Origin of the sequence: Actinomadura sp. WAC 06369 (assembly GCF_003947565.1) — a bacterium.
GTDB classification, from domain to species: domain Bacteria; phylum Actinomycetota; class Actinomycetes; order Streptosporangiales; family Streptosporangiaceae; genus Spirillospora; species Spirillospora rifamycini.
The window spans coordinates 1-50,120 of sequence record NZ_QHJN01000046.1 but is presented as its reverse complement, the minus strand read 5'-3'; the positions used below and the strand labels follow the sequence as shown (position 1 = coordinate 50,120).

The following is a 50,120-nucleotide window of genomic DNA, read 5'->3' as shown; positions in this document are numbered from 1 at the left end:
ACCATAAAGTTAGGCAAGCCTAATAGTCATGGCCGAAATCGGCACGTCCGGGGGCGAACCACCCGCCGACCGGGTGCACGCGGCGGGGGAACGATCATGGGGGATGCGGGCGGACGGCGACCGGCCGCTACCGCCTGGAGGGCCCATCGGCCGGGGCGACGTGAACAAGATGCGCCGCGCAACAAGCCTCACGCGCACAGAGGCCCGAACCAGCCGAGCGCACGATCAACGAATACCGAACGCACGGTTGCGACCGCCGAACCGGCCGAGTGCACGGTTGCGACCGCCGAACCCCCGAATGCCGGGGGCGTGGGGGCGGAGCCCCCACATCGGGGGTCTAGGGGTCGTCCCCCAGATGACACCTCGGGCCGTGGCGCGGATGCCTGCATCAAGCAGGCCGCACCGCCTCGAAGTGGGCGATACTGGGATTGAACCAGTGACCTCTACCGTGTCAAGGTAGCGCTCTCCCACTGAGCTAATCGCCCTTGCGCAAACGCGTCGCGAGGTGGAGACGGGATTTGAACCCGTGTACACGGCTTTGCAGGCCGTTGCCTCGCCTCTCGGCCACTCCACCAGAGCGAGGCCGCCTGGACCTCATTCAGAGCGGACGACGGGATTCGAACCCGCGACCCTCACCTTGGCAAGGTGATGCTCTACCAACTGAGCCACGTCCGCCTGTCTGCCTGGGGTTTGCCCCCTGGCGACATGGACAACTCTAGCGGAACTTCAGACCGGTTGCGTACTCGTCGGCGGACGAGTCGGTGGTCTCGGCGTGCAGGGAGTTCCAGAACGCGAGCTCGCTGTCCTCCTCGAGGTGGGCGATGCGGCCCCAGAACTCCCGGTCCTCGGCCTCGTGCGCCGCGGCCAGCGACAGCGCGGGCATGACCGTGGTGCCGGCCTCGGCGGCGTCCAGGTCGGCCGGGGTGACGTCGGCGGGCAGGGCGGCGGGGACGGCCGGGCGGTGGTGCTTGCCGCGCTTGCGGACGCGGATGGGCGGGGCGGCCGGGGTGCGGGCGGCGGCCGCGCGGCCGATGGCCAGGGCGGCGGTCCCGCACAGGACGAGGGCGAGGACGCCGCCGAGCGCGACCTCCTGGACGGGGAGCTGCTGCTCGGCGGGCGCGCCCCGGTCCTGCTCGTGGGAGCCGGTGGCGGCGCGCGGGTTCGCGAGCTGGTCGATCTTGGGGGCGGGCGCGGCGTGCTTGGGGGTGTACTTCTGCGCGACCTGCACCTTGCCGGGGTAGCCGAACCCGACGACCTGGTCCATGTCGCGGGTCTTGCGCATCAGCTTGTACCCGTCGGCGTTGCCCTCGATGGTGTGGAGGGTCTTGCCGTCGACCTTCTCGACGATGCCGACGTGGTCGATCTGGTCGAGGTCCTTCGAGCCGCTCCAGTCGTAGAAGACGATCGCGCCGGGCTCCGGCTCGTCGCCCCACGCGTCGTGCTCCTCGAACCACTTGGCGTGGTCGGGGGTGGCGGCGAACTGCCCGGCCTGCTCGGTGACGCCCGCCTTGTCGGCGGCCCAGGCGAGGAACATGTCGCACCATGGGGCCGTCGTGAAGTACGCGTCGTGGTCGTCGTCGACGTTCTCGGTCCACCAGTCGCCGAACTTGGTGTAGCCGTCGTCCTTCTCGGTGTAGCCCAGTTCCTTCCGGGCCACTTCGAGCAGCTTCTCGCCGATGGGGTCCAATCCGCGCTCCCCCCGATCAAGGTCACGTTCTGATCTCGACGGAATGTAGCGGAGGTAAAGAGCGGGCGGCAAGCCGATCCGGGGAAGCCGTCATTTCCGACTACTCAGAAGTAGCCCCTCGGGAGGACGGTCACCGGGCAGGGCGCCGCACGCAGGACCTTCAGCGCCACCTCGCCCAGGAAGACGCGGTGGGCGGCGGCGTCCTCGCTGGACGCGCAGACGAGGAGCTCGCCGTCGGCCCAGGCGACGTCGTCCATCGCGGCGGCGACGTCGGCGCCCTCGGCGAGCTCGGCGGTGACGTCCTCGGACGGGAGGTCCGCCGACTCGAGCGCGAGCCTGATCGCCAGCGCCTGGTCGTCGCGGAGCCGTTCGGGGTCCTCGCCGAGGCAGAGCGTGACGAGGCGGAGCGGGACGCCGAGCCGCTCGGCGGCGACGGCCGCGCGCACCACCGCCTCGTCGCACTGCGGGCGGCGCACGTACATGACGGTGATCCGGTCGAGGCCGTCCCGCGCGCCGTACCCGGACGGGGCGAGCATCACGGCCTCCGTCGCCGAGTGCAGCAGGTGGTCGGCGGCGGCGCCGACGCCGATGCGCCCGTGTGCGCCGCCCTCGGGGGAGCCCACGACGATGACGTCCGCGCCGATCCGCCCGGCGAGCGCGGTCAGCCCCCGCCCCACGCTGCGCCCCTCCTGGGCGTGCAGCTCCGCGGGTTCCTCCTCCAGGAGCGCGGCCGCCTGCTCCAGGACGGTCTGCGCCTCGCTCGCCGCGCCCGGCCGGTCGGGCGCGTGGACGTGGGCGACGCTCAGCCGGCCGCCGGTCACCGCGACGATCGCCTGCGCGAGGTCGATCGCCTCCCGGCCGCCGGCGTCATGGACGTATCCGGCGAGGACGTGGTCTCCGATCACATGCGGAGCATTCCCCTCGAACGGCAGGTCAGACCCCTCCGTGTTAGGCGATCTTGTGGTGTTGTGAGGTAGTTTTTCGGGGTTGTCACTATTTGGGGGGAATCCATGGGGGCCGAGGTGTCCGACCTCGAAGCCGGGCGCTGGACCGTCGACCCGGTGCATTCGGAGATCACGTTCACGGTGCGGCACCTGATGACGACGGTGCGCGGTTCGTTCACCGACTTCGGCGGGGAGGTGGAGATCGGCGAGGACCCGCTCGACTCCCGGGCGCACGCCGAGATCCGGATGGACTCGCTCGACACCCGCAGCGCGGAGCGGGACGCGCACGTCCGCTCGGCCGACTTCCTCGACGTGGACAACCACCCGGTCATGACCTTCACGGGCCACGGCGTCGAGCGGGCCGCGATCGGCCGCCGCGCCCGCAACCCGCGCTACCACGTCGACGGCGAGCTGACGATCAAGGACGTCACCCGCCCGGTCCGGCTGCTGACCGAGTTCCACGGCATCAGCCCCGACCCGTGGGGCGGCACCCGCGCGGGCTTCACCGCGACGACGTCCATCAGCCGCAGCGACTTCGGCATCGAGTTCAACGTGCCGCTGCAGGGCGACAAGGTCATGCTCGGCGACACCATCGCCATCGCCCTGGAGATCCAGGCCGTCCTCGCCACCGCCGACTCCCGCGCCTGAGCCGGCGGAACCGCCGGGGGCGGTGATCCGTCCGATCCGGTGATGATCGAGGAGCGACTGGCCCGCACCGCGGCGAAGCTGGCCGCGCTGCGCGGGCGGCTCGCACCGTTCGGCCCTCCCCTCGCCGAGGAGCGCGTGGCGGCCTTCGAGGAGCGCAACGCCGTCCGCCTCCCGGACGCCTACCGGCGGTTCGTCACCACGGTCGGCAACGGCGGTCCCGGCCCCTACCGGGGCCTCCTCGCCCTCGACCCCGACCTGTACGACCCCGGCTACGCCGGCACGTTCCCCTGCGGACCGGACGACCTGCCGGAAACGTGGCCGCGGGAGACGCCCGAATGGGCGTACCGGCACCCGTACCGGGGCACCCTCCGGCTCGCGCGCCAGCACGACATCGAATGGGAGTACCACGACACGGCCGAGCCGGAGTCGCGGCTCGTCCTCTCCGGCCCGGGCCGGGGCCGCGTCGTCATGGTGGACGCGGACGGCGACCGGTTCCCGCCGATCCACCACCCGGCCCCCGACTTCCTCGCCTGGTACGACGAGTGGCTGGACGACCCGTTCTCCCGGGTCCACCGGTACGGTTCGGACTTCGACCGCCGCGGCGTCCGGCTCGACGACCTCCGCGACGCCGACCCGGACGAGGCCGTCCGGACCGTGCACGTCGTGGCCGCCCGCATGGGCAACCGGCGGACCGAGCAGGCGCCGCCGCACGTCTGCGAGGCCTTGGCGGACGCCGCCCTGCACGCGCCGTCCGCGCGCGTCCGGGCGGCGTCCGCCTGGGCGCTGCGCCGGGCGCGGTGGGACGTCGGCCGCCACGCGCTGCCGCTGCTGCGCGGCGGCGACCCACGCGTCCGCCGCATCGCGGTCGGCCACGTCGCCGCCTCGCGCGAACTGGACCGCGCGGCCGCCGGGACGGCGATCCGCGGACTGCTCGCCGACCCCGACCCGGGCGTCCGGGCCGCGGCGGCGACGGCCGCGGGCGACGGCGCCGTCCTGCGCGCCCTGCTGGTCGACCCCGCCCCCCGCGCCCGCCTGGCGGCCCTGGAGCAGGTCCCCGCGCTCGTCCGCAGGGCGCCGGACGGACGGGACGCGCTCGTGCGGGCCGCCCGGCCGCTGCTGCGCGACCCCGATCCGGACGTGCGGGCCGCGGCCGTCGCGGCGCTCGGCGCCGTCCGCGCCGCCGTGCCGTGGGCCGGGCCCATGCTGCACGCCGCCCTGACCGACCCCGCCGCCGCCGTGCGCCGCGCCGCCGCGCACCGCCTGCTGCACTCCGCGGAGCGGGGCGCGGGCCCGCAGGCCGCGTCCGTCCTGCTCGCCGACCCGGACCCCGTCATTCGGCACGAAACGCTCGTCCGCCTCGCCCCGCGCGTGCACGTCCGCCACTGGGGCGCCGAGGCGCGGGCCCTGCTCGCCGACCCGGACCCGCAGGTGCGCGCCGCGGCGCTGGACGCGCTCCTGGAGGCGGGGACGCCGCCGCCCGACGACGCGTGGGCGCCGCTGCTCGCCGTCCCGTGCGGCCCCGTCCGGCACCGGGTCCTGCGGTCGACGGTGCGGCGCGGCGGGCCGCGCCCCGGCGGCGCGGTGCACGAGGAGCTGCACCGGATCCTGACCGCCCCCGACCGCGGCCTCCGCTCCACGCTGAGCTTCGCCCTGGAGCGGACGTGCACCGCCGAATGCCGTCCGGTGATCGCCGCGGCCCTGGCCGCCGAGGACGACCGCGTGATCCGCTACACCCTCGGGGCGTTCCTCGAGACGGTCAGCCCCGGCGGTACGCCCGCAGATCCTTGATCAGGAGATGCGCGTCGGACAGGCGCTCCGCGTCCTTCAGGGAGCGGTAGATGCCCCATTTGGGGGCGATGTCGCCCTTGTTGTTCCACAGGTCGAGGCCGCCCCGGGCGACGTCCGCCGCGACGCCGTCCGCGGACGACACCCGCCACCGGACGGCCCCGGCCTCGGCGAACCGGGCCTCCAGCTCGACGTCGATCCACCGGCTCCGCAGCGGCCGCAGGTCGGCCTCCCCGGCCACGACGCCCGCGTGGATCGCGTTCAGTTCCAGGAGGGCGCGGCCGCCGCGCCGGCGCAGCGACGTCACCAGCACCGGCGAGCCGCCCTTCCCGCCCGCGAAGAACTGGTGCACGTGCGTGAAGCTCGTCGTGGCCCGCAGCGCGCCCGTCAAATACCACGACCAGGTGAACCGCCACGTCTCGCCCCGGCCCGCGACCAGCGTCCGGCCGCCCGCCCGCATGCCCTTGACCTCCTGGCGCTGCCGGTCGGGGGAGCGGTCGACGTCGCCCGGGTAATGGATGTCGAACCGGTACATCGTCCCGAGCGCCCTGATGTGCCGGACGCCCGGGTGCGAGCCCGCCCGGTCGTCCTCGACGCTCGCGAACGCGTCGAGCCCGTCCCGCCCCGGCACCGCGTCCCACACCGGCCGCCACCCGTCCGCCATCGCCCCATTGTGGCGGACGGACGACCCGAGGCGCGCGCCTCCGCACGCCCCGGCCCGACCGCGCAGCGGGAAGTGCCCCCGACACCCTCGGCAGGGGGCGACCGTCCGACTGACGGGCTTCGCAAGGGCTGGGCTGCGCAGCGGTGGAGGCCGCCGGTCAAACGTGTCGCTGTGGTGGCGTCCCCCAGAGCTCCCCGCCCGGGGCGGCCGTTTGACCATCGGCCTCCACTCGGTTGGGCTGCCCCTGCCTGGGGGCCGCCGGTCAAACGTGTCGCTGTGGGAGCGCCCCCCAGAGCTCCCCGGCTGGGGCGGCCGTTTGACCATCAGCCTCCATTCGGTTGTGCTGCCCCTGCCTGGGGGCCGCCGGTCGGACGTGTCGCTGTGGGGGCGACCCCCGGCACCCCCGCAGGGGGCGGCCGTCTGACCGTCGGCCTCGACTGCGCTCCGTTCCGGTCGGCGGTCAGACGGCGGTGTGCTCCAGCCAGTGGTCGAGCAGCGCGCGGTCGCCGGTGATCTTCACTGCGGCATCGTCGGGGGAGAGGCGGCGCGCGAACACCAGCATCAGGTCGCGGACGGGGCCCGCGATGGTCATGTCGGCGTCGCGGGTCTCGTACTCGACGACGGCGGCGTCCGGGGTCCGGGTGATCAGCCAGCCGGGGACGGACGGCTCGTCCGCGCGCAGGCACAGCGTCTCGCCCGAGCCGCGCAGTTCGCCGAGCTCCGGCTTGAGGCGCGCGGCGGCGGGGGCGGTGAGCAGGCCGAAGGTCTCGGTCAGCTCGTCGGCCGCCAGGTCGGGCGCGATCGTGAACGGCGTGCCGGCGGTGATCGTCGCGTCGGCGTGGTGGACGGACGTGTCGTGCAGCATCCGGCGCAGCCACATCGCCGACGGGGCGTCGCCCATCACCGGGTGCGCGACGGCGCCCGGGTGCTCGGCCTGCGCGGCGATCGCCTCGGCGGCGCCCTCGCGCAGCCACGCGCCCCAGTCGGCCTGGTCGGCGGGCGTGTCGCGGGGCAGCTCGTCCGTCACGCGGGTGCCGCCGCGCCGGAACATGGCCGCGGCCCAGCGGTGCGCCTGGCCGACGTGCCCGACGAGGTCGCGCAGCGTCCACTCCGGGCAGGTCGGGACGACCGTGTCGGGGGCCCGGCGGGAGGCGGCGTCGGCGAGCCCGGCGGTGTGCTCCCGCAGCCCTTCGGCGATGCGCGTGATGTCCAGGACGTCCATGTCCTGCTCCTCTCTTCCGGTGAGTGCACGCGTACCGTAGGAACTCCAGCCCGGTGGAGGTTCAAGTAGTTGTGACGGACGGCACATCGCTCGCGATCGGCGACCTGTCGGCGCTCACCGGGGTGCCGGTGCGCACGATCCGGTTCTACTGCGACGAGGGCATCCTGGAGCCGGTCCGCAGCGCGGGCGGGCACCGGCGGTTCGACGCGGCCGCGGCCGACCGGCTGCGGCTCGTCCGGCGGCTGCGCGGGCTCGGGCTCGGGCTGCCCTCGATCACGGACGTGCTGGCCGGCGCGCGGTCGCTGGACGAGGCGGTCGCCGCGGAGCGGGCCGCGCTGGACGCGGAGCTGTCGGCGCTCGCGTGGCGGCGGGCGTCGCTGCGGGCGGTCGAGGACGCGGACCCCGCCGAGCGCGCGGCGCGCCTCGACCTGCTGGCGGCCGTGCAGGACGGGCCCCGGGCGCACGAGGCGCTCATGGACTTCTGGCGCCGCCGGATCGTGGTGTCGGTGCCGGAGGACGTGGTGCGGGTGCACCTGGAGATGACGGTGCCCGCGCCGCCGGCCGACCCCACGCCGGAGCAGGTCGTCGCGTACGCGGGGATGGTCGCGCTGACGGGGGACCGTGCCCTGTTCCGGCGGCTGCGCGAGCGGAGCCGCCGCAACGCTGAGGCGGTCGCGGACGAGCCGACGCTGCTGTACGGGATGCGCGAGGCCGTCGAGCTGGCGATGCCGCTCGTGCGCGCGGGCCGGGAACCGGAGGACGGGCCCGCCCTGGAGCGGTTCGTGGAGGCGCACGCGCTGGGCCGGCGCGAGCGCGACTCGGTGGAGTTCCGCCGTTCCCTCCTGCCGGCCGTCGAGCCGGAGCGGGACCCGCGGATGCGCCGGTACTGGGCGCTGAACGGCGAGGTGATCGGGGACGCGGCCGCGCCGGGCGCGGTCGTCCTGTGGCTGATCGACGCCCTTCGGCGCAGCGCGGACACGGCCTGACCGGCGGCGCGGAATAGGCCCCCGCCGGACCGGGTTAGGATGGTTGAACGTTCTACTATTTGGGAGGCCGGCATGCAGTTCGGGATCTTCTCGGTCGGCGACGTCACCACGGATCCGACCAACGGCCGCACGCCCACCGAGGCCGAGCGCATCAAGGCCATGGTCGCGATCGCGCTGAAGGCCGAGGAGGTCGGGCTGGACGTCTTCGCGAGCGGCGAGCACCACAACCCGCCGTTCGTCCCGTCCTCGCCGACGACGATGCTCGGCTACATCGCGGCCCGCACCGAGCGGCTCGTGCTGTCCACCGCGACCACGCTGATCACCACCAACGACCCGGTGAAGATCGCCGAGGACTTCGCGATGCTCCAGCACCTCGCGGACGGCCGCGTCGACCTGATGATGGGGCGCGGCAACACCGGCCCGGTCTACCCGTGGTTCGGCCAGGACATCCGCAACGGCATCCCGCTCGCGATCGAGAACTACCACCTCCTGCACCGGCTCTGGCGCGAGGACGTCGTCGACTGGGAGGGCAAGTTCCGCACCCCGCTGCAGTCGTTCACCTCCACGCCCCGCCCGCTGGACGGCGTCCCGCCGTTCGTCTGGCACGGCTCGATCCGCAGCCCCGAGATCGCCGAGCAGGCCGCCTACTACGGCGACGGGTTCTTCGCGAACCACATCTTCTGGCCCACGACGCACTTCCAGCGGCTCATCGGCCTGTACCGGCGGCGCTTCGAGCACTACGGGCACGGCTCCGCCGACCAGGCCATCGTCGGGCTCGGCGGCCAAGTGTTCATGCGCAAGAACTCCCAGGACGCCGTCCGCGAGTTCCGCCCCTACTTCGACAACGCCCCCGTGTACGGGCACGGCCCGTCGCTGGAGGAGTTCACCGCCGAGACGCCGCTCACCGTCGGCAGCCCGCAGCAGGTCATCGACCGGACGCTGACGTTCCGCGACCACTTCGGCGACTACCAGCGCCAGCTGTTCCTCATGGACCACGCGGGCCTGCCGCTGAAGACCGTCCTGGAGCAGCTCGACATCCTCGGCGAGGAGGTCGTCCCCGTGCTGCGCAAGGAGTTCGAGTCGCTGCGCCCCGCGCACGTCCCGGCCACCGCCCCGACGCACGCCGAGCGCGCGGCGAAGACCCGGGAGGAGGCCCGATGAGCGGCCCCCGCACCCTCGCCGTCGTGTCGGCCGGCCTCGGCCGCCCGTCCTCCACCCGGCTGCTGGCCGACCGGCTCGCCGGCGCCGCCGCGGACGCCCTGCGCGCCGAGCACGGCGCCGACGTCGTCATCGAGCCGGTCGAGCTGCGCGACCACGCCCACGCGATGGTCGACGCGGCCCTCACCGGCTTCCCGTCCGGCGACTTCCGCGCCGCCGTCGAGACCGTGACCGGCGCGGACGGCCTCGTCGCCGTCACCCCGGTGTTCAACGCGTCCTACGGCGGCCTGTTCAAGACGTTCTTCGACGTCCTCGACCGCGACGCCCTGGACGGGACGCCCGCGCTGATCGGCGCGACCGGCGGCACCGAGCGGCACTCGCTCGCCCTCGACTTCGCCGTCCGCCCGCTGCTGGCGTACCTGCGGGCGAACGTCGTCCCGACGGCCGTGTACGCGGCGTCCGCGGACTGGGGGAGCGGCGACGGGCGCCTCGGCGACCGCGTCCGCCGCGCGGGCGCGGAACTCGCCGCCCTCGTCGCCGGCCGCCCGGCCCCCGCCGCCGAGGACCCGTACGACAACCCCGTCCCCTTCGAAACTCTCCTCGGCTCGCCCGACCGCGCCGGGTAGCGCCGGGCTCCTCGGGGGTCAGCCGTCCTCCAGGTCGCCCTCGACTTCCAGGTAGAGGCGCTTCAGCGCGTCGAGGGTGCCTTGCTCCGGGTGCTCCCACATGCCCCGGTCGGCGGCCTCCAGGAGGCGTTCGGCGATGCCGTGCAGGGCCCACGGGTTCGACCGCTCGAAGAACGCGCGGTTCTCCTCGTCCAGCGCGTACGTCCGCGCGAGCTTCTCGTACATCCAGTCGGCGACGACGCCCGCCGTGGCGTCGTACCCGAACAGGTAGTCGACGGTCGCGGCCAGTTCGAACGCGCCCTTGTACCCGTGCCGGCGCATCGCCGCCAGCCACCGCGGGTTCACCACCCGCGCGCGGAACACGCGGGACGTCTCCTCGTCGAGCGTCCGCGTCCGGACGGCGTCCGGGCGGGTGCTGTCGCCGATGTACGCCTTCGGTGCCCGGCCGGTCAGCGCCCGCACCGTCGCGATCATCCCGCCGTGGTACTGGAAGTAGTCGTCGGAGTCGGCGATGTCGTGCTCGCGCGTGTCGGTGTTCTTCGCGGCGACGCTGATCCGCCGGTACGCGCTCTCCATGTCGCCGCGCGCCGGGACGCCGTCCAGACCGCGCCCGTACGCGTAGCCGCCCCACACCGCGTACACCTCGGCGAGGTCGGAGTCGTCGCGCCAGTTCCGGCTGTCGATCAGCGGCAGGATGCCCGCGCCGTAGGCGCCCGGCCGCGAGCCGAACACCCGCATCGTCGCGCGCCGCTCGTCGCCGTGCGCCGCCGTGTCCGCCCGGACGTGCGCGCGCACGAAGTTGTCGTCGTCGCGTTCGTCCAGCCCGGCGACCAGCAGGACCGCGTCGTCCAGCATCGCGACCGCGTGCGGGAACGCGTCGCGGAAGAAGCCGCTGATCCGGACGGTCACGTCGACGCGCGGGCGGCCCAGTTCGTCCAGCGGCACGGCCTCCAGCCCGGTGACCCGCCGCGACGCCTCGTCCCACACCGGGCGGACGCCGAGCAGCGCGAGCACCTCCGCGATGTCGTCGCCCGACGTCCGCATCGCGCTGGTGCCCCACACCGACAGCCCGACCGAGCGCGGCCACCCGCCCGTCTCGTCCCGGTACCGCGCGAGCAGGGAGTCCGCCATCGCGCGGCCCGTCTCGTACGCCAGCCGGGACGGGACGGCCTTCGGGTCGACCGAGTAGAAGTTGCGGCCCGTCGGCAGGACGTTGACCAGGCCCCGCAGCGGCGAACCGCTCGGCCCCGCCGGGACGTAGCCGCCCTCCAGCGCGTGCAGCACCATGCCGATCTCGTCGGACGTCCGCGCCAGCCGGGGCACGATCTCGGCGGCCGCGAACCGCAGGATCTCCGCGGCCTTCCCCTCGGCGACCTCCCCGGCCGCCGCCGGGTCCCAGCCGCGTTCGTCCATGGCCTCGACGAGCGCGCGCGCCCGCGCCTCGAACGCGTCGACCCGCGCGCGCTCCGAGGAGCTCTCGTCGAGCCCCAGCGCCTCGCGCAGCCCCGGCAGCGCCTGCGTCCCGCCCCACAGCTGCCGGGCCCGCAGCATCGCCAGCACCAGGTCGACCCGGGCGCCCCCTTCCGGGGCGACGCCGAGCACGTGCAGCCCGTCCCGGATCTGCACGTCCTTGACCTCGCACAGCCACCCGTCCACGTGGAGCAGGAAGTCGTCGAACTCCGCGTCGTGCGGGCGGTCGTCCAGCCCGAGGTCGTGGTCGAGCCGGGCCGCCCGGATCAGCGTCCAGATCTGCGCCCGGATCGCCGGCAGCTTCGCCGGGTCCATCGCGGCGACGTTCGCGTGCTCGTCGAGGAGCTGCTCCAGCCGCGCGATGTCGCCGTAGCTCTCCGCCCGCGCCATCGGCGGGATCAGATGGTCGACGAGCGTCGCGTGCGCCCGCCGCTTCGCCTGCGTCCCCTCGCCGGGATCGTTCACCAGGAACGGGTAGATCAGCGGCAGATCGCCCAGCGCCGCGTCCGGCCCGCACTCCGCGGACATCCCCGCCGCCTTGCCCGGCAGCCACTCCAGGTTGCCGTGCTTGCCGACGTGCACCACCGCGTGCGCGCCGAACACGTCCTCCAGCCACCGGTACGCGGCGAGGTAGTGGTGGCTCGGCGGCAGGTCGGGGTCGTGGTAGATCGCGACCGGGTTCTCCCCGAACCCGCGCGGCGGCTGCACCATCACCACCGTGTTCCCCGACCGCAGCGCCGCGAGGACGATGTCGTCGCCGTCCACGAACAGCTCGCCCGGCGGCGGCCCCCAGTGCCGCTCGATGCCCTCGCGCAGCCCGGCGGGCAGCGTCCGGTACCAGGACTCGTACTCCGCCCGCGGGACCCGCACCGGGTTCCGCCCGAGCTGCTCCTCGGTCAGCCAGCCGGCGTCCTGCCCGCCGGCCTCGATCAGCGCGTGCATCAGCGCGTCGCCCTCGTCCGGCAGCGCGTCCCCGACGTCGTACCCCCGCTCGCGCAGCGCCGCGAGCAGCCGCACCGTGCTCGCCGGCGTGTCCAGCCCGACGGCGTTGCCGATCCGCGCGTGCTTCGTCGGGTACGCCGACAGCATCAGCGCGACCCGCTTCTCCGCGGCGGGCACGTGCCGCAGCGCCGCGTGCCGCACCGCGATCCCCGCGACCCGCGCGGCCCGCTCCTCGTCGGCCGCGTAGACGCTGAGCCCGTCCTCGTCCGTCTCCTTGAACGAGAACGGCACCGTGATCAGCCGCCCGTCGAACTCCGGCACCGCCACCTGCGTCGCGGTGTCCAGCGGCGACAGCCCGTCGTCGTTCCGCTCCCACGCGGCCCGCTCGCTCGTCAGGCACAGCCCCTGCAGGACCGGGACGTCCAGGTCCGCCAGCGCGCCGACGTCCCACGCCTCGTCGTCCCCGCCGGCCCCGGCGAGCGCCGGCTTCGTCCCGCCCGCCGCCAGGACCGTCACGACCAGCGCGTCCGCCCGTCCGAGCGTCTCCAGCAGGCCGTCCTCGGCCGTCCGCAGCGAGGCGCAGAACACCGGCAGCGCCCGGCCGCCCTTCGCCTCGATCGCCCGGCACAGCACGTCCACGAACGCGGTGTTGCCTGCCAGGTGGTGCGCCCGGTAGTACAGCACCCCCACGACGGGCCCCTCGCCGTCCGCCGCGTCCCGCTCCAGGACGCCCCACGTCGGCGTCTCCGCGGGCGGCGCGAACCCGAACCCGGTCAGCAGCACGGTGTCCGACAGGAACCGGAACAGCTCGCCCAGGTTCCCGGGACCCCCGTGCGCGAGGTACGCGTGCGCCTCCGCCGCGACCCCCGCCGGAACCGTCGACAGCCCCATCAGCTCGGCGTCCGGAACCTGCTCCCCGCTGATCACCACCACCGGCCGGGGGCCCGCCAGCAGGGCGTCCAGGCCCTCCTCCCAGGCCCGGCGCCCGCCGAGCAGCCGCACCACCACGAGGTCGGCGCCCTCGACGAGCGCGGGAAGGTCCTCGACCCCGACCCGGGCCGGGTTCGCCAGACGGAAATCGGCGCCACTGGCGCGCGCGCTGAGCAGGTCAGTGTCGGAAGTCGACAGCAGAAGGATCACGCGGATCGCGTCCTCACCCGGGGTCCTCGCCCCGAATCGCAGGGAAACGGCGGCGACACGGAGTCTCCTGGCTCCCGGATCGGCGCTCGCCCCGGCCTTCCCGCTCGCGCAGTGGCCTTGGGTGGGGTCCGCTCCCCGGTGACAGTTGCGGGACAGCGCCGGATTCGCACCGGCTTCCTCCGCTTGTCGCCGCCCACACCCTAACGCGCCCCGCCCCCCGCACGGCAGCACGCCTCCGAGCGATCTCCACCGCGGTGCCCGCGCGGGCCTCACCAGTCGCGGACGGCCTCCACGCCCGACGCGAGGCTCGCGAACACCCACCGCGGTTCGATGCCGAACGCGGCCGCCGCGTCCCGCGCGATGCGGTCCAGGGCGTCGAACAGCTCCTCGCGTTCGACGGTCTCGATGAAGCCCGTGCGCCGGTCGAGGCCGTTGAACGCCTCGCCGAACCCGCGCCCGACCCCGGTCAGCCGCGCCGGACGATCGTCCGCCGGACCCTCGGCGAGCACGGCCATGACCGCACGCCGCGTCGCCTTGTACTGCGCGACCGACTTGGTGAAAGTCGTCTTGCCGATGGTGCCGCGGCCGTCCCAGTCGCGCAGCGGGTTGTCCCGGTTCTCGGCGACCCACTCCGGTCTGCGGGCGCCGCGGATCTCGACGCGCGTCCCGTTGGGGATCTCCGGCCGCCACGTCGAGCGCATCGCGTTCGCGTACTCGGCCGGGACGCTGTACAGGTGGAGCGACTCCAACTCGGGCGTGCACCGCGGCTTGAGGCGATCCTCCTTCGTCATCCCGAACAGGTCGAAGACGGCGAGTTCCTTCAGCGACGCCAGCTCGTTCAACCGTCCCGCCGCCGCGAGCAGCCCCAGGTCGCCGCGCAGACCGAGCTCCGTCAGGTTCGGGAACAGCCGGACGATCCGCCCGCAGTCGAGCGTCCCGATCTCCCGGACGTCCAGGCGGGTGACGTCCGGACGGGCCTCGGCCGTCCCGTCGACCTCCGCGCCGGTGCACGCCAGCTTCCACGGTGCCGGCGGATCCTCCCGGACGCCCGCGTCCCACCGCCGCTGCCGCGCGAGATCGTCCCCGAGCCGCCAGCCGAAGCCGTAACTGGGCGACGGCCCCTCGTGCAGCGGCGGCATCCGTCCGACGACCTTGTGGCTGCGCGGAAGCACCCATGGGAGGTTCCGGTACGCGAGCGTCCCGTTCCACGCATGGTGCGTGAGCCGCAGCGGCGACACGTCGCCGAGGTCGTCGACCGACATGGGCTCGGGCCCGGACCAGTCCAGTTCGAGCACCGCCGCCTTCTGCCGCTCCGCGTCGATCCCGACGATCTGCGCCGCCGTCCACGCGCCGAGTTCGGCGGCGAACGCGGCCACGACGTCCCCCGCCGCGATCGGCCGCGGCGGACCGGCCTGCTTCCTGACTGCCATGTCCGGTGAGAGTAGGGCCGTCGGGTGACATTCCGACCGGAGCGAGCCGGACCGCCCCCGCCCACCGTGCCGACGGCCTCGCGACCTCACCGGACGGTCGCCGCCGCGCCTGAACGACTCGCGTGCGGCGTCTGGCGGGGGCATGGACGCGCTTTCTAGAATGCCGCGACCGAGCACCTGGAGGCGCAGCGATGGACACGTCCATGTATCTGAACGCCGTCGTCGACCAGACGAGGACGCTCGCCGATTGGGTCCACGGGCGGGACGCGGCGGCGCCGGTCCCGACCTGCCCGGGGTGGACGCTGGCCGACCTCGTCGACCATGTCGGCGCGACCCAGCGCATGGTGACGATGCTCGTGGGCGAGCGGATGACCGAGCCGAGCGGGGCGTTCGCCGGCTACGTTCCCGGGCCGGCGGACCCGGCCCGGTGGCGCGGCTGGTTGACCGACGGTGCGGCCGAGGCGGAGCGGGCGTTCGCGTCGGTCGCCGACGACACGCCGGTGTGGGACCCGTCCGGCGCCGCCGCGGGCGTGCCGTTCTGGTCGCGCCGGCTGTTCGGCGAGGTCTGCGTGCATCGCGCGGACGCGGCCGCGGCGCTCGGCATGCGGTACGAGCTGGACCCGGAGCCCGCCGTCGCGGCCATCGAGGACTGGCTGGACACGATGACGTCCCGCGGCTACTGGGAGAACAGGCGGGGCTTCGCCGAAGCGATGCGCGGCGGCGGCCAGACCCTGCATTTCCACGCGACCGACGCGCCCGGAGAGTGGCTGGTGCGCCGGGAACCGGACATGGTCGTCCTCGAACACGGGCACACCAAGGCGGACGTCGCGGTCCGCGGCCCGGCCGCCGATCTGCTGCTCGTCCTCAGCAGGCGCCGTCCGCTGGACGCGGCCCCCGCACTGGAGGTGCACGGGGACCGGGCGCTGCTCGACCACTGGATCGAGCACATGGACTGGGTCGCCGACGGCTGACCCGCGCCGGACGCGGTGCGTCCGGCGCGGTCCGGCGGATCTCCGGGTCAGGGTTTGCGGGCGACGCCGCAGAACTCGTCGATCTCCTCGACCGTGCCGATGTCGGCGGGCCGCGGGTGCCACAGCGGGCAGGAGACGACGCCGGGCGGCAGCAGCTCCATGCCCTCGAAGAAGCCCGCGAGCTGCTCCGGCGTCCGCAGGACGTAGGGCGGCTCGGCGGACCGGTTCCAGATGTCGATGGCCTCGGCGGTCGCCGGGTCCACGACGTTCGTGGCGTCGTACAGGGCGAGGTAGCTGCCGCTCGGCAGGGCGTCCACCAGCCGCCGGACGATCGACCGCCCCTCGTCGTAGTCGGTCATGTGGCCGAGGATGCCCATCAGCAGGAGCGCGATCGGCTCGTCGAAGTCCAGCGTCTCCGCCGCACCCGCGATGACGTCCTCCGGTTTTCGCAGGTCGGCGGGCAGGTACGCGGTCTTCCCCTCCGGGGCGCTCGTGAGCAGGGCCCGCGCGTGCGCCAGGACCAGCGGGTCGTTGTCGACGTACACCACGCGGGCGTCCGGCGCGGCCCGCTGCGCGACCTGGTGGGTGTTGTCGGCCGTCGGGAGCCCGGTGCCGATGTCGAGGAACTGCCGGACGCCCAGGTCGGCCGCCAGGTGGTGCACGGCGCGCTGCAGGAACTGCCGCGTCGCCCGGGCCAGCAGCGCCATGTCGGGGATGACCTGGAGGATCTCCTCGCCGACCCGCCGGTCGACCTCGAAGTTGTCCTTGCCGCCCAGCCAGTAGTTCCAGATGCGGGCGGTCTGCGGGATCTCGGTGTTGACCGGGGAAGCCTCGTCCGTCACGGTGTCTTCCTCACTCGGGGGTGCTCGGACTGTCAGGACCCATCTAACAACCAAGATCGACTTCGTGTCGACGCCTACCCCGAACGGGTCGGCGCGCCCGCCTCTACGGCCCCGCCTCCGCGCCGGCGTCCGCGGGGCCGTAGAGGCGGGCGACGTCGGGGGAGTCCAGCCACTTGGAGTAGGTGGGGGACTTCGGCCAGCCGTCGGGCGAGTCCTGCCACTCTTCCTGGCGGCCCCACGGCAGGACGTCGATCAGCGCGAACGTGTGGCTGAGCTGCTCAGTGCCGCGGCCGGCGGTGTGCCAGGTGCGGTACACCGTGCCGCCGTCGCGGAGGAACACGTTCACCGCGAACCCTCCGCCGGGCGGCGCGTCCATATCGGCGCCGAACGTGCTCTCCGACGACGAGTACCAGTCCATCGTGTTGCCGACCTTGGCCCTGTAGGCGAGCGCCTCGTCGATGGGCCCGTTGGTGACGACGACGAAGCGGGCGTCGTAGTTGTCCAGGAAGTCCAGCCGGACGAACTGCGACGTGAACCCCGTGCAGCCGCCGCACTGCCATTCGGCGCCATCGGACCACATGTGGTTGTAGACGATGAGCTGGGAGCGCCCGTCGAAGACGTCGACCAGCCGGACCGGGCCGTCCGGGCCGGTCAGCGTGTAGTCGGGGAGCTCGACCATCGGCAGCCTGCGGCGCTGCGCCGCGATGGCGTCGAGCTCGCGGGTGGCGGCCTTCTCCCGCGCCCGCAGGTCGTCGAGGGCGGCCCGCCAGGTCTCCCGGTCGACGACCGGGGGCAGGGCGCCCGCCGTCTGCTCGGTCATGGTTCCTCCTCGGCTCGTTCGTTCCTGCTCTCGTCGAGTCCGACCAGCGGCGGCGGCGGAACTCAACGCGAGCGGACGCGCCCGGGAGGCGAACCCGGTCAGCGGGCGGGGACGCCCAGGACGTCCGGGAGGTCGCGGAGGTCGGAAACGGTGTGGTCGGGAGGCTCGAACATCGACGGGTACGGGAGGGCGCCGCGGTTCAGCCAGGCGGCGCGCAGGCCCGCGCGGCGGGCGCCGTCGACGTCCCACGGGTGCACGGCGACGAGGAGGAGCCGGTCGGGCGGGACGCCCAGGGCGTCGACGGCGTGCCGGTACGCGGCGGGCGCGGGCTTCCACGCGCGCGGGGCGGAGACGTCGAGGAGCGGGTCGAACCCGGCGCGGAGGCCGGCGCGCTCCAGCAGGCGCTCGGTGACGGCGACGGACCCGTTGGTGAGGGTCGCCAGCCGCAGCCCGGCGGCGTGCAGGGCCTGGACGGCGTCCGGGACGTCGGGGTGCACGTCGAGGTCGGTGAAGCCGCTGACGACGTGGGCCGCGGCGCGGCGCGCGTCGCCGGCCCAGCCGTCCAGCCCGGTGAGCAGGCTCCGCAGGCCGCACTCGGCGACCTCGGCGAAGTCGGCGTAGGCCCCGGCGGCGGTGAGCCCCACGCCGTCGCGCAGGACGCCCGCGAACCAGGTGGGGAGGAGGTGGCCGGGCGCGCCGACGTCCTCCAGGCGTCCGCGCAGGCAGGACAGGTCGCCCAGCGTCCCGTTGACGTCGAACAGCACCACCTGGATCATCGGTCGCCGCCTCCTCTGCGGGCCTCGTAGGGCCCCGTACCCAGCGGACGGCCGTTTCGTGCATGCCCGTGTGGTTCATCCCTTCGTGGCGCCCGCGGTGAGGCCGCCGATGAGCTGGCGTTCGGCGACGGCGTAGAACGCGAGCGCGGGGATCATCGCGAGGACGATGTAGGCGAACACCAGCGCGTAGTTCGTCGAGTACTGGCCCTGGAACTGCTGGATGCCGACCGGGATGGTGTGCCACTTGGGGTTCGTGAACACGAGCAGCGGCAGGAAGAAGTTGTTCCAGCTCGTGACGATCGCGAGGACCGACACCGTGCCGATGGCGGGGCGGGCCATCGGGAGCAGGATGCGCCAGAAGAACGCGAACCGGCTGCACCCGTCGATGATCGCGGCCTCCTCGAGGTCGCCGGGGATCGTCCGGAAGAAGCCCCGCAGGATGATGATCGTCATCGGCAGCGCGAACGCCGCCTGCGGGAGGATGACGCCGAGCGGGTTGTCGAGCAGGCCGAAGGCGCGCAGCAGGACGAACAGCGGCAGCACCGCGACGGCGGGCGGGAACATCAGCCCGACCGCGAACAGGGTGAAGAACGCCTCGCGGCCGCGGAACGCGTAGCGGGCGAACGCGAACGCGGCGAGCGCCGAGACCGCGACGGTGATCAGCGCGGTGGCGGCCGCGATCGCGATGCTGTTGCCGACCTGCCGCCAGAAGTCGCCGGACCCGAGGATGCCGGTGTAGTTCGACACCCGCCAGGGCGACGGCAGCCCGAACGGGTCGCCGGTCAGGTCCCCGGTCGACTTGAACCCCGACAGCACCGCGTACAGCAGCGGGACGACGATGAACGAGCCCAGCACCCAGACGGCGGCGTGCCGCGACAGGCCGCGCAGCGTCCTCCCGCGGCGGCGGCTCCGGTCGGTCGTGGTCATCGCGGCCCTCCCGTCGACGTCATGGCGCCCTGCAGGTCGCGGCGCAGCGCGAAACGCTGGTAGAGCAGGGAGAACACCAGGCTGATGGCGAACATGACGACGCTGATCGCGCTCGCGTAGCCCATCTGGTAGCGCTGGAAGCCGAACTGGAACATGGAGACGGCCATCGTTTCGGTGGAGTGCGTCGGCCCGCCGCCGGTCGTGACCCACACGAGGTCGAACAGCTGGATCGCGCCGATGACCGACAGGAACACGCTGATCCGGAGGGTCGGGGCGAGGAGGGGGAGCGTGACGTGGCGGAAGCGCTCCCACGGGCCCGCGCCGTCGATCGCCGCCGCCTCGAGGACCTCCTTGGGGATGCCCTGCAGGCCAGCCAGGTAGATCATCATGTGGAAGCCGAAGTACTTCCACGTCATGACGGCGAACAGCGTGGGCAGGGCGGTGTCGGGATCGGAGAACCAGGTGCCGGCGAGGCCGCCCACGAGCGGGAGGTCCTCGATGAGGGCGTCGGCGAGGCCCGAGCCGGGCAGGAAGATCATCCCGAACAGCACGCCCGCGATGACCTCGGACAGGATGTAGGGCGCGAAGAAGACCGCCCGGTAGACCGCCCGGCCGCGCATCCGCTGGTTGAGCAGGACGGCCGTGCCGAGCGCGAACGGCAGCTGCACCGCGACCGACAGGACGACCAGGACGAGCCCGCGCCACAGGTCGCCGCGGAACACCGGGTCGGCGAACAGCTCGCGGAAGTTGCCGAGCCCGACGAAGTCCTCGGGCCACCCGAACCCGCCCCACCGGAAGAAGCTCGTGTAGAGGGCGATCACGATCGGGATCAGGACGAACAGGATGAAGACCAGCAGCGCCGGGACGAGGAACCAGGTGGTGGCGAACCAGCCGCGCACCCGCCGTCCGCGGGTCGGGCGCCGGTGCGCCGGCGGGCCGCTCCGCGGGGGCGCGGCCCGCTTCGGCGACGATGTCGATGTGGACGTCGGCGTCATGCCTTCTTGGCCGCCTCGGTGATCGCCTGCGTGATCTCCTGCGGGGTGCCCTGCCCGCCCATGAGCTCGGCCACGCCGTCGTTGACCTCCTGCCCGACGGCGGGCGGGAACGCCTGGTCCAGGTAGAGCTGGAACCCGGACGCGCCGTTCAGCATCTCCGCGACCTGCTTGCGGTTGGCGTCCTCGATCGCGCTCTCCGCGCCCTTGACGACGGGCATGAACGCGCCGGACGACACGAGCCGGGCCTCGTTCTGCTCGTTCATCAGGAACTTGAGGAAGTCGAGCGCCTCGGGCGGGGCGTCCTTGCCCAGCGCGTGGCCGTTGCCGCCGCCGAACACGTCGGTGACCTTGCCGGGGCCGCCCTCGACGGAGGGGAACGGGAAGAAGCCGAGCGCGTCGCCGAGGTCCTGCCCGGAGGCGTCCTTCTGCACGACGGGCGCCCACTGGCCCATCAGCTCCATGCCGGCCTTGCCCGCCCCCATGGTGGCGGCCTGCCCGCCCGGGGCGTCGTACGCGGCGCCCTGGAAGCCCTGCTGGAACGGGTCGAGGTCGACGAGTTCCTTGAGTTTCTGCCCGGCCTGGACGAACGGGGGAGTGCCGAAGTTCTGCGCCTCGGCCGCCTGCCGGACGCCGTCCGGCCCGGCGAGGCGGAGCGCGAGGTAGGCCCAGTAGTAGTGCCCGGGCCACTTGTCCTTGCCGGCCAGGGCGATCGGGGTGATCCCGGCGGTCTTCAGCTTGCGGACGGCGTCGAGGAACTGCGCCCAGGTCGCGGGGGGCTCGGCGATCCCGGCCTTCTCGAAGTGGTCCTTGTTGTACCAGAACCCGACCATGCCCATGTCGTACGGGACCGCGTAGGTCTTGCCGTCGAACTCGTACGGCTGCAGGGAGACCGGCATGAAGCCGTCCAGGAAGGCGGAGTCGTCGACGGGCTTGACGAGCCCGGCGTCGATCCGCTGCTTGAGGACGCCCCCGCCCCAGGTGACGAAGATGTCGGGGAGGTCGCCGGACGCCGTCACGGCCGTCATCTTGGCCTTGAACGCGTCGTTCTCCATGTTCGTCAGCTTGATGTCGACGTTCGGGTGCGCCTTCTCGTAGGCCGCGGCGATCTCCGGGTAGATGCTCTTGGACGGCTCGGTCGTGGCGATGTCGAGCCATTCGATCGTGACCTTGCCGGAGTCGGATCCGTCGCCGCCGCAGGCGGAGAGCGCGGGCGCGGCGACGGTGAGCGCGGCGCCCGCGGAGAGCGCGGTCAGCAGGGAGCGTCGGGACGGTCGTGAGAAGCCCATGGTGGCCTCCTGGAGGGGTGGGCGGTGGACGGGACCGGGCCTGAAGAGCGAAAGGGGGAAGGCGAGGTTCTCGAAACTTTTCGAAATCCTTCGGTTAGTCTGTTGCCGAGAAACTCTAAGAAGGGCACCCCGTTCGGTCAAGGCTTCGCGGTGGATTCGTGTGTGCTCCATCACTCCATGGATGGAGCCGCTGGAACGATCGCCGGACGATCGGCGGACGATCGGGGCTAGGAGCGATCGAAATATTGCGATAACGTTCGCAATCGTTTCCTCGGGGAGGAGAAGCAGCGTGACCGTGCGCACCACCGAAGACCCGCCGGACCCGCCGGAACCGCGGGCCGCGCCGTCCCGGCCGACCCTCGCGCTGATCGCGGCCGAGGCCGGGGTGTCGCAGGCGACCGTCTCGAAGGTCCTCAACGGCCGGACGGACGTGGCCGCCGCGACCCGCGAGCGCGTCGAGGCCCTGCTGCGCGACCACAACTACCCGGGCCCCGGCGGCTCCCGCCGCGCCCGCCGCTCGGGGCTGATCGACCTCGTGCTGGCCGGGCTCGACAGCCCGTGGGCGGTGGAGATCCTGCGCGGCGTCGAGGCCGAGTGCGCCGAGCAGGGTACCGGGGTGGTCGTGTCGCTGGTGCGCGAGGACGACGCGCGCCCGCCGAGCTGGCAAAACCTGCCGGCCCTGCACCACAGCGACGGCGTGATCCTGGTGACGTCCCGGATGACCGACCGGCAGCGCGAGCAGCTCGAACGCGCCGGCGTCGCGCTCGTCCTGGTCGACCCGGTGAACCTGCCGGACACCGACATCGCCAGCGTCGGCGCCACCAACTGGGCGGGCGGCCTCGCCGCCACCGAGCACCTCATCGGGCTCGGCCACCGCCGCATCGGGATGATCGGCGGCCCCGCCGACATGCTGTGCACGCAGGCCCGGGTGGACGGCTACCGGACGGCCCTGGAGCGCGCGGGCATCGAGGTCGACCGCGACCTCGTCCGGTACGGCGACTTCCACCACGAGGGCGGCTTCGCCCGCAGCCGCGAGCTGCTCGACCTGCCGGACCGGCCCACCGCGATCTTCGCGGGCAGCGACCAGCAGGCCATGGGCGCCTACCAGGCCGCGCGCCTCGCCGGACTGCGCGTCCCCGAGGACCTGAGCGTCGTCGGGTTCGACGACCTGCCGACCTGCGAGTGGCTGTCGCCGCCGCTCACGACCGTCCGGCAGCCGCTGGAGGAGATGGGCCGGGTCGCCGCCCGCACCCTGCTGCAGCTCCTGGACGGACGGCCGCCGCTGACCCCCCGCGTGGAGCTCGCCACCGAGCTCCGCGTCCGCGCCTCCACCGCCCCGCCCGCCCCCACGGAGCAACGATGACCGAAGCACCGTCCCCCGCCGCGGCCGCCGCGGAGCGGTGGCGCGATCCCGCGCTGCCGGCCGCCGACCGGATCGCCGACCTGCTGTCCCGCATGACCCCCGAGGAGAAGGCGGGCCAGCTCGCCGGCTTCTGGGCGATGCCCGCCGAACCGGGCGAGCCCGTCGCCCCCATGGAGGACGACTCGAACGAGTCGGCGCCCGCGCTCGACGAGCTCCTCCCGCACGGCCTCGGCCAGTTCACCCGGGTGTTCGGCACCGCGCCGGTCACCGCCGCCGAGGGCGCCGCCCGGCTGCGCGACCTGCAGCGCCGCGTCGCCGAGGCCAACCGCTTCGGCATCCCCGCCATCGCGCACGAGGAATGCCTCAACGGCTTCATGACCTGGGGCGCCACCGTCTTCCCCAGCCCGCCCGCGTGGGGCGCGACCTTCGACCCCGGGCTGGTGGGGGAGATGGCCGCCGCGATCGGGGCGAGCATGCGCGCCGCGGGCGTCCACCAGGGGCTCGCGCCCGTCCTGGACGTGGTCCGCGACGCCCGCTGGGGGCGCACCGAGGAGTGCATCGGCGAGGACCCGCAGCTCGTCGCCGTCCTCGGCACCGCCTACGTGCGGGGGCTGGAACGGTCCGGCGTCGCCGCGACGCCCAAGCACTTCGCCGGGTACTCCGCGTCCCGCGCCGCCCGCAACATGGCGCCCGCCCCGATCGGCCCCCGCGAACTCGCCGACGTGATCCTCGAACCGTTCGTCATGGCGCTGCGCGACGGCGGCGCCCGCTCGATCATGCACTCCTACACCGACGTGGACGGCGTCCCCGCCGCCGCCGACGCGCGGCTCCTCACCGACCTGCTGCGCGGCGAGCTCGGCTTCACCGGCGCCGTCGTGTCCGACTACTTCGGCATCTCCTTCCTGGAGAGCCGGCACCGCGTCGCCGGGTCCCGCGGCGAGGCCGGCGCCCTCGCGCTGCGCGCCGGCATCGACGTCGAGCTGCCGACCGTCCGCTGCTTCGGCGAACCGCTGCTGGAGCTGGTGCGCCGCGGCGACGTCCCCGAGGAGCTGCTCGACCGCGCCGCCGCCCGCGTCCTCGCCCTCAAGGCCGGGCTCGGCCTCCTGGACGGCCCGCCCGACCCCGCGGGCCCCGATCCCGCCGGCCTCGACTTCGACCCGCCCGAGCACCGCGCGCTGGCGCGGCGGCTGGCGGAGGAGTCGGTCGTCCTGCTCGCCAACGACGGGACGCTGCCGCTCGCGCCCGCCGCCCGCGTGGCGCTCACCGGCCCCCTCGCCGACGACACGGCCGGGATGCTCGGCTGCTACACCTTCCCCGCGCACGTCGGCCGCCACCGGCCCGACCTGCCGCTCGGCGTGGACGTCCCGACCCTCGCCGACGCCCTGCGCGGCGAGCTGCCCGACGTCGCCGTCGCCCCGTCCGCGGACGTCCTGGTCACCGAGGACGACATCGCCGCGGCCGCCGCGGCGGCCCGCGACGCCGACGTGGCCGTCGTGGCGCTCGGCGACCGGGCCGGCCTGTTCGGGCGCGGCACGTCCGGGGAGGGCTGCGACGCCGAGACCCTCGCGCCGCCCGGACGGCAGCGCGACCTCGCCGAGGCCGTCCTCGCCACCGGCACGCCCACCGTGATCGTGCTGCTGTCGGGCCGCCCGTACGCCATCGAGGACCTCGCCGACCGGGCCGCCGCCGTCGTCCAGGCGTTCCTCCCCGGCCAGGAGGGCGCGGGGGCGGTCGCCGGGGTGCTCACCGGACGCGTCGAGCCGTCCGGGCGGATGCCGATCAGCGTCCCGCGCCGCGCGTCCGGCCCGCCCGTTACCTACCTGCGCTCGAAGATGGACGGCCCGCACGACTGGAGCGCCGTCAGCCCCGCCCCGCTGTTCCCGTTCGGGCACGGCCTCACCTGGACGCGGTTCGCCTACACGGACCTGCGCGTCGACGAGCGCGCCCCCACCGACGGGTCGCTGACCGTGGAGGCGGTCGTCCGCAACGTCGGCGACCGCCCGGGCACCGAGGTCGTCCAGCTCTACCTCGCCGACCCGGTCGCCTCCGTCGTCCGCCCGTCCCGCCTGCTCGCCGGGTGGGCCCGCGTCCGCCTCGAACCGGGGGACGCCGCCCGCGTCGCGTTCACCGTGCACGCCGACCGCACCTCGTTCACCGGCCCCGACCTGCGCCGCATCGTCGAGCCGGGCGCGATCGAGGTCATGGTCGGCGGCTCCAGCGAGGACCTCCCGCTGCGCGGCGCGTGCACGCTGGACGGCCCGGTGCGCGTCCTCGGCGCCGACCGCGTCCTCGACGTCCCGGCGGAGGTGACGCCGCTGTGAACCGGTTCCGGAACCCGATCCTGCCGGGCTGCCGCCCCGACCCCTCGGTCTGCCGGGTGGGCGAGGACTACTACCTGGTGACGTCCACGTTCGAGTGGTTCCCGGGGCTGCCGGTGTTCCACAGCCGCGACCTGGTCCACTGGCGGTGCATCGGGCACGCCTTCGACCGTCCGGACCAGCTCCCGCTGGACGGCGTCCCGGCGTCCGGCGGCCTGTACGCGCCGGCCCTGCGCCACCACGACGGCCGCTTCCACCTGTTCTGCACGCTCGTCGACGGCGCCGAGTGGTCGGGGCACTTCGTGCTGACCGCCGACGACCCGGCCGGCCCGTGGTCGGACGCGCACCGGCTGGAGGGCGAGGGCATCGACCCGTCGCCGTTCTTCGACGACGACGGCCGGGCCTGGTGCACCGGAACCCGGCTCACCGGCCGCTACGACGGGCACACCGAGATCTGGCTGCGCGAGTACGACCCGTCCGCCCCGGCGCTGGTCGGCGAGGAGCACGTCATCTGGGACGGGACCGTCAAGAACGCCATCTGGACCGAAGGCTCCCACATCTACAAGGTGGACGGCCGCTACCACCTGCTGACGGCCGAAGGGGGAACCGCGCTCGACCACGCGGTGATGAGTGCGCGCGCCGACGCCGTCACCGGCCCCTACGAAAGCAACCCGCGCAACCCGATCCTGACGCGCCGGCACCTCGGCCTGGACACCCGGACGGGCGAGTACCCCATCGTCGGGACCGGGCACGGCGACCTCGTCGACACCCCGGACGGCGAGTGGTGGATGGCGCTGCTGGCGATGCGGCCGCACCACCGGGACCGCTGCGCCCTCGGGCGGGAGACCTTCCTGACGCGGGTGCGCTGGGAGGACGGCTGGCCGGCCGCCGACCCGGTCGAACCCGTCCGCGAGGCGCCGTCGACGCCGCCGGCGCCCTGGCCCGCGCAACCCGCCTGCGACCATTTCGACGCGCCCTCCCTCGCGCCGGAGTGGAGCATGCTCCGCCCGCCCCGCGAGCGGTGGTGGAGCCTCACCGACCGCCCCGGGCACCTGCGGCTGCGGGTCCGGCCGGAAACCCTCGCCGACACGGCGAACCCGTCGTTCGTCGCGCAAGGGCAGCGGCACCACGACTTCGCAGCGTTCACCGCGCTGGAGTTCGCGCCGCGCGACGAGGAGCAGGCGGGCCTCGCCCTCGTGCAGAACGGCGACTTCCACGTGCTGCTCGTCTCGACCGCGCGGGGGCTGCGCCTCGTCAAGCGGGAGCAGGGCCTCGAGACGGTCCTGGCCGAGGCGCCCGCGGCGGAGCGGGTCCGGCTCGGCTTCGAGGCGCACGGCCGCTGGTACCGGGCGCTGTACGCGGCGGACCCCGGCCCGTTCGCCCCGCTCGGCCCGCCGCTGGACGGCGACATGCTGACCAGCCAGGTGGCGGGTGGCTTCACCGGGGTCTTCCTCGGCCTCTACGCGACCGCGAACGGGCGGACGAGCCGGAACCACGCCGACTTCGACTGGTTCGAGTACCGGCCGCTCCCCGGACCGGCCTAGCCGGAGTCGGGCGGCGGCGCCGGACTTCGTAAGATCCGTGCCGTGCCCTCACCACACCCCCCACCGCCGCGGTCGGGCCCGGACCGCTGCCCGGGCGCCCTCCGGGTCCACGCGGCGGCCGACGGCGGGCTCGCGCGGGTCCGGCTCCCCGGCGGGCTCCTCACCCGCGTCCAGACCGGCGCGCTCGCCGACGCCGCCGCCGCGCTCGGCGACGGCTTCCTGGAGCTCACCTCCCGCGCGAACGTGCAGATCAGGGGGCTCGCCGAGGGGGCCGAGGCCGAGCTGGGCGACCGGCTGCGGGCGGCCGGGCTGCTGCCCTCGGCGACGCACGAGCGCGTGCGGAACATCGCCGCGAGCGTCCTGTCCGGACGCGACGGCGCCGGGCTCCTCGACGTCCGCCCCCTGGTCCCGGCCCTCGACGCCGCGCTCTGCGCGGACCCCGCCCTCGCCGCGCTGTCCGGCCGGTTCCTGTTCGCCCTCGACGACGGGCGCGGCGACGCCATCGCCCTGCGCCCCGACGTCGGCCTGTACGCGGTCGCACCGGACGAACTCGCGCTCGTCCTCGCCGGGACCGACTCCGGTCTGCGCACGAGCCCGGAACACGCCGTCGGCCTCGCGGTCGACGCCGCCCGCGCCTTCCTCCGCGCCCGCACCGCCGAATGGCGGATCTCCGAACTGCCCGACCGGGCGCCGCTCGTCGAGGCCCTCGCGCGCGGCCGCCGCCGCGCCGGGCCGGTGCCCGTCCCGGCCGTCCCGAGCCGGACGCCGCTCGGCGCGATCCCCCAGCGGGACGGACGGCGCGCGCACTCGGCGCTCGTCCCGCTGGGGCGCCTCGACCCCGCCCCGCTCCGGGACGCCGAAGAGATCATCGTCACTCCGTGGCGGGGCGTCGTGATCCCCGACCTCACGGACATGCCACACTTTCCTGGCCTGGTCACGGCGGCGGACTGGGCCGGGGTCACCGCCTGCGCGGGCCGCCCCGGCTGCGCCCGGTCGCTGACCGACGTCCGCGCGGACGCCGCCGCGGCCGTCCTCGCGGCGCGCCCGCACGGACCCGCGGGCGGGGCGCCGGTGCACTGGTCCGGCTGCGAGCGCCGGTGCGGGCACCCGCCCGACCGGCACGTCGCGGTGGTGGCCGCCCCCGGCGGCTACGAGGTGCGGCTCGGCGACGAGGTCCGCGCCCGGACCCGGGACCCGGCGGCGACGGCGGCCGCCGTCGCCCGAACACGGAGGAGCGAGTGATCGACTACGTCCGCGACGGCGCGGAGATCTACCGGCGGTCGTTCGCGACCATCAGGGCGGAGGCGGACCTGTCCGGGCTGCCCGAGGACGTCGCCCGGGTCGCGGTCCGCATGATCCACGCGTGCGGGATGACCGACCTGGTCCGCGACCTGGCCTGGTCGCCCGGCGCGGTCGCGGCCGCCCGCGCCGCGCTGCTGGACGGGCGGCCGATCCTGTGCGACGCGCAGATGGTGGCGTCCGGCGTCACCCGCAAGCGGCTGCCCGCGGACAACGACGTGGTGTGCACGCTCCGCGACCCGCGCGTCCCCGGCCTCGCTGCCGACCTCGGCACCACCCGCAGCGCCGCCGCGCTGGAGCTGTGGCGGGACCGCCTCGACGGCTCCGTCGTCGCGATCGGCAACGCCCCCACGGCGCTGTTCCGGCTGCTGGAGATGGTCGACGCGGGCGCCGGGCGCCCCGCCGCGGTCCTGGGCGTCCCGGTCGGGTTCATCGGCGCGGCCGAGTCGAAGGAGGCGCTCGCCGCGTCCGGCCTGCCCCACCTGGTCGTGCACGGCCGCCGCGGCGGCAGCGCCATGACGGCCGCCGCGATCAACGCCATCGCCAGCGAGGAAGAGTGATGACCGGACACCTGTACGGGGTCGGGCTGGGGCCCGGCGACCCGGAGCTGATCACCGTGAAGGCCGTCCGGCTGATCGAGGCGGCCGACGTGATCGTGCACCACGCCGCCCGGCACGGGCGCAGCGTCGCCCGCCGGATCGCCGAGCCGCACCTGCGGGACGGGCAGATCGAGGAGGCGCTGATCTACCCGGTCACCACCGAGGACACCGACGACTACCAGCGGGTCCTCGACGAGTTCTACGAGCGCTCCGCCGAGCGCCTCGCCGAGCACCTGGACGCCGGGCGCGACGTCGTCGTGCTCTGCGCGGGCGACCCGTTCTTCTACGGCTCGTACATGCACCTCCACAAGCGGCTGTCCGGCCGCTACCCGGCGACCGCCGTGCCCGGCGTGACGTCGGTCAGCGCCGCGTCCGCCGAGCTGGGCCGCCCGCTGGTGGAGCGCGACGAGGTCCTGACCGTCCTGCCGGGGACGCTGCCGCCGGACGACCTGGCGCGGCGGCTCGCGGCCACCGACTCGGCCGCCGTCCTCAAGCTCGGCCGCACCTTCGGCGGCGTCCGCGGCGCCGTCGAGGAGGCCGGCCGCCTCGACGACGCCTGGTACGTCGAGCGCGCCACGACCGGCGGGCAGCGGATGCAGCCGCTCGCGGACGTCGACGCCGCGACCGTCCCGTACTTCTCCCTCGCGATCCTGCCGTCCCGCGTGCACGAGCGGACCCGCCGCGAGCTGCCCGCGCCCCGCACGCCCGGGGACGGCGCGCCCGGCGAGGTGACGGTCGTCGGGCTCGGCCCGGCCGGGCGCGACTGGCTCACCCCCGAGGCGCAGGACGCGCTGGCCGCCGCCGACGACCTCGTCGGCTACGCCCCCTACCTGGCCCGCGTCCCCGCCAACCCGCGGCAGGAGCGGCACCCGTCCGACAACCGGGTGGAGTCCGAGCGGGCCGAGTTCGCGCTGGCGCTGGCCGAGCGGGGGCGGCGCGTCGCGGTCGTGTCGTCCGGCGACCCCGGCGTGTTCGCGATGGCCGCCGCGGTCCTGGAGGTCGCCGCCGAGGAGCGCTGGAAGCACGTCCCGGTGCGGGTGCTGCCCGGCCTGACCGCGGCGAACGCCGTCGCGTCCCGGATCGGCGCGCCGCTCGGCCACGACTACTGCGTGCTGTCGCTGTCGGACCGGCTGAAGCCGTGGGACGTCATCGAGCGGCGGCTCACGGCCGTCGCCGCCGCCGACCTCGCGATCGCGATCTACAACCCCGCCTCGCGGACCCGCACCGGGCAGGTCGCGAAGGCCCGCGACGTCCTGCTCGCGCACCGCGCCCCGGACACGCCCGTGGTGATCGGCCGCGACGTCGGCGGCCCGGAGGAGAGCGTCCGGGTGGTCCGGCTCGCCGAGCTCGACGGGACCGGCGTCGACATGCGGTGCCTGCTGCTGGTCGGCTCGTCGCGGACCCGGGTCGCCGAGCGCGGCGGCGGCACCGCCGTGTTCACGCCCCGCCGCTACCCGGCGTGAGGCGGCCCGCATGACCGAGCCACGCCGCCGCGTCCTCGACGGTCGCCGCCACCGGGACGCCGTCCGGGACGGGCGGCCGGTCGACCACCACGACCGGGACGCCCAGCCGCCGCGCGGCGGTCAGCTTCGCGGCCGTCATCGCGCCGCCGCTGTCCTTGGTGACGAGCACGTCGACGCGGTGCTCGCGCATCAGCGCCGTCTCGTCCCCGACGGTGAACGGGCCGCGCGCCAGCACGACCGTCGTGCGGGCCGGCAGCGGCGGCTCGGGCGGGTCCACCGACCGCACGAGGTACCGGCGGCGGGCGTCGCCCGCGAACGCCGCGAGCCCGGTGCGCCCGGTCGTCAGGAACACGCGCTCGCCGGGCAGGTCCGCGGCGGCGGCCGCCAGGGACGGGACGCGCCGCCAGTCGTCGCCCGGCCCCTTCGTCCAGCCCGGACGGCGCAGCACGAGCAGCGGCACCCCGGCCGCCGCGCAGGCCAGGGCGGCGTTGCCGGTCATCCGCGCGGCGAACGGGTGCGTGGCGTCCACGACCGCGTCGATCCGCTCGTCCCGCAGCCACGCCGCGAGCCCGTCCGGGCCGCCGAACCCGCCGACCCGCACCCGTCCGGGAAGGGCCCGGGGGGCGGCGGTCCGGCCCGCCAGCGAGCTGGTCACCTCGACCGCCGGGTCCGCGTCGAGCCGCCCGGCCAGCCGCCGCGCCTCCGCGGTGCCTCCCAGCAGCAGCACACGCCTGCTCACGGAAGTAATCGCCACGAGGGAATGCTATGAGCGGACTGCGGTACGGCTGGACGACCGGTGCCTGCGCGACGGCCGCGACCAAGGCGGCCCACGCCGCCCTGCTGACCGGCGAGTTCCCCGACCCCGTCGAGATCACCCTGCCGAAGGGGCAGCGGCCCGCGTTCGCGCTCGCCGTCGAGGAGCTCGGCGACGGCCGCGCCACCGCCGGGATCGTCAAGGACGCGGGCGACGACCCCGACGTCACGCACGGCGCGCTCGTCCGCTCGACCGTCCGTCCCGGGCCGCCCGGCACCGGCGTCACGTTCCGGGCGGGCCCCGGCGTCGGCACCGTCACCCGCCCCGGCCTGCCGCTCGACGTCGGCGAACCCGCGATCAACCCGGTGCCGCGCCGGATGATGCGCGAGGTCCTCGGCGACGCCGACGTCATCGTGGAGATCTCCGTGGACGGCGGCGAGGAGCTCGCGCGCCGCACCTGGAACCCGCGCCTCGGCATCCTCGGCGGCCTGTCGATCCTCGGCACCACCGGCGTCGTCGTCCCGTACTCCTGCTCCGCGTGGATCGACAGCATCCGGCGCGGCGTGGACGTCGCCCGCGCGATGGGCCGCACGCACGTCGCCGGGGCCACCGGCAGCACGTCCGAGAAGGTCGTCGCCGAACTCCACGGCCTGCCCGAGGACGCCCTGCTCGACATGGGCGACTTCGCCGGGGCCGTGCTGAAGTACGTGCGCCGCCACCCCGTGCCGCGGCTGACGATCGCCGGCGGCATCGGCAAGCTCGCCAAGCTCGCCGCCGGGCACCTCGACCTGCACTCCAAGCGCTCGCAGGTCGACTTCGCCGTCCTCGCCGCCATGATCGGCGACCCGGAGACCGCCGAGCGCGTCCGCGGCTGCAACACCGCGCTGCACGCGCTCCAGGTGTGCCAGGAGGCCGGGATCCCGCTCGGCGACCTCGTCGCGGAGCGCGCGCGGGCCACCGCGCTGGACGTCCTGCGCGGTGCCCCGGTCGAGGTCGACATCGTCGTCATCGACCGGGGCGGCACGATCGTCGGCCGCGCCTAGCCGCGGCGGCGGGCGGCCGAGTACAGGTGGCTGTCGGCGAAGTCCTCCGCGCCCAGCACCGACCCGACGATGATCACGGCCGTGCGCCGCACCCCGGCGTCCCGCACCTTCCCGGCGATGTCGGCGAGCGTGCCCCGCAGGACCAGCTCGTCCTCCCGCGACGCCCGCGCCACCACCGCGACCGGGCAGCGGCCTCCGTAGTTCGGGAGCAGCTCCTCCACCACGGCGTCGATCCGCTGCACGGCCAGGTGCAGCACCATCGTCGCGCGGCTCCGGCCGAGCGCCGCCAGGTCCTCGCCCGGCGGCATCGGCGTCGCCCGCGCCGCCGTGCGCGTCAGCACCACCGTCTGCGCGACCCCCGGCGCCGTCAGCTCCCGGCCCAGCGCCGCGGCCGCCGCCGCGAACGCCGGCACCCCGGGCGTCACGTCGTACGGGACGCCCGCCGCGTCGAGCCGCCGCATCTGCTCGGCCATCGCGCTGAACACCGACGGGTCGCCCGAATGCAGCCGCGCCGCGTCCTCCCCGCGGCCGTGCGCCGCCACGAGCTCGGCGACGATGTCGTCCAGCACCATGTTCGCCGTGTCGACGAGCCGCGCCCCCGGCGGGCACCACTCCAGCACCTCCGCCGGGACGAGACTGCCCGCGTAGAGGCACACCGGCGACGCGGCGACCAGGTCGCGGCCCCGCACGGTCATCAGGTCGGCGGCGCCGGGCCCGGCGCCGATGAAGTGGACCGTCACCGCGTCACCGGCCCTTCACCGCGCACCACTGCGTCACCGGCATCCTCGCCCTCCATCCCGTGAAGCCGCCCACCGGCCCCGCCCGGCTCACCTCGACCCGGGTCAGCTCGCCGCCCAGCTTCCGGCGCGCCTCCACCAGCACGTGCTCCGACTCCAGCGTGACCGCGTTCGCGACGAGCCGCCCGCCCGGCCGCAGCGCCGCCCAGCACGCGTCGAGCATCCCGCCCGCGGTGACGCCGCCGCCGACGAACACCGCGTCCGGCTCGGCCAGCCCCGCCAGCGCGCGCGGCGCCTCGCCGGCGACCACCTCCAGGCCCGGGACGCCGAGCCGCTCGGCGTTCGCCCGGATCCGCTCCGCCCGCGCGGCCAGCGCCTCCACCGCGACGGCGCGGCAGGCCCGGTGCGCCCGCATCCACTCGATCGCGATGCTCCCGGCGCCCGCGCCGACGTCCCACAGCAGCTCCCCGGGGACGGGCGCGAGCCGCGCCAGCGTGATCGCCCGGACCTCCCGCTTGGTGAGCTGCCCGTCGTGGTCGTAGGCGTCGTCCGGGAGCCCCGGCACCGCCTGGACGCCCGCGCCCCGGCACCGCACGGCCACGATGTTGAGGGCCGCGACGTCCGCCCGCGGCGGCCCCACCCGCTCGTCGGGCCCGCCCAGCCGCTCCAGCACCGTGACCTCGCTGGCGCCGAACCCCCGCTCCTCCAGCAGCTCGACGACCTCCGCGGGCGTGCCGGCGTCCGCGCTGAGCACCAGCACCCGCCGGCCCGGCGCCAGCACCCGGGCCAGCGCCGCCAGCGGGCGACCCACGGCGGTGACGACGTCGGTGTCCTCCAGCGCCCAGCCGAGCCGCGCGCACGCCAGCGACATCGACGACACGTGCGGCAGCACCCGGACGTTCTCCGCGCCGAGCAGCCGCACCAGCGTCGTCCCGACCCCGAAGAACATCGGGTCGCCGCTCGCGAGGACCGCCACCCGCCGCCCGCGGTGCTCGTCGAACAGCGCGGGCAGCGCGGGCAGCATCGGCGACGGCCACGCCACCGCGACGCACTCGGCCGCGAGGTCGGGCAGCATCCCGAGCTGCCGCGCCCCGCCGACCAGGACCTCGGCCGCCCGCACCGCGTCCCGCGCCGGGCCGGCGAGCCCGTCCCAGCCGTCCGCCCCGATCCCCACCACGGTGACCCGGTGGCCGCCGGCGCCGACGTCCTCCACCGTGATCGGCGCCTCCCCGGCGCCGCGCACTCCGGCGCCGCGCGCCCCCGCCGCCCGGTCGGACGCCCCGCGGTCCCCGGCCGCCGCCCGCCCGTCCGGCGGGTCGACCGGGCCGCCCGAGTTCCGTACGTCCTCAGACATTGCCGAGCACCCGCGCCACCGCGATCTCGATGACGACCCGCTCCGGGTTGCGGCGCGGCGGCTTGTACCGTTCGGCGTACCGCCGCTCCGCGTCCGCGACCGACTCCGCGTCCGTCCGCAGCACCGCCCGCCCCTCGGCGGTCGACCAGCGGCGCCCGTCCACCTGGCTCACCGCGACCGGCAGCCCCGCCGGCCCGGCGGCCCGCACGTGCCGCGCCTTCGCCGACCCGCCCGACGTGATCACTCGGACGATCCCCGCCGCCGGGTCCAGCGTGGCCCCGACGGGCACCGCGTGCGGCGTGCCGTCCGGCCGCAGCGTCACGAGCGTGCACACGCGCCGCTCCCGCCAGAACTCCCGCACCCGTTCGTCGTCCAGCTCCAGCCGGTGCCGTTTCCCCTGCATCTCGTCCTCTCGTCCGCGCGACCAGCAGGATCCCAGAAGCGCGCGTGCCGCCGCACGCCCACCCGCGCCGAACCGCCCGGCGTGGACGTCCCCGCAGCTGACGGGCCTCCAGGTCGGCCGCGGGCGCGGGCGGTCAGGTCCGGACGAACGGCTCGTCGCGGGCGGCGAGGTCCGCGCGGGGCGCGGCGGCGCGCAGCACGACGTCCAGCACCCGGTCCGGCGGGGCCGCGTAGCAGTTGCTGAACCACGCCTCGTTCGCCTCGACCACCGCGTACCGGGGCGGGCCCGGCGCCGTGACGAGGCCGACGTCCACGACGACCGCGCCGGGCAGGTCCGGGGCGGCGTGCGCCAGCAGGTCCGCGGCGAACGCCTCCACCGCCGCGCGCTCCGGCAGGACGCCGAGCGGCGCGGCGTCGAGCACCCCGTGCACCGCGTAGCGGGACGCGGCCCGCACCGCGCCGTCCAGGACGTGCAGGCGGTACTCGCCCGCGAACACCACCGGGTCCGAGAGCAGCACGGGCGCCGCGGCGGGCAGCCCGTCCGGCGGGCGGCCCGGCCCGTACACGCCGGGCGCGAACGCCTTCCCGGACGCCGGTTTGACGAACGTCGGCGCGTCCAGCCGGCGCGCCTCGTCCGGCGAGCCGAGGCGGACGCGGCGTCCCGTGAACTCCGCGGGCAGGCCGGGCAGCCACCCGGGGCCGGGCGCCAGCAGCGCCACGTCCAGGACCGACGCGGCCTCCGACGCGAACGCCTCCCCGCCGTACACGTGCGCGCGCCCCCGGAGGCCGGGCGGGACGGGCCGCCGGTGCAGCGTCCGGACCGCGAGGCCGCGCCCGGCCGCCGCCTCGCCCAGCCGCGCGGCGGTGGCCGTCGCCGCGGGCGGCAGCAGCAGGACGCGGCCGCTCATCCCGCGAGCTCGGCGCAGAGCGCGGGCAGCGCCTCGCCGATGGGCTCGCGGACGACCCGGTCGGCCAGGTCGTCGTAGGGCGTCGGGTCCCGGTTCACGATGATCAGCGTCGCGCCGGACTCGGCCGCGACGGCGCACAGGCCCGCGGCCGGTTCCACGCCGAGGGACGAGCCGACCGCCACGAACACCTCCGACACCCGCGATGTTCGCCGCGTGCGAGAGCACGTCCTTGTCCAGGCGATTCGCTTGGCCATGCGCGACACCGTACGAACGCCGAACGCCGCCCGCGACGGGTTTTCCGTGCGGGCGGCGTCCGGGGCGGTCACTGCCAGGAGCGGACGAGCTCGTCCAGCTTCGCCGGGTCGTACTCGACGCCCTGCTCGTTCAGCTCCCGGGCGACGAGCGCCCCGTCGCCGTCGTGCTTGGCGAGCAGCCGGTACACGGCGTAGGGGAACCAGATCTTCTCGCGCACCCACACGACCTCGGACTCGTCGAAGACGTGGCCCTGCGCGCGGATCTCGGCCACGGCCGCGGCGGTGTCGCCGTTGGTGCGCTCGAGGATCTCGCGGGCGAGCGCCCGCAGGGTCTCGGCGTCCAGCGTGGGGACGGCGGGCTCCTCGACCGTGGTGACCGAGCCGTGCCCGTTCAGCTCGCTGCGCGCGGCGGCGGCGCTGACGAGCGCGGGCTCCGGTGCCCGGGGACCTGGATCTGCGGGAGCGGGCCGGTGTTGCGCAGCGGCATCAGCGTGATGTGCTGCAGGGTGACCGGCCCGGCGATGGCGCGCGTCTGCGGCTCGGGCTGCTTGGGCGCCTCCTCCTCGGCCTCCTCCGTCTTCTGCGAGACGTACCGGTGGAGTGTTCGCAGCAGGACGAACAGGCCGAGCATCGACACGATCGGCGGGACGGCCGCCGTCACCTGGTACGAGAACGTCCGGTTGCCGACGTGCCCGACGTTGAAGATGAGGCTCGCGGTCCACCCGGCGAGGGCGATCGTCAGCGGCAGGAAGAAGTCCAGCCAGCTCATCGCGCTCTTGCGGTGCAGGACGAACGCGTCCACGGCGAGCAGGAACAGGCCCAGCTCGCCGACGATGATGAACAGGTCGACCAGCAGCGGGAACGAGCTGGCCTTCCAGCCGGTCAGGCCGTGCTCCAGCGCCCAGTGGTACAGACCGGCGTAGGACTGGGCGAAACCACCGGCGGTGGCGGTGATGACCGCTGCCGCCATGAAGGAGATGGCCCCCCACCGTGTGATGACCTGTACGCGGTTGGCAGCGCTCATGCGGCGTACGCTCCAGACTTCCTTACGCGGCCGATGGTGATCGTCGGGAGACTATCCGTTTCATCTCGGCTTCGCGGGGTAATCCCATCACTTCCAGGTCACGTTCGACGAAACAGGCGTCCCCGCCGGGCCGGGCGGCCGCGACGGGGACGTTTCCCTGGAGGGGGCGGGAGCGGGCGCTACGGGACCCGCAGGACGAAGTCGAACGCGGCGGCGCGTCCCGACGGGCCGCCCTGGACGTCCATCAGCAGCGCCGGGTCGAACAGCATGTCCGTCCGGTTGCGGGGCTCGCCCGGGAAGTACAGCTGCGTGGTGAGGATCGGCTGGTAGGGGGCCTGCACCTTGACGTGGATGTGGCGGGTGCGTCCCGGGTAGAGCCCCGGCACGATGGTCGACAGGGTGAACCGCCCGGACGCGTCGGTGTACTGGTGGCCGCGCAGCGTGTAGCCGTAGCTGTCGTACCGGCCGTAGTGGTCCGCCTGCCAGAAGTCGAGCAGCGCGCGCGCCACCGGACGGCACGACAGCGAGTACACGTATCCGGTGACGGTGAGCGGCGTGCCGGGCATGCCGGGCCGGACGAGCGACGCGCGCTCCGGCGAGCCGGGCTTGAAGTACGGCCCCTCCATCTGCGGCGGGGTCGGGTCGTCGCCGTCGTCGCACATGGGCGTGGGCGTCAGCGGCTCCCGCCTCGTGCGGGCCGCGGCCGGCGCGGCGGCGGCGGACACCGCGGCCGGGACCGCGAGCGCGCCGAGGCCCGCGGCGACGATGAACTTCTTGCGGGTGATGCCGGACTCCTGGGGTTCGTCCTCGGGCATGGTGTTCCTCTCCGGGGTCTTCCGGTTCGGGCGGGGGAGCGGGCCCTCCTCCGGTTCACGGCGGCGGGCCCGTAGCGGTATGTACCGGTAGCGACATGTATAGGCCGGGCGGGAGCGGCCGGTCTTGGCGCTGCCTGCCGCCGTCTTGGCGCCGAGTGCCGAACCCGGCGCGCGGCCTCGTCTCGACTCGCTCATTGACGGATCTGACCGGCTGTAGAAGCCTTGCGGGTGGCGTCCGGGGCCGCCCCCGCACTGTGAAGGAGCGTCATGGCAACGCTCGTCCGCACCTCGGACCGCCCTGCCGCCGACCAGGCCGAATTCTGGCGGCACACGATCAGCTCGGCCTTCGGGCCCTTCCACCTGCGCCCCGCCGCGGAGGGGGGCGCCTTCCCCGCCCGGCTGCTCGGCCGGACCTACGGTGACGTCGAGGCCGGCGACGTCCGCGCGCCCGCGCACGCGGTCCGGCGCGGCGACCGGCAGATCGCCCGCGACACCCGCGAGTGCTACAAGATCGGCCTGGTGCTGCGCGGCTCCTGCGTGCTGCGGCAGAACGGCCGGCGGGTCGCGGTCGCCGCCGGCGACGCGGTGTTCTACGACCTGACCCGCCCGGTGGAGATCACGTTCGGCGCCCACCACATCTTCACGGTGGTGATCCCGCACCGCGCCCTGCCGCTGCCGCACGCGCGGGTGGCGGGGCTGGGCGGGACGCTGCTGTCCGCGCGGGCCCGCACCGGGCGGCCGGTGACGGCCCTGCTCGCGGCGCTGGCCGAGGACGCCCGCGAGCACGGCGGACCCGGCGGCGGCCCGGACGCCGCGGACGGCGCGGACGCCTCCGGCGGCGCGGCGCCCCCGGCCGGCGAGCCGTTCGCGCACCATGTCGGCGGGGCGATCGTCGAGCTGGTCGCCGGGGCGGCGGGGGAGTGGCTGGGAGTGCGGAACGAGTGCGCCGGCCGGGCCCCCGAGCGGGCGGCGATGCTGCGCGCCGTCCGGGAGTGGATCGAGGCGCGGCTGCACGAGCCGGACCTGTGCCCGGCGCGGATCGCGGACGCGCACCACATCTCCGTCCGGCAGCTGTACCGGCTGTTCCAGCCGACCGGCACCACCGTCGCCCGGTACGTCCGGGACCGCCGCCTGGAGCGGTGCCGCCGGGAGCTTGCCGACCCGTTCCTCGGCACGCAGCGGATCGGCGCGATCGCGGCCCGCTGGGGGATGCCGGACGCCGCCGGGTTCAGCCGCGCGTTCCGCGCGGCGTACGGGGTCACGCCCAGCGCGTACCGGGCCGCCGCCACCGGCCGCCACCGGCCCGAGTAAACCCCCACAAAAGGGATGTTCGGCTGGGAATTGAACCGTCCGTCGCGGGGAAGGCGGGGAGCACGAAGCGAACGCGACATCGGGAAGAGGGGGAGCACCGATGAGCGATGCCGACGACGTGCGCGGCGCCGCGCTGCAGCTGGAGTACGAGGAGGACCTCGGCCCGCTCCTGGACCGGATCGGGGACGCCTCGTGCGTGCTGCTCGGCGAGGCCAGCCACGGGACGCACGAGTACTACGCCTGGCGGTCCGCGATCACCCGGCACCTCATCGCGGACAAGGGCTTCTCGTTCGTCGCCGTGGAGGGCGACTGGCCGGACTGCCGCCGCGTCGGACGATCGGTGACGCTCGCGCCCGGCGCCGCCGCCGACCCGCGCGCCGAACTGGACGCCTACGAGCGCTGGCCGACGTGGATGTGGGCCAACGAGGAGACCGCCCGGTTCTGCCGCTGGCTGCGCGACCGCAACGCGGACCTCCCGGCGGACCGGCGCGCCGGTTTCTACGGGCTCGACGTCTACAGCCTGTGGGAGTCGCTGCGCGCCGTCGTCGAGTACCTCGCCGACCGCCGCCCGGAGTACCTCGGCACGGCCCTGGAGGCGTACCGCTGCTTCGAGCCGCACGGCCAGGACCCGCAGTCCTACGGGCGGAACACCTCGCTCGTCCCCGCGGGGTGCGAGGAGGAGGTCCTCGCGCTGCTCTCCCGGCTGCGCCGTCCCGTCGGGCACGCCCCCGACCACGACCGGCAGGCCGAGTTCGACGCCCGGCAGAACGCCGAGGTCGCCGCCGGGGCCGAGCGCTACTATCGGTCCATGATCGTCGGGGGCGCGGAGTCGTGGAACGTCCGGGACGTCCACATGGCCGACACCCTCGACCGGCTGATGGAGTTCCACGCCGCCGGAGGACGCCCCGGCAAGGCCGTGGTGTGGGCGCACAACACCCATGTGGGCGACGCCCGCGCCACCGACATGGCGCGGGCGGGGATGGTCAGCCTCGGGCAGCTCGCCAGGGAGCGGCACGGCCGCGACCGGGTGGTCGTGGTCGGGTTCGCGGGCGGTCCCGGCGAGGTCGTCGCGGCGCCGAGCTGGGGCGCGGCGATGGAGGAGATGCTCGTCCCGCCGCCGCGGGCCGGGTCGCTGGAGGCGGTGCTGGCCGAGTCGGAGCTGCAGCGCGGCCTGTTCGTGATGCCGCCCGAACGCGACAAGCCGTCCTTCCTCACCCGCACGCTGGGGCACCGGGCGATCGGCGTCGTCTACGACCCCGACCGGGACGGACGCCAGTACGTCCCGACGAACGTCGCGGAACGCTACGACGCCCTGTGCTGGTTCCGCGCCACGACCGCGCTGCAACCGCTCCACCTGGAGCGGGCGCGCCTCGGCGAGCTGGAGACGATGCCCACCGGCGTATAGGCGCGATAGGAGTCGCTGATGTCGCTCACCCTGCCTCCCGGACCGCTCTCGGGTTCCCCCGGCGAGACGGTCAACTACACGATCGACGCGCCGAAGCACAAGCTGTTCATGCACGACTTCCCCCGCCGCGTCCGCGCGCGCTTCGCGGGCGAGACCGTCCTGGACACCGAGCGAGGCAAGCTCGTGCACGAGACCGGGCTGCTGCCCGTCCTCTACGTACCGGAGGAGGACGTCCGCACGGACCTGCTGGAGAGGACCGAGCACAGCACCCACTGCCCGTTCAAGGGCGACGCCGCGTACTGGACGCTGCGGGTGGGCGACCGGGCCGCCGAGAACGCGGTGTGGGCCTACCCCGAGCCGCTGCCGCCCGCGTCCTGGCTGCGCGGGTACATGGCGTTCTACTGGGGCCGGATGGACGCCTGGTTCGACGAGGACGAGGAGGTGCGCGGCCATCTGCGCGACCCGTTCCACCGCGTCGACGTCCGCGCGACGTCCCGCCGCGTCCGCGTCCTGCGGGGCGGCGACGTCCTCGCCGACACGACCCGGGCGAAGCTGCTGTCGGAGACGGGCCTGCCGAACCGGTTCTACATCCCGGCCGAGGACGTGAGGACCGACCTCCTCGTGCGCAGCGGCACCCGCACGGTGTGCCCCTACAAGGGGGAGGCGACGTACTGGTCGCTGCGGGACGGCGCCGCCGACGTCGCGTGGTCCTACGAGGAGCCGCTGGAGAACGCCCTCAAGGCGGCGGGCCACCTGTCGTTCGACCACGCCGACCTGACGGTCGAAGCGGGCCCGCCCGGCGCCTGACCGGCCCGACGTGATCCGCCTCCCGGACGGTGATACCGCGTTGCCTCGCCCGCACCGCCGGTTTACCGTTCGGGTGACGGATCCGCACCCGCCGCGCAAGGAGGACTGTTGGCCCCGCACGCGTCCTCCCCGCATCCCGGCTTCTGGCCCGCGCTCGACGCGGCCCAGCAGGCCGCGCTCCGCGCCGTCGCGCGCGTCCGGCAGTTCGGGGCCCGCGCGCCGCTCGTCTACCAGGGCGACGAGTCCGACCACGTGATCGTGATCGAGCGGGGCTGGGCGAAGGTCACCGCGACGACCGCGGACGGCCACGACGTCGTGCTCGCCGTGCGCGGGCCGGGCGACCTCATCGCCGAGAGCGCCGCGCTCGGCGGCCGGACCCGCTCGGCGACCGTGACGGCGCTGTCGCCGATCCGGGCGCTGGTCGTCCCGGCGTCCCGCTTCACCGGGTTCCTGGAGTCGCACCCGGACGTGTGGCGGCTGGTCACCGGCACGTTCGTCGACCGGATCGACGACCACGACCGCCGCCTGCAGGCGCAGGCCGCCGCCCGCGGCGCCCGCCGGCTCGCGCTGCTGCTCGCGCAGCTCGCCGAACGGTCCGCCCGGCACGTCCCGCCCGCCCGCGACGGCGCGATCGAGATCGGCCCGCCGCTGTCCCAGGCCGAGCTGGGCAGCTGGACGGACGCGTCCCGCGAGACGGTCGCCCGCGCGCTCACCGTCCTGCGCCGCGCCGGGCTGATCCGCACCGGCCGCCGCCGCATCACCGTCCTCGACCTCCCCGCCCTCCACGACTACGCCGCCCAAGACCCCGACGACTGACACCTTCCTTCACACCGAAGAGGCCACTCAAGCCGCCGTGGAAAGCTACTCCGCCCGGTCACGCCCACGGCGGGCGTCGGGACGAGATGCTTCCGGCGGGCCGAGGTCTCGAAGGTCACCAGAGCACGGGACCGTTCACGTCGAAGAAGCCGCCGCTGGGACCGTCCGCGGGGAGCGTGGCGGCGCGCACGACGACCTTCGCGCCCTCTGCCGGATGCTGCGTTCCGAGATCGTTGTTCAGATCGGTGGCGTTGTAACCGGGGCACACCGAGTTGATTTTGATCGGTGTGTCGTCGAGTTCGACGGCGAACCATCCGGTGAGCGCGTTGAGGAGGGTCTTCGAGGCGGGGTAGGCGAAGGCCGGAAACTGTCCCAGCGGAGTGTTCGGAGATACGAGCGTGGTGATGGAGCCCATCGTGCTGCTGCGACGGTGTAGGCGTGGTTGTCCTGGCGTCGGCTGTGTCTTGGACGAGCCGGCACGATTGTCCTATCAGCACGGCGTTCCGGGCGGTGGCCTTGCGGGAACTACGGTACCGGCTCGATCACCGGCCAGACTGACAGGTCCGCATCCAGGTGCTTATGATGTCCGGGATGAAGAACAACTCCTCGTACAGATCGGGGGGATCGTTCGCGCAAGGTGAGTGCTGATGGCACCGCACCTCGCGAACATTCCGGCCCGTCTGCTGATGTGGCAGCGCGTGCGTGAGTACGCCGTGCCACTGTCCATGATCGAGACTGCGACCGCACGGCGTGCGGTCGGTGACTGGGCGGGGGCCTGCGCCTCCGCTCGGATCGACATCGATTTCGATCTGCGCGCCGTACGCGACCGCTACGGCACCGAGTTCGTCACCCGCCTTAAAGCGGATCTGCGTCGGCTGGCGCCGGATCTGCTTCGCTGGCACATGCCCCGCGTCGCTCCCCACGGGCGGATCCGGCCCGGCCTGACCATCTCCCTCAGCCGTTATGGCCGCTTCGGCACCACGCCGTTGCAGTTGGTGGTGCGTACACCGCCGGCTTGGGCGGACGCCGGCCAGCGGATGTCCTTGGCCCTCTGGGACGAGCACGGCGACGACGCACCGGGCCGTCACCCGCACCCGCATCCCGCCCGGCGTTTCCGGCTCGACCTGCACCGGCATCTGTGGGACTCCAGTCGATGCGGCGAACTGGCGTCGCGCTGCGGTGCCGACATCGCGCCGGTCCCGGCGCCCCTCGAGCGGCCCGACCCGCTCGACTGGCTGAAAGTGCCGGTCCGGTCCGATCCCTCCGAGGCCGACGATCTCTCGTGGGCGTCGGCGCGGTGGGCCGCCGAGGCCGAGCTGTTGCTGGGGGCGGAGGGCGACTCCGGCGGGGTTTTCACCGTGCGGTTCGGCGCACGGAACCGCAGGGCGTTCGAACTCGTCGCCCCCGACGACCACCACGTCCCGACGTTCCGGCCGCTTCGGGAGGCGCCGCCGCCCCAGATGGTCGCGGCACTGCCGGTGCTCCCGGAGGCGTCGGCCCGGGTCCTTCCGGATCTGGCGTTGCTGCGGGCCGGGCTGGTCGCCGCCGATCGGCTGCATCCGCTTGTGGCCAAGGCGTTGTCGGCGTCCGGAGCAGAACCCGCGCCCGGGCCTGGGCAACAGCCCGGCGACCCCCACAGAGTGGAGTGCCGGGGCGAGGTCCACCGGATCGCGCTGCGGGGCGGGGTGCTGACGGCGGTCGACCACGACCCGGCGCAACTGCGCAGGGAAGAGCTGCTGGTGGCACTCGGTGGCCCCGCGCTGCCGTGCCTTCGCGCGATCGACGCGGTGCACCGCGACCCGCAGGCACTCCCCGCCGTCCGGGAGCGGCTCGGCCACGGCGATGTCTCCGGGGCGCTGGCCGTGGTCGAGGGCCTGCTCGGGCCGGGTGCGGTCCTGCGCGGCGGGCCCCTGCGAGAGGCGCTGGAGTCCGCCGCGGCCCGCCGCCTCGACCACGGACTCTTCCGCTCCGGGCTGCGCCCCGCGCACCCTCCCGCAACGCGCCCCCCACGGCGCGGTCGGGCGCGCTTCCGCACCAGTCGAGCACGGGCAAGCTGACCGTCCCGCGCTCGCAGCACGAATTCCGCACGGGCCGGCTCCACCGTCCTGCGGCCATGCCGCCCATTTCGAACACCCCCAGGTGAAGCCCATGATCTCCAGTGCCCTTCCGTCCGCATCGGTCCCGACGACCGGGACGTCCGCCGGCGCGTCCGGAACCGACCCGCAACTCGCTCTCGCCGACGACCTCCTGGCCCTGCTGCGAACCACCGCAAGCGAGTCGCGCCCCGACGAGCAGCTCGAAGCGCTCACCCTGGCCGTGGCGGCCGACCTGCCCGTGCTGCTGTGGGGCGAACCGGGCATCGGCAAGACCGCGGCGCTGACGCAGCTCGCCGCCTCGCTCGACCTGCCGCTGACGACCGTGATCGCCAGCGTCCACGAACCGACGGACTTCTCCGGGCTGCCCATCGTCGGCGATGATGCGGCGACGCAAGGAGTGCCCATGGCGCCGCCGCAGTGGGCAGTGGACCTCGTCCGTGCCGGACGGGGACTGCTCTTCCTGGACGAACTCTCCACCGCCACTCCGGCCGTCCAGGCCGCGCTGCTCAGGGTCGTCCTGGAGCGGAGGGTCGGTGCGTTGCAACTGCCGTCGGCGGTACGGATCGTGGCCGCCGCCAACCCGCGCGCGTCGGCAGCGGACGGATGGGAGCTGAGCCCGCCGCTGGCCAATCGGTTCGTGCACCTGTACTGGGTCCACGACCCGGACACGGTGGTGCGCGGGCTCGGCGGGGTCTGGCCCCGGGCGCGACTGCCCCGGCTGGTACCGGAGAAGCTGCCGGAGGCGGTGGCCTACGCCCGGCGGGCGGTCTGCGGATTCCTGCAGGCACGGCCGACACTGATCCACCGGCTCCCGAGCACCGAGACACGGCGCGGCGGTGCCTGGCCGTCGCCCCGGAGCTGGGAAGCCGCGCTGACACTGCTGGCCTTCGGTACGGCGGCGTCGGTCTCTCGGGAGGTGCTGGCGGCGCTGGTACGGGGCGCGGTGGGGGACGGGCCGGGGCTCGAACTTCTTGCCCATCTGGACCGGATGGACCTGCCGGACCCCGAGACGCTGCTCGCCGATCCCGCGTCCGCCGAGCTGCCGATGCGGGGAGACCTGCGTCAGGCGACTCTGGAGGCGGTGGTGGCCGCCGTGGGCGCACGGCCGCAGCGGGAGCGCTGGGAGGCCGGCTGGATGGTCCTGGTCCGGGCGCTGGAGACCGGTGCCGCGGACCTGCTGGTCGCCCCGGCGAAGGTCTTGGCCTCGCTGCGGCGTGACGACTGGGAGGTGCCGGAGTCGGTGGAACGGCTGGCCGGAGTGATCGGCCTCGCCCGGCGGGCGGATCAGTCGGTACTGCGGGCCGCGGGGGCGGCCGGCGCCGAGCCCGCGGCCCGGGTGGGCCGGTGACGAGAACACCGAAGGTTCCGATGGCCCGGCCCGCACCGCCGCGCCGAGCGCGGGCCGCCGTTCCGACGCGCCCGGCCGCCTCCGGCGAGCCGTACGGACCGCCCGGCCTTCCGCTGGACCTGGAGAAGTTGCTGGCCGCGCGACTGCACGCGGTCAAGGTTCGTCCCTATCTGGCGAGCGCGCTCTTCGCGCTGCACGTCGTGGAGGACCGTTCAGTGCCGACGATGGCGGTGGACGCGCACTGGCGCTGCTATGCCTCCCCCGGCTTCGTCGCGCGCACCCCGGTGGAGGAGCTGGCGGGCGTCTGGGTGCACGAGGTCTCCCATCTGCTGCGAGACCATCACGAACGGGGAGACCGGTACGCGAGAGAGCACGGGGAGAACGGGCCGGGCGAGCGGCTGCGGCGGAACATCGCCGCCGACTTCGAGATCAACGACGACATCTACGGTGACGGTCTTCCCCGGCCCGCCGGGGCGGTGCTGCCGTCGATGCTGAGGCTGCCCGCCGGGATGCTCATGGAGGAGTACCTGCGGACGACTTCCCTGTCCGGGCTCACGCCGGACCTGGCCTGGCTGGACTGCGGCAGCGGGGCCGACGGACAGGACCGTCCGTGGGAGCTGGGGCCCGACGGGGCACACGGCCTGAGCAGGCAGCAGCGGGACGCGGTGCGCTTTCGGGTCGCCGAGGGAATCAAGGGTCGGCCGGGCGACGCACCGGAAGGCTGGCGCCGCTGGGCAGACGAGGCGTTCCACCCGCCCCAGCCGTGGCGGCGGTTGCTGGGGGCGGCGGTCCGCTCGGCAGCGGGAGCCCCCGGGGCAGGAGAGGACCACAGCTACCGGCGCCCGTCCCGGCGCGCGGCCGCCGTCCCCGATGTGCTCCTGCCGAGCCTGCGCCGTATCCCGCCCCGGGTCTGCGTGGTGATCGACACATCCGGATCGGTCAGCGACGCCGAACTGGGTAGCGCGCTGCTGGAGGTCGCGGCGATCTCGCGGGCGGTGGGCGGGCGCCGCGACCTGGTGTCGGTGATCTCCTGCGACGCGGCGGCCGGGGTCGCCGTCCCGCTCTGCCGAGCCGAGCATCTCGAGCTGATCGGCGGCGGCGGAACGGATCTGCGCTCGGGTTTCACCCGGGCGCTCCGCCTGCGGCCCCGCCCGGACGTGATCGTCGCCCTGACGGACGGCCAGACGCCCTGGCCCGCCGAGCAGCCCCCCTGCCGCACCGTCGTGGGCCTCTTTCCTCGTCCAGCGAGCGCAGTGGACGAGGACGACCCCGACTACGCCCCGGACAACCCGCCGCACTGGGCCCGCGTTGTCACGATCAGCTGAGGAAGCGCGACAGGCGCGGCTCGTTCCCGGGAGGAATCCGGCCCAGCTCAGAGAGCCCCCTACGGAAGAGCCGCGCCCGTCGACGATGACGACGGCGCGCGAGCCCGGCTCCGTGAAGTGCCCTACGGATGGCGGGGTCGCGGGCCGGCGTGTCACGTTCGGGTCAGGGGACTCCGGGCCTCGGCGGCGAGGCGTTGTTGTGCGTCGGCCCAGGTGAGGGGTAGCTCCGAGCCCCGGACGGTCCAGAACACGAACGTCGAGTCGCGCATCACCGCGCGCTTGCGGCGCATGGTGGACCGGTGCGGTTCGGCGGCCGCGTAGGCCCGCAGGGCCGCGTCGTCGCGCCACGCGGACAGCGTCCAGAACGTCCGCTTCGCCAGTTGGGCCTTGAGCGTGAACCCGTGCGCCCCCGGCGCCGTGCGGGCCTGCCGCAGCAGCGCCAGCGAGGCCAGGAAGAAGCCCGGGACGTGCCGGAGCGAGCGGACCTCGAAGCGGGAGGCCATCACCACCACGTCGGCGTCCGGGTCCGCGGCCTCGCGGGGGATCCAGGGAAGGGTCGGCATGGTGCCTCCTCGTCGGCATCGAATCTAGTCATTGGCTAGATTGCCTCGCCGACGCGAACTTGTCAATGGCAAGATATGATCGGAGCGACCGAGGGAGGACACCATCGAGCAGCCGAGCTACCACCACGGGAACCTGCGGCGCGCCGTCCTGGACGCGGCCGCCGCCGCGATCGCCGAGTCGGGTCCGGCCGGCTGGAGCCTGCGCGAGCTGGCCCGCCGCGCGGGGGTGTCGCACGCCGCCCCCGCCCACCACTTCGGCGACAAGACGGGCGTGCTGACCGCCGTGGCCGCCGAGGGCTACGCGCGGTTCGCCGACGCGCTCGAGGCGGCGGGCGACGACCTGCACGACACCGGCCTCGCCTACGTGCGCTTCGCCGTCGACCACCCCGCGCACTTCGCGGTCATGTTCCGCCCCCAGCTCTACCGGACGGACGACCCCGAACTGGCCGCCGCGCGCGCCCGCGCCGACGCCGTCCTCACCCGGGGCGTGCGCGGCGCCGCCCCCGACGGCGGCCGGGACGCCGACGGCTCCGCGGCGCTCGCCGCGTGGTCGATCGTGCACGGCTTCGCCGACCTGTGGCTGAGCGGCGCGCTGCCCGCGGACCTGGGCGACGACCCGGTCGCGGCGGCGGGGCCGATCATCGGCCACCTGTTCCCTGGCTAGAACGGCCAGCGGCCCCGCCGGGCCTCCTCGATCAGCGGGACGACGCCCAGCGCGGCGTCGGAGAGGCCGTGGAAGACGATCCGGCCGGGTTCGTCCGGCTGCTCGTGGTCGGGCCGGTGGTCGCTCAGCCACGCGTACACCGGGACGTCCGCGCCGAGCTCGTCCGTCCGGTGAAACTCGACGGCCACGACGCGGTCGTGCCCGCCGAGGGCGCGGGCGACCGCCGCGGGGTCCGACCGCGTCAGGGTGCCCAGGCCCGCGGCGGGCCAGCGCAGCCGGCCGTGCAGCGGCGACTCGCCGGGGACGACCGGGAGCGGCTCGCCCAGCCCGCTCACCACGTCGGCGGACGAGCAGCGCAGGGCGAGCGCGAGGGCGAACACGGCGCCCGCGGCCGTATCGTTGCCCGCCACGATCAAGGTGCGGCCGGGGATCGCGGGGACGGCGGGCAGATTCACGGCCGCGGCCTCCTCCAGGACCGGCCCCCAGCGCCGGCCCGCGACGCGGTCCCGGGCGGCGGCGAAGCGCAGCGGCAGCAGCCCGGACGCGCGCACCTCGGCCGGGTCGGCGAGGCGTTCGGCGATCTCCATCGCGGTGTCGAACGGGATCCCCGCGGCGTCGAACCGGCGCAAACCGTCCAGCAGGTCCGGCAGCGCCATGCGCGGGACGAGCCGCTCCCAGTCGTCCCGGCGGAGGCGGCGGCCCAGCGCGCCCGCCTCCTGCCGCCACGACCGGGCGGGGGAGCCGGGGGCGCGGCGGCGCAGCGCGAGCCGGAACACCTCGGCCTGGGCCGCGTCCCGGGGCCGCGGGTGGACGAGCGAGATCACGTCGCCGAACCGCGGCGGGCGGGCCGCCGGGAGGCCGCCGCGCACGGTCAGCGTGGACCGCAGGAACGACGGGACCGACAGGTGGCGGCCGCCGGTGTCGTACAGGGCGAGGGCGCGCTCGTCGTAAAGGCGCGCGACGGCGTCGGCGATGCCCCGCTTCAGCGGTTTGGGCAGCGGCCTGCCGTGGGTCCGGAGCCAGTGCCCGAGCAGCAGCCCCGGATCGTGCGGGTGCCGCAGCACGGACGCGACCACCTGCCGGGGCGTGCCGCCGGGGCCCTGCGGCGGCCGCTCCCGGACGTACGCCGCCGCGCCGGCCAGCGCCGGATACCGCATCGGGGTCGCGGCGCGGAGCCAGCCGAGGAACGCGGCCGTCCACGCGGGGTCGGCGCGCGCCGCCTCCCGGACGAGCCCGGTGAAGCGCTCGGCGCCGCCCCGCGGCCACGCGGACATCACGTCCCCGTAGCCGACGCGGGCGAGCGTCATGACGAACAGCTCCTCGAACGGGCCGTCGATGGCGCGTCTCCTTCCCTGCCTGCCGGGCGGGGGAGCGCGCCCGAGAACCGTCGGCGGCGGGCTGGTGCCCCGGCGAGTCGCGAGCCGTCGCCCCTCCCGGGGCGGCGTCTCCGCATCTCCCTTTCGCGAACCGCGGCCTGCACACCGGGCGCGCTCCCGCGCGGGAGCCTAGAACCCGGCACCGACAGAACCAGCGGAAGGCGGGTGATCAGAAGGCGAGTGATCAGAAAGCGGGTGCGGTCCGGTGCCTGCGGCGCCGGTAGCGCGGCAGCCAGCTGCGGCGGCAGACCAGCCGGATCGGGACCGGCTGGAGCCCCAGCACCGCGCGGCACGTCGGCTCCGGCGCGCCGTCCAGCAGCCAGGGCAGGAAGAGCCGCAGCCCGCGGACGCCGATCTCGTGCCGGAACTCGACGTCGAAGGTGCCCCACTCGAACGCCGTGAGGCTGTCGTGGATCAGCGGCAGGACCTCCGCCTCCTTGTGGTCCAGGAGTGCGCGCACCGCCTTGCGGAGGTCCCGGGCGTACGCGGCGAGCACCCGCGCGTCGTGGTGCTCCACCGCCGCGTCCACCGCGTCGACCAGCGGGACGGTGCGGAGCGCCAGGGCGTCCATCGCGTCGAGGGCGGCGGCCCGCCCGGGCGGCCCGCCGGGCACGTGCCGCATCACCGACCACAGCGCCCGCCGCTCCGCGGCCTGCTGCGCCCGCCAGTGCAGCGCGAACAGCGCCCACACGTCCGCCGCCGCCGGGCTGGACCCGCCCTCCGCCGCCAGCCAGTCGGCGTCCCGGCGGAAGGCGTCGTACGCGGCGTGCAGCATCGTGAGGTCGAAACGTCCCGGTGCGTCCCGCATGTGCTTCATCTACCCCGCTGACCGTGTACCTACCGGTCCGGCGCCGCCCCCGCGGCCCCGACGGCTTCAGCGTACGACGCCCCCGGCGCGGTGATCATCCGGGGCGGGCCCGCCCGGCGGGCGCTCACGCGGGTTCGGCCGCGCGCTCCCGGATCCGCTCCCGCTGCGGCACCACCGTGTACTTCGGGTCCTTCGCCGACCGCATGCCCGCGTGGAACACGCCGAACCGGGTGCACGCCGAACCCGTGAGCAGGGCCGCGCCGCAGAGTGCCGCCGCCGTCCGGTTCCGGCCGCCGAGCAGCGCCCCGCCCGCCGCGCCCGGCACTACTGAAGAGCCCGGCGCGTCCCGGAACCGCTGGGATCCCGCCACGGCACATCCCCGCAGGCGCGGCGCCCGAGCCGTCA

Annotated in this window: 46 protein-coding genes, 3 tRNA genes, 1 pseudogene and 1 riboswitch; of the genes and pseudogenes, 21 read left to right on the top strand and 29 right to left on the bottom strand. The window is 74.8% G+C overall.

The features are described from left to right. Positions 1-413: 413 nt before the first annotated feature. The 5 genes from DMH08_RS15105 to DMH08_RS15085 form a co-directional block, all read right to left on the bottom strand. A tRNA-Val gene (locus DMH08_RS15105) sits at positions 414-485 on the bottom strand. Between the two features lie 18 nt (positions 486-503). After that, positions 504-574: transfer RNA gene (locus DMH08_RS15100), tRNA-Cys, on the bottom strand. Between the two features lie 28 nt (positions 575-602). Then, positions 603-675 (bottom strand) — tRNA-Gly (locus DMH08_RS15095). Positions 676-715: 40 nt separating this feature from the next. After that, positions 716-1,687, bottom strand: a complete 972-nt coding sequence (locus DMH08_RS15090; protein WP_026404525.1) for a CHAP domain-containing protein — start codon at positions 1,685-1,687, stop codon at positions 716-718. 104 nt (positions 1,688-1,791) lie between these two features. Further along, positions 1,792-2,592 carry a universal stress protein gene (locus tag DMH08_RS15085; protein WP_125614874.1) on the bottom strand — a complete coding sequence of 267 codons (801 nt, stop codon included), beginning with the start codon at positions 2,590-2,592 and terminating at the stop codon, positions 1,792-1,794. Between the two features lie 105 nt (positions 2,593-2,697). On the opposite strand from DMH08_RS15085, the gene DMH08_RS15080 reads away from it, so the two are divergent. Beyond that, entirely contained in the window at positions 2,698-3,279 is a 582-nt protein-coding gene (locus DMH08_RS15080) for a YceI family protein (RefSeq protein WP_026404523.1), read from the top strand. A gap of 42 nt (positions 3,280-3,321) precedes the next feature. Then, complete coding sequence (locus DMH08_RS15075) at positions 3,322-5,067, top strand: SMI1/KNR4 family protein (RefSeq protein WP_125614871.1); 1,746 nt, start codon at positions 3,322-3,324, stop codon at positions 5,065-5,067. On the opposite strand, the gene DMH08_RS15070 is transcribed toward DMH08_RS15075, so the two are convergent. Then, the gene (locus DMH08_RS15070; RefSeq protein WP_125614868.1) at positions 5,036-5,728 is read right to left on the bottom strand and encodes a Tat pathway signal sequence domain protein; all 693 of its coding nucleotides are present in this window, start codon (positions 5,726-5,728) and stop codon (positions 5,036-5,038) included. The two genes, DMH08_RS15075 and DMH08_RS15070, sit on opposite strands and share 32 nt — an antisense overlap. Before the next feature lie 460 nt (positions 5,729-6,188). Further along, positions 6,189-6,950 (bottom strand): maleylpyruvate isomerase family mycothiol-dependent enzyme, encoded by a 762-nt coding sequence (locus DMH08_RS15065; protein WP_199747802.1) that lies wholly within the window; start codon positions 6,948-6,950, stop codon positions 6,189-6,191. 71 nt (positions 6,951-7,021) lie between these two features. On the opposite strand from DMH08_RS15065, the gene DMH08_RS15060 reads away from it, so the two are divergent. The 3 genes from DMH08_RS15060 to DMH08_RS15050 all read left to right on the top strand — a co-directional run bounded on the left by DMH08_RS15060 (position 7,022) and on the right by DMH08_RS15050 (position 9,720). Then, on the top strand, positions 7,022-7,936 hold the full coding sequence (locus tag DMH08_RS15060) for a MerR family transcriptional regulator (protein WP_026404520.1): 915 nt from the start codon (positions 7,022-7,024) through the stop codon (positions 7,934-7,936). A 72-nt stretch (positions 7,937-8,008) separates the two neighbouring features. Beyond that, a complete protein-coding gene (locus tag DMH08_RS15055) occupies positions 8,009-9,097 on the top strand; it encodes an LLM class flavin-dependent oxidoreductase (RefSeq protein ID WP_026404519.1) in 1,089 nt (362 codons plus the stop codon). Further along, positions 9,094-9,720 carry a CE1759 family FMN reductase gene (locus DMH08_RS15050; RefSeq protein ID WP_125614865.1) on the top strand — a complete coding sequence of 209 codons (627 nt, stop codon included), beginning with the start codon at positions 9,094-9,096 and terminating at the stop codon, positions 9,718-9,720. Before DMH08_RS15055 ends, DMH08_RS15050 begins: the two co-directional genes overlap by 4 nt. Before the next feature lie 18 nt (positions 9,721-9,738). Here DMH08_RS15050 and cobN read toward each other — a convergent pair whose 3' ends face one another. Beyond that, the gene (gene cobN, locus DMH08_RS15045) at positions 9,739-13,272 is read right to left on the bottom strand and encodes a cobaltochelatase subunit CobN (protein WP_026404517.1); all 3,534 of its coding nucleotides are present in this window, start codon (positions 13,270-13,272) and stop codon (positions 9,739-9,741) included. A gap of 61 nt (positions 13,273-13,333) precedes the next feature. Beyond that, positions 13,334-13,451, bottom strand: a riboswitch (cobalamin riboswitch). 90 nt (positions 13,452-13,541) lie between these two features. After that, complete coding sequence (locus tag DMH08_RS15040) at positions 13,542-14,702, bottom strand: hypothetical protein (RefSeq protein WP_125614863.1); 1,161 nt, start codon at positions 14,700-14,702, stop codon at positions 13,542-13,544. Between the two features lie 191 nt (positions 14,703-14,893). Between DMH08_RS15040 and DMH08_RS15035 the strand changes: the two genes are divergently transcribed. Then, positions 14,894-15,673, top strand: coding sequence for a maleylpyruvate isomerase family mycothiol-dependent enzyme (locus tag DMH08_RS15035; RefSeq protein ID WP_125614860.1), 780 nt, complete (start codon positions 14,894-14,896; stop codon positions 15,671-15,673). Positions 15,674-15,720: 47 nt separating this feature from the next. Here DMH08_RS15035 and DMH08_RS15030 read toward each other — a convergent pair whose 3' ends face one another. The 6 genes from DMH08_RS15030 to DMH08_RS15005 form a co-directional block, all read right to left on the bottom strand. Then, positions 15,721-16,515: an SAM-dependent methyltransferase gene (locus tag DMH08_RS15030; protein WP_125614857.1), complete on the bottom strand. Its 795-nt coding sequence runs from the start codon at positions 16,513-16,515 to the stop codon at positions 15,721-15,723. A 103-nt stretch (positions 16,516-16,618) separates the two neighbouring features. After that, a complete protein-coding gene (locus DMH08_RS15025) occupies positions 16,619-17,335 on the bottom strand; it encodes a DUF899 domain-containing protein (RefSeq protein ID WP_125614854.1) in 717 nt (238 codons plus the stop codon). A gap of 98 nt (positions 17,336-17,433) precedes the next feature. After that, entirely contained in the window at positions 17,434-18,111 is a 678-nt protein-coding gene (locus DMH08_RS15020; RefSeq protein WP_026404512.1) for a haloacid dehalogenase type II, read from the bottom strand. A gap of 75 nt (positions 18,112-18,186) precedes the next feature. Beyond that, entirely contained in the window at positions 18,187-19,038 is an 852-nt protein-coding gene (locus tag DMH08_RS15015) for a carbohydrate ABC transporter permease (RefSeq protein WP_125614851.1), read from the bottom strand. After that, positions 19,035-19,937: a carbohydrate ABC transporter permease gene (locus tag DMH08_RS15010; RefSeq protein WP_233617603.1), complete on the bottom strand. Its 903-nt coding sequence runs from the start codon at positions 19,935-19,937 to the stop codon at positions 19,035-19,037. Before DMH08_RS15010 ends, DMH08_RS15015 begins: the two co-directional genes overlap by 4 nt. 92 nt (positions 19,938-20,029) lie before the next feature. Beyond that, positions 20,030-21,319, bottom strand: a complete 1,290-nt coding sequence (locus DMH08_RS15005; RefSeq protein WP_125614844.1) for an extracellular solute-binding protein — start codon at positions 21,317-21,319, stop codon at positions 20,030-20,032. Between the two features lie 289 nt (positions 21,320-21,608). On the opposite strand from DMH08_RS15005, the gene DMH08_RS15000 reads away from it, so the two are divergent. From DMH08_RS15000 to DMH08_RS14975, 6 genes are read left to right on the top strand one after another with little or no spacing between them, the layout of a single operon-like run. Further along, a complete protein-coding gene (locus tag DMH08_RS15000) occupies positions 21,609-22,682 on the top strand; it encodes a LacI family DNA-binding transcriptional regulator (RefSeq protein WP_442778639.1) in 1,074 nt (357 codons plus the stop codon). Continuing rightward, positions 22,679-25,003 carry a beta-glucosidase gene (locus DMH08_RS14995; protein ID WP_125614838.1) on the top strand — a complete coding sequence of 775 codons (2,325 nt, stop codon included), beginning with the start codon at positions 22,679-22,681 and terminating at the stop codon, positions 25,001-25,003. Before DMH08_RS15000 ends, DMH08_RS14995 begins: the two co-directional genes overlap by 4 nt. After that, complete coding sequence (locus DMH08_RS14990) at positions 25,000-26,544, top strand: glycoside hydrolase family 43 protein (protein ID WP_125614835.1); 1,545 nt, start codon at positions 25,000-25,002, stop codon at positions 26,542-26,544. The genes DMH08_RS14995 and DMH08_RS14990 overlap by 4 nt, the downstream gene beginning before the upstream one ends. 42 nt (positions 26,545-26,586) lie before the next feature. Continuing rightward, entirely contained in the window at positions 26,587-27,786 is a 1,200-nt protein-coding gene (locus DMH08_RS14985; RefSeq protein WP_125614832.1) for a precorrin-3B synthase, read from the top strand. Then, positions 27,783-28,403 (top strand): precorrin-8X methylmutase, encoded by a 621-nt coding sequence (locus DMH08_RS14980; protein WP_125614829.1) that lies wholly within the window; start codon positions 27,783-27,785, stop codon positions 28,401-28,403. Before DMH08_RS14985 ends, DMH08_RS14980 begins: the two co-directional genes overlap by 4 nt. Beyond that, complete coding sequence (locus DMH08_RS14975) at positions 28,403-29,905, top strand: precorrin-2 C(20)-methyltransferase (RefSeq protein WP_125614826.1); 1,503 nt, start codon at positions 28,403-28,405, stop codon at positions 29,903-29,905. Before DMH08_RS14980 ends, DMH08_RS14975 begins: the two co-directional genes overlap by 1 nt. On the opposite strand, the gene DMH08_RS14970 is transcribed toward DMH08_RS14975, so the two are convergent. Beyond that, a complete protein-coding gene (locus DMH08_RS14970; RefSeq protein WP_233617604.1) occupies positions 29,880-30,653 on the bottom strand; it encodes a cobalt-precorrin-6A reductase in 774 nt (257 codons plus the stop codon). The two genes, DMH08_RS14975 and DMH08_RS14970, sit on opposite strands and share 26 nt — an antisense overlap. A 17-nt stretch (positions 30,654-30,670) precedes the next feature. Here DMH08_RS14970 and DMH08_RS14965 point away from each other — a divergent pair, with 17 nt between their 5' ends. Then, positions 30,671-31,702, top strand: coding sequence for a cobalt-precorrin-5B (C(1))-methyltransferase (locus DMH08_RS14965; RefSeq protein ID WP_125614823.1), 1,032 nt, complete (start codon positions 30,671-30,673; stop codon positions 31,700-31,702). On the opposite strand, the gene cobM is transcribed toward DMH08_RS14965, so the two are convergent. The 8 genes from cobM to DMH08_RS14925 all read right to left on the bottom strand — a co-directional run bounded on the left by cobM (position 31,699) and on the right by DMH08_RS14925 (position 37,196). Continuing rightward, positions 31,699-32,442 (bottom strand): precorrin-4 C(11)-methyltransferase, encoded by a 744-nt coding sequence (gene cobM, locus DMH08_RS14960; protein ID WP_125614820.1) that lies wholly within the window; start codon positions 32,440-32,442, stop codon positions 31,699-31,701. The two genes, DMH08_RS14965 and cobM, sit on opposite strands and share 4 nt — an antisense overlap. 4 nt (positions 32,443-32,446) lie before the next feature. Next, a complete protein-coding gene (gene cbiE, locus DMH08_RS14955; protein WP_125614817.1) occupies positions 32,447-33,793 on the bottom strand; it encodes a precorrin-6y C5,15-methyltransferase (decarboxylating) subunit CbiE in 1,347 nt (448 codons plus the stop codon). Further along, positions 33,786-34,196, bottom strand: a complete 411-nt coding sequence (locus DMH08_RS14950) for a pyridoxamine 5'-phosphate oxidase family protein (protein WP_034520039.1) — start codon at positions 34,194-34,196, stop codon at positions 33,786-33,788. The genes cbiE and DMH08_RS14950 overlap by 8 nt, the downstream gene beginning before the upstream one ends. 133 nt (positions 34,197-34,329) lie before the next feature. Beyond that, positions 34,330-35,103: an ATP-grasp domain-containing protein gene (locus DMH08_RS14945; RefSeq protein WP_026404501.1), complete on the bottom strand. Its 774-nt coding sequence runs from the start codon at positions 35,101-35,103 to the stop codon at positions 34,330-34,332. Beyond that, the gene (locus DMH08_RS14940; RefSeq protein ID WP_199747801.1) at positions 35,100-35,300 is read right to left on the bottom strand and encodes a hypothetical protein; all 201 of its coding nucleotides are present in this window, start codon (positions 35,298-35,300) and stop codon (positions 35,100-35,102) included. The genes DMH08_RS14945 and DMH08_RS14940 overlap by 4 nt, the downstream gene beginning before the upstream one ends. 125 nt (positions 35,301-35,425) lie before the next feature. Beyond that, a complete protein-coding gene (locus DMH08_RS14935; RefSeq protein WP_125614814.1) occupies positions 35,426-35,629 on the bottom strand; it encodes a hypothetical protein in 204 nt (67 codons plus the stop codon). A gap of 119 nt (positions 35,630-35,748) precedes the next feature. After that, a complete protein-coding gene (locus tag DMH08_RS14930) occupies positions 35,749-36,327 on the bottom strand; it encodes a DUF2637 domain-containing protein (RefSeq protein WP_158642309.1) in 579 nt (192 codons plus the stop codon). A 233-nt stretch (positions 36,328-36,560) separates the two neighbouring features. Further along, a complete protein-coding gene (locus DMH08_RS14925) occupies positions 36,561-37,196 on the bottom strand; it encodes a dioxygenase family protein (protein ID WP_125614809.1) in 636 nt (211 codons plus the stop codon). 267 nt (positions 37,197-37,463) lie between these two features. On the opposite strand from DMH08_RS14925, the gene DMH08_RS14920 reads away from it, so the two are divergent. The 4 genes from DMH08_RS14920 (at position 37,464) to DMH08_RS14905 (ending at position 41,535) form a co-directional block, all read left to right on the top strand. Continuing rightward, positions 37,464-38,507, top strand: coding sequence for a helix-turn-helix domain-containing protein (locus DMH08_RS14920; RefSeq protein WP_125614806.1), 1,044 nt, complete (start codon positions 37,464-37,466; stop codon positions 38,505-38,507). A 100-nt stretch (positions 38,508-38,607) separates the two neighbouring features. Further along, positions 38,608-39,912: an erythromycin esterase family protein gene (locus DMH08_RS14915; RefSeq protein ID WP_125614803.1), complete on the top strand. Its 1,305-nt coding sequence runs from the start codon at positions 38,608-38,610 to the stop codon at positions 39,910-39,912. 18 nt (positions 39,913-39,930) lie between these two features. Next, the gene (locus tag DMH08_RS14910; RefSeq protein WP_026404495.1) at positions 39,931-40,719 is read left to right on the top strand and encodes a DUF427 domain-containing protein; all 789 of its coding nucleotides are present in this window, start codon (positions 39,931-39,933) and stop codon (positions 40,717-40,719) included. A 108-nt stretch (positions 40,720-40,827) separates the two neighbouring features. Next, positions 40,828-41,535 (top strand): Crp/Fnr family transcriptional regulator, encoded by a 708-nt coding sequence (locus DMH08_RS14905; protein WP_233617602.1) that lies wholly within the window; start codon positions 40,828-40,830, stop codon positions 41,533-41,535. 115 nt (positions 41,536-41,650) lie between these two features. On the opposite strand, the gene DMH08_RS14900 is transcribed toward DMH08_RS14905, so the two are convergent. After that, positions 41,651-41,950: an SDR family NAD(P)-dependent oxidoreductase gene (locus tag DMH08_RS14900; RefSeq protein ID WP_125614797.1), complete on the bottom strand. Its 300-nt coding sequence runs from the start codon at positions 41,948-41,950 to the stop codon at positions 41,651-41,653. 232 nt (positions 41,951-42,182) lie between these two features. Here DMH08_RS14900 and DMH08_RS14895 point away from each other — a divergent pair, with 232 nt between their 5' ends. From DMH08_RS14895 to DMH08_RS14885, 3 genes are all read left to right on the top strand, one after another. Next, positions 42,183-43,592 (top strand): hypothetical protein, encoded by a 1,410-nt coding sequence (locus tag DMH08_RS14895; RefSeq protein ID WP_125614795.1) that lies wholly within the window; start codon positions 42,183-42,185, stop codon positions 43,590-43,592. A gap of 91 nt (positions 43,593-43,683) precedes the next feature. Continuing rightward, a complete protein-coding gene (locus DMH08_RS14890; protein ID WP_125614793.1) occupies positions 43,684-44,979 on the top strand; it encodes an AAA family ATPase in 1,296 nt (431 codons plus the stop codon). Continuing rightward, on the top strand, positions 44,976-46,304 hold the full coding sequence (locus DMH08_RS14885) for a vWA domain-containing protein (RefSeq protein ID WP_233617601.1): 1,329 nt from the start codon (positions 44,976-44,978) through the stop codon (positions 46,302-46,304). The genes DMH08_RS14890 and DMH08_RS14885 overlap by 4 nt, the downstream gene beginning before the upstream one ends. 152 nt (positions 46,305-46,456) lie before the next feature. Here the strand turns inward: DMH08_RS14885 and DMH08_RS14880 are convergent, their stop codons facing one another. Next, on the bottom strand, positions 46,457-46,867 hold the full coding sequence (locus DMH08_RS14880) for a DUF3291 domain-containing protein (protein ID WP_125614790.1): 411 nt from the start codon (positions 46,865-46,867) through the stop codon (positions 46,457-46,459). 103 nt (positions 46,868-46,970) lie between these two features. On the opposite strand from DMH08_RS14880, the gene DMH08_RS14875 reads away from it, so the two are divergent. Then, on the top strand, positions 46,971-47,531 hold the full coding sequence (locus DMH08_RS14875) for a TetR/AcrR family transcriptional regulator (RefSeq protein ID WP_026404488.1): 561 nt from the start codon (positions 46,971-46,973) through the stop codon (positions 47,529-47,531). Here the strand turns inward: DMH08_RS14875 and DMH08_RS14870 are convergent. From DMH08_RS14870 to DMH08_RS14860, 3 genes and pseudogenes are all read right to left on the bottom strand, one after another. Beyond that, positions 47,528-48,838: a hypothetical protein gene (locus tag DMH08_RS14870; RefSeq protein ID WP_125614787.1), complete on the bottom strand. Its 1,311-nt coding sequence runs from the start codon at positions 48,836-48,838 to the stop codon at positions 47,528-47,530. The genes DMH08_RS14875 and DMH08_RS14870 overlap by 4 nt on opposite strands. A gap of 253 nt (positions 48,839-49,091) precedes the next feature. Further along, complete coding sequence (locus tag DMH08_RS14865) at positions 49,092-49,715, bottom strand: hypothetical protein (RefSeq protein WP_026404486.1); 624 nt, start codon at positions 49,713-49,715, stop codon at positions 49,092-49,094. Between the two features lie 124 nt (positions 49,716-49,839). Then, a pseudogene (locus DMH08_RS14860) lies at positions 49,840-50,120 on the bottom strand (hypothetical protein); the annotation flags it as partial.

Excerpts from the sequence above, each read along its gene's own strand:
- DMH08_RS15080 (WP_026404523.1), top strand. The coding sequence starts at position 2,698 with ATGGGGGCCGAGGTGTCCGACCTCGAAGCCGGGCGCTGGACCGTCGAC.
- DMH08_RS15075 (WP_125614871.1), top strand. The coding sequence starts at position 3,322 with ATGATCGAGGAGCGACTGGCCCGCACCGCGGCGAAGCTGGCCGCGCTG.
- DMH08_RS15070 (WP_125614868.1), bottom strand. The coding sequence starts at position 5,728 with ATGGCGGACGGGTGGCGGCCGGTGTGGGACGCGGTGCCGGGGCGGGAC.
- DMH08_RS15065 (WP_199747802.1), bottom strand. The coding sequence starts at position 6,950 with ATGGACGTCCTGGACATCACGCGCATCGCCGAAGGGCTGCGGGAGCAC.
- DMH08_RS15055 (WP_026404519.1), top strand. The coding sequence starts at position 8,009 with ATGCAGTTCGGGATCTTCTCGGTCGGCGACGTCACCACGGATCCGACC.
- DMH08_RS15050 (WP_125614865.1), top strand. The coding sequence starts at position 9,094 with ATGAGCGGCCCCCGCACCCTCGCCGTCGTGTCGGCCGGCCTCGGCCGC.
- DMH08_RS15040 (WP_125614863.1), bottom strand. The coding sequence starts at position 14,702 with ATGGCAGTCAGGAAGCAGGCCGGTCCGCCGCGGCCGATCGCGGCGGGG.
- DMH08_RS15035 (WP_125614860.1), top strand. The coding sequence starts at position 14,894 with ATGGACACGTCCATGTATCTGAACGCCGTCGTCGACCAGACGAGGACG.
- DMH08_RS15025 (WP_125614854.1), bottom strand. The coding sequence starts at position 17,335 with ATGACCGAGCAGACGGCGGGCGCCCTGCCCCCGGTCGTCGACCGGGAG.
- DMH08_RS15020 (WP_026404512.1), bottom strand. The coding sequence starts at position 18,111 with ATGATCCAGGTGGTGCTGTTCGACGTCAACGGGACGCTGGGCGACCTG.
- DMH08_RS15015 (WP_125614851.1), bottom strand. The coding sequence starts at position 19,038 with ATGACCACGACCGACCGGAGCCGCCGCCGCGGGAGGACGCTGCGCGGC.
- DMH08_RS15005 (WP_125614844.1), bottom strand. The coding sequence starts at position 21,319 with ATGGGCTTCTCACGACCGTCCCGACGCTCCCTGCTGACCGCGCTCTCC.
- DMH08_RS14995 (WP_125614838.1), top strand. The coding sequence starts at position 22,679 with ATGACCGAAGCACCGTCCCCCGCCGCGGCCGCCGCGGAGCGGTGGCGC.
- DMH08_RS14975 (WP_125614826.1), top strand. The coding sequence starts at position 28,403 with ATGACCGGACACCTGTACGGGGTCGGGCTGGGGCCCGGCGACCCGGAG.
- DMH08_RS14965 (WP_125614823.1), top strand. The coding sequence starts at position 30,671 with ATGAGCGGACTGCGGTACGGCTGGACGACCGGTGCCTGCGCGACGGCC.
- cbiE (WP_125614817.1), bottom strand. The coding sequence starts at position 33,793 with ATGTCTGAGGACGTACGGAACTCGGGCGGCCCGGTCGACCCGCCGGAC.
- DMH08_RS14950 (WP_034520039.1), bottom strand. The coding sequence starts at position 34,196 with ATGCAGGGGAAACGGCACCGGCTGGAGCTGGACGACGAACGGGTGCGG.
- DMH08_RS14945 (WP_026404501.1), bottom strand. The coding sequence starts at position 35,103 with ATGAGCGGCCGCGTCCTGCTGCTGCCGCCCGCGGCGACGGCCACCGCC.
- DMH08_RS14930 (WP_158642309.1), bottom strand. The coding sequence starts at position 36,327 with ATGGCGGCAGCGGTCATCACCGCCACCGCCGGTGGTTTCGCCCAGTCC.
- DMH08_RS14925 (WP_125614809.1), bottom strand. The coding sequence starts at position 37,196 with ATGCCCGAGGACGAACCCCAGGAGTCCGGCATCACCCGCAAGAAGTTC.
- DMH08_RS14920 (WP_125614806.1), top strand. The coding sequence starts at position 37,464 with ATGGCAACGCTCGTCCGCACCTCGGACCGCCCTGCCGCCGACCAGGCC.
- DMH08_RS14915 (WP_125614803.1), top strand. The coding sequence starts at position 38,608 with ATGAGCGATGCCGACGACGTGCGCGGCGCCGCGCTGCAGCTGGAGTAC.
- DMH08_RS14910 (WP_026404495.1), top strand. The coding sequence starts at position 39,931 with ATGTCGCTCACCCTGCCTCCCGGACCGCTCTCGGGTTCCCCCGGCGAG.
- DMH08_RS14900 (WP_125614797.1), bottom strand. The coding sequence starts at position 41,950 with ATGGGCTCCATCACCACGCTCGTATCTCCGAACACTCCGCTGGGACAG.
- DMH08_RS14895 (WP_125614795.1), top strand. The coding sequence starts at position 42,183 with ATGGCACCGCACCTCGCGAACATTCCGGCCCGTCTGCTGATGTGGCAG.
- DMH08_RS14890 (WP_125614793.1), top strand. The coding sequence starts at position 43,684 with ATGATCTCCAGTGCCCTTCCGTCCGCATCGGTCCCGACGACCGGGACG.
- DMH08_RS14880 (WP_125614790.1), bottom strand. The coding sequence starts at position 46,867 with ATGCCGACCCTTCCCTGGATCCCCCGCGAGGCCGCGGACCCGGACGCC.
- DMH08_RS14870 (WP_125614787.1), bottom strand. The coding sequence starts at position 48,838 with ATGACGCTCGCCCGCGTCGGCTACGGGGACGTGATGTCCGCGTGGCCG.
- DMH08_RS14865 (WP_026404486.1), bottom strand. The coding sequence starts at position 49,715 with ATGCGGGACGCACCGGGACGTTTCGACCTCACGATGCTGCACGCCGCG.